The organism is Mesobaculum littorinae, assembly GCF_004011175.1.
GTDB classification, from domain to species: domain Bacteria; phylum Pseudomonadota; class Alphaproteobacteria; order Rhodobacterales; family Rhodobacteraceae; genus Tranquillimonas; species Tranquillimonas littorinae.
Window position 1 is genome coordinate 786,134 of sequence record NZ_RQXX01000001.1, and the last position, 57,671, is coordinate 843,804.

Annotated in this window: 46 protein-coding genes, 1 tRNA gene and 2 pseudogenes (2 of these 49 running past the window's edge); 20 read left to right on the plus strand and 29 right to left on the minus strand. The window is 68.9% G+C overall.

Annotated elements, in window-relative coordinates; translation table 11 throughout:
- From amaB to EKE94_RS03640, 3 genes are all read right to left on the minus strand, one after another.
- Positions 1-127, minus strand: partial view of an L-piperidine-6-carboxylate dehydrogenase gene (gene amaB / locus EKE94_RS03630; RefSeq protein WP_127905218.1) — the 5' portion only. 1,391 nt of this gene lie to the left of the window's left edge; the window shows 127 of its 1,518 coding nt (coding positions 1-127); it begins with the start codon at positions 125-127; its stop codon lies beyond the left edge, outside the window.
- A 188-nt stretch (positions 128-315) separates the two neighbouring features.
- Positions 316-1,575 (minus strand): NAD(P)/FAD-dependent oxidoreductase, encoded by a 1,260-nt coding sequence (locus EKE94_RS03635; protein ID WP_127905219.1) that lies wholly within the window; start codon positions 1,573-1,575, stop codon positions 316-318.
- A gap of 91 nt (positions 1,576-1,666) precedes the next feature.
- Positions 1,667-1,740, minus strand: a tRNA-Gly gene (locus tag EKE94_RS03640).
- Between the two features lie 688 nt (positions 1,741-2,428).
- Between EKE94_RS03640 and putA the strand changes: the two genes are divergently transcribed.
- The 3 genes and pseudogenes from putA to EKE94_RS19125 all read left to right on the plus strand — a co-directional run bounded on the left by putA (position 2,429) and on the right by EKE94_RS19125 (position 7,230).
- Positions 2,429-5,908 (plus strand): bifunctional proline dehydrogenase/L-glutamate gamma-semialdehyde dehydrogenase PutA, encoded by a 3,480-nt coding sequence (gene putA, locus EKE94_RS03645; RefSeq protein ID WP_235855881.1) that lies wholly within the window; start codon positions 2,429-2,431, stop codon positions 5,906-5,908.
- A 443-nt stretch (positions 5,909-6,351) separates the two neighbouring features.
- Positions 6,352-6,684, plus strand: a pseudogene (locus EKE94_RS19120) (rhomboid family intramembrane serine protease); the annotation flags it as partial.
- A 171-nt stretch (positions 6,685-6,855) separates the two neighbouring features.
- The gene (locus tag EKE94_RS19125; protein WP_328590465.1) at positions 6,856-7,230 is read left to right on the plus strand and encodes a GFA family protein; all 375 of its coding nucleotides are present in this window, start codon (positions 6,856-6,858) and stop codon (positions 7,228-7,230) included.
- Here EKE94_RS19125 and EKE94_RS03655 read toward each other — a convergent pair.
- The 4 genes and pseudogenes from EKE94_RS03655 to EKE94_RS18845 form a co-directional block, all read right to left on the minus strand.
- Complete coding sequence (locus EKE94_RS03655; RefSeq protein ID WP_127905464.1) at positions 7,227-8,072, minus strand: ATP-binding protein; 846 nt, start codon at positions 8,070-8,072, stop codon at positions 7,227-7,229. The two genes, EKE94_RS19125 and EKE94_RS03655, sit on opposite strands and share 4 nt — an antisense overlap.
- An 86-nt stretch (positions 8,073-8,158) precedes the next feature.
- Positions 8,159-9,094 carry a twin-arginine translocase subunit TatC gene (gene tatC, locus EKE94_RS03660; protein ID WP_127905221.1) on the minus strand — a complete coding sequence of 312 codons (936 nt, stop codon included), beginning with the start codon at positions 9,092-9,094 and terminating at the stop codon, positions 8,159-8,161.
- 341 nt (positions 9,095-9,435) lie between these two features.
- Positions 9,436-9,726: pseudogene (gene tatB / locus EKE94_RS19190) on the minus strand (Sec-independent protein translocase protein TatB); the annotation flags it as partial.
- Between the two features lie 34 nt (positions 9,727-9,760).
- Entirely contained in the window at positions 9,761-10,036 is a 276-nt protein-coding gene (locus EKE94_RS18845) for a twin-arginine translocase TatA/TatE family subunit (RefSeq protein WP_127905223.1), read from the minus strand.
- A 263-nt stretch (positions 10,037-10,299) separates the two neighbouring features.
- Between EKE94_RS18845 and EKE94_RS03675 the strand changes: the two genes are divergently transcribed.
- Complete coding sequence (locus tag EKE94_RS03675; RefSeq protein ID WP_127905224.1) at positions 10,300-10,977, plus strand: helix-turn-helix transcriptional regulator; 678 nt, start codon at positions 10,300-10,302, stop codon at positions 10,975-10,977.
- A 74-nt stretch (positions 10,978-11,051) separates the two neighbouring features.
- Here EKE94_RS03675 and EKE94_RS03680 read toward each other — a convergent pair whose 3' ends face one another.
- Together EKE94_RS03680 and EKE94_RS03685 are read right to left on the minus strand one after the other, a co-directional pair.
- Positions 11,052-12,140 carry an ABC transporter ATP-binding protein gene (locus tag EKE94_RS03680; protein WP_127905225.1) on the minus strand — a complete coding sequence of 363 codons (1,089 nt, stop codon included), beginning with the start codon at positions 12,138-12,140 and terminating at the stop codon, positions 11,052-11,054.
- 82 nt (positions 12,141-12,222) lie between these two features.
- The gene (locus tag EKE94_RS03685; protein WP_127905226.1) at positions 12,223-13,095 is read right to left on the minus strand and encodes an NAD(P)-dependent oxidoreductase; all 873 of its coding nucleotides are present in this window, start codon (positions 13,093-13,095) and stop codon (positions 12,223-12,225) included.
- A gap of 80 nt (positions 13,096-13,175) precedes the next feature.
- Here EKE94_RS03685 and EKE94_RS03690 point away from each other — a divergent pair, with 80 nt between their 5' ends.
- Entirely contained in the window at positions 13,176-15,638 is a 2,463-nt protein-coding gene (locus tag EKE94_RS03690; RefSeq protein WP_127905227.1) for a penicillin acylase family protein, read from the plus strand.
- A gap of 129 nt (positions 15,639-15,767) precedes the next feature.
- On the opposite strand, the gene ispG is transcribed toward EKE94_RS03690, so the two are convergent.
- The 4 genes from ispG to EKE94_RS03710 form a co-directional block, all read right to left on the minus strand.
- Positions 15,768-16,901 (minus strand): flavodoxin-dependent (E)-4-hydroxy-3-methylbut-2-enyl-diphosphate synthase, encoded by a 1,134-nt coding sequence (ispG, locus tag EKE94_RS03695; protein ID WP_127905228.1) that lies wholly within the window; start codon positions 16,899-16,901, stop codon positions 15,768-15,770.
- Between the two features lie 200 nt (positions 16,902-17,101).
- Positions 17,102-18,481: a helix-turn-helix domain-containing protein gene (locus tag EKE94_RS03700; RefSeq protein ID WP_127905229.1), complete on the minus strand. Its 1,380-nt coding sequence runs from the start codon at positions 18,479-18,481 to the stop codon at positions 17,102-17,104.
- 128 nt (positions 18,482-18,609) lie between these two features.
- Complete coding sequence (gene hemA / locus EKE94_RS03705; RefSeq protein ID WP_127905230.1) at positions 18,610-19,833, minus strand: 5-aminolevulinate synthase; 1,224 nt, start codon at positions 19,831-19,833, stop codon at positions 18,610-18,612.
- Positions 19,834-20,029: 196 nt separating this feature from the next.
- Positions 20,030-20,632 carry a hypothetical protein gene (locus tag EKE94_RS03710; RefSeq protein WP_127905231.1) on the minus strand — a complete coding sequence of 201 codons (603 nt, stop codon included), beginning with the start codon at positions 20,630-20,632 and terminating at the stop codon, positions 20,030-20,032.
- Positions 20,633-20,857: 225 nt separating this feature from the next.
- Between EKE94_RS03710 and EKE94_RS03715 the strand changes: the two genes are divergently transcribed.
- The 10 genes from EKE94_RS03715 (at position 20,858) to EKE94_RS03760 (ending at position 32,649) form a co-directional block, all read left to right on the plus strand.
- A complete protein-coding gene (locus EKE94_RS03715; protein ID WP_127905232.1) occupies positions 20,858-22,237 on the plus strand; it encodes a M20/M25/M40 family metallo-hydrolase in 1,380 nt (459 codons plus the stop codon).
- An 85-nt stretch (positions 22,238-22,322) separates the two neighbouring features.
- Complete coding sequence (locus EKE94_RS03720; protein ID WP_127905233.1) at positions 22,323-23,261, plus strand: nucleoside hydrolase; 939 nt, start codon at positions 22,323-22,325, stop codon at positions 23,259-23,261.
- The gene (locus tag EKE94_RS03725) at positions 23,258-24,322 is read left to right on the plus strand and encodes a restriction endonuclease (protein WP_127905234.1); all 1,065 of its coding nucleotides are present in this window, start codon (positions 23,258-23,260) and stop codon (positions 24,320-24,322) included. The genes EKE94_RS03720 and EKE94_RS03725 overlap by 4 nt, the downstream gene beginning before the upstream one ends.
- Positions 24,319-24,768: a GNAT family N-acetyltransferase gene (locus EKE94_RS03730; protein ID WP_127905235.1), complete on the plus strand. Its 450-nt coding sequence runs from the start codon at positions 24,319-24,321 to the stop codon at positions 24,766-24,768. Before EKE94_RS03725 ends, EKE94_RS03730 begins: the two co-directional genes overlap by 4 nt.
- A 56-nt stretch (positions 24,769-24,824) precedes the next feature.
- Positions 24,825-26,306, plus strand: coding sequence for a protein adenylyltransferase SelO (locus EKE94_RS03735; protein WP_127905236.1), 1,482 nt, complete (start codon positions 24,825-24,827; stop codon positions 26,304-26,306).
- 331 nt (positions 26,307-26,637) lie between these two features.
- Positions 26,638-27,783: a protein-glutamate methylesterase/protein-glutamine glutaminase gene (locus tag EKE94_RS03740; protein WP_127905237.1), complete on the plus strand. Its 1,146-nt coding sequence runs from the start codon at positions 26,638-26,640 to the stop codon at positions 27,781-27,783.
- Positions 27,780-29,369: a hypothetical protein gene (locus EKE94_RS03745; protein ID WP_127905238.1), complete on the plus strand. Its 1,590-nt coding sequence runs from the start codon at positions 27,780-27,782 to the stop codon at positions 29,367-29,369. Before EKE94_RS03740 ends, EKE94_RS03745 begins: the two co-directional genes overlap by 4 nt.
- A 295-nt stretch (positions 29,370-29,664) precedes the next feature.
- Positions 29,665-30,669: a hypothetical protein gene (locus EKE94_RS03750; RefSeq protein WP_127905239.1), complete on the plus strand. Its 1,005-nt coding sequence runs from the start codon at positions 29,665-29,667 to the stop codon at positions 30,667-30,669.
- A gap of 62 nt (positions 30,670-30,731) precedes the next feature.
- Positions 30,732-31,256, plus strand: coding sequence for a DUF421 domain-containing protein (locus EKE94_RS03755; RefSeq protein ID WP_127905240.1), 525 nt, complete (start codon positions 30,732-30,734; stop codon positions 31,254-31,256).
- A gap of 91 nt (positions 31,257-31,347) precedes the next feature.
- On the plus strand, positions 31,348-32,649 hold the full coding sequence (locus tag EKE94_RS03760; RefSeq protein WP_127905241.1) for an O-acetylhomoserine aminocarboxypropyltransferase/cysteine synthase family protein: 1,302 nt from the start codon (positions 31,348-31,350) through the stop codon (positions 32,647-32,649).
- 53 nt (positions 32,650-32,702) lie between these two features.
- Here EKE94_RS03760 and EKE94_RS03765 read toward each other — a convergent pair whose 3' ends face one another.
- Entirely contained in the window at positions 32,703-33,482 is a 780-nt protein-coding gene (locus tag EKE94_RS03765; protein WP_127905242.1) for an SIMPL domain-containing protein, read from the minus strand.
- Between the two features lie 184 nt (positions 33,483-33,666).
- Between EKE94_RS03765 and EKE94_RS03770 the strand changes: the two genes are divergently transcribed.
- Both EKE94_RS03770 and EKE94_RS03775 read left to right on the plus strand, forming a co-directional pair.
- A complete protein-coding gene (locus tag EKE94_RS03770; protein ID WP_127905243.1) occupies positions 33,667-37,392 on the plus strand; it encodes a hypothetical protein in 3,726 nt (1,241 codons plus the stop codon).
- Positions 37,393-37,594: 202 nt separating this feature from the next.
- Complete coding sequence (locus EKE94_RS03775; protein ID WP_127905244.1) at positions 37,595-39,550, plus strand: cation:proton antiporter domain-containing protein; 1,956 nt, start codon at positions 37,595-37,597, stop codon at positions 39,548-39,550.
- Positions 39,551-39,604: 54 nt separating this feature from the next.
- Here the strand turns inward: EKE94_RS03775 and cobT are convergent, their stop codons facing one another.
- Positions 39,605-40,615: a nicotinate-nucleotide--dimethylbenzimidazole phosphoribosyltransferase gene (gene cobT / locus EKE94_RS03780; protein WP_127905245.1), complete on the minus strand. Its 1,011-nt coding sequence runs from the start codon at positions 40,613-40,615 to the stop codon at positions 39,605-39,607.
- Between the two features lie 74 nt (positions 40,616-40,689).
- Here cobT and cobS point away from each other — a divergent pair, with 74 nt between their 5' ends.
- The gene (cobS, locus tag EKE94_RS03785) at positions 40,690-41,436 is read left to right on the plus strand and encodes an adenosylcobinamide-GDP ribazoletransferase (RefSeq protein ID WP_127905246.1); all 747 of its coding nucleotides are present in this window, start codon (positions 40,690-40,692) and stop codon (positions 41,434-41,436) included.
- A 133-nt stretch (positions 41,437-41,569) separates the two neighbouring features.
- On the opposite strand, the gene EKE94_RS03790 is transcribed toward cobS, so the two are convergent.
- The 5 genes from EKE94_RS03790 to EKE94_RS18595 all read right to left on the minus strand — a co-directional run bounded on the left by EKE94_RS03790 (position 41,570) and on the right by EKE94_RS18595 (position 46,949).
- On the minus strand, positions 41,570-42,085 hold the full coding sequence (locus EKE94_RS03790) for a CarD family transcriptional regulator (protein ID WP_127905247.1): 516 nt from the start codon (positions 42,083-42,085) through the stop codon (positions 41,570-41,572).
- A gap of 278 nt (positions 42,086-42,363) precedes the next feature.
- A complete protein-coding gene (gene fdxA, locus EKE94_RS03795; protein ID WP_127905248.1) occupies positions 42,364-42,702 on the minus strand; it encodes a ferredoxin FdxA in 339 nt (112 codons plus the stop codon).
- Positions 42,703-42,753: 51 nt separating this feature from the next.
- Positions 42,754-43,122 (minus strand): RNA-binding S4 domain-containing protein, encoded by a 369-nt coding sequence (locus tag EKE94_RS03800; RefSeq protein ID WP_127905465.1) that lies wholly within the window; start codon positions 43,120-43,122, stop codon positions 42,754-42,756.
- Positions 43,123-43,222: 100 nt separating this feature from the next.
- Positions 43,223-46,294 (minus strand): helicase-related protein, encoded by a 3,072-nt coding sequence (locus tag EKE94_RS03805; RefSeq protein ID WP_127905249.1) that lies wholly within the window; start codon positions 46,292-46,294, stop codon positions 43,223-43,225.
- 118 nt (positions 46,295-46,412) lie between these two features.
- Positions 46,413-46,949 carry a tetratricopeptide repeat protein gene (locus EKE94_RS18595; protein WP_235855882.1) on the minus strand — a complete coding sequence of 179 codons (537 nt, stop codon included), beginning with the start codon at positions 46,947-46,949 and terminating at the stop codon, positions 46,413-46,415.
- Between the two features lie 304 nt (positions 46,950-47,253).
- Between EKE94_RS18595 and EKE94_RS03815 the strand changes: the two genes are divergently transcribed.
- Entirely contained in the window at positions 47,254-47,541 is a 288-nt protein-coding gene (locus EKE94_RS03815; RefSeq protein WP_127905250.1) for an SCP2 sterol-binding domain-containing protein, read from the plus strand.
- 10 nt (positions 47,542-47,551) lie between these two features.
- Positions 47,552-48,571, plus strand: a complete 1,020-nt coding sequence (locus EKE94_RS03820; protein ID WP_235855883.1) for an alpha/beta fold hydrolase — start codon at positions 47,552-47,554, stop codon at positions 48,569-48,571.
- Positions 48,572-48,630: 59 nt separating this feature from the next.
- Here the strand turns inward: EKE94_RS03820 and EKE94_RS03825 are convergent, their stop codons facing one another.
- The 9 genes from EKE94_RS03825 to ilvD form a co-directional block, all read right to left on the minus strand.
- Positions 48,631-49,467 carry a fumarylacetoacetate hydrolase family protein gene (locus EKE94_RS03825; RefSeq protein ID WP_127905251.1) on the minus strand — a complete coding sequence of 279 codons (837 nt, stop codon included), beginning with the start codon at positions 49,465-49,467 and terminating at the stop codon, positions 48,631-48,633.
- 115 nt (positions 49,468-49,582) lie between these two features.
- Positions 49,583-50,305 carry a peptidase gene (locus EKE94_RS03830; RefSeq protein WP_127905252.1) on the minus strand — a complete coding sequence of 241 codons (723 nt, stop codon included), beginning with the start codon at positions 50,303-50,305 and terminating at the stop codon, positions 49,583-49,585.
- Positions 50,306-50,477: 172 nt separating this feature from the next.
- Positions 50,478-51,446, minus strand: coding sequence for a zinc-binding metallopeptidase family protein (locus tag EKE94_RS03835; protein WP_127905253.1), 969 nt, complete (start codon positions 51,444-51,446; stop codon positions 50,478-50,480).
- Positions 51,447-51,609: 163 nt separating this feature from the next.
- Positions 51,610-52,929 (minus strand): TRAP transporter large permease, encoded by a 1,320-nt coding sequence (locus EKE94_RS03840; RefSeq protein WP_127905254.1) that lies wholly within the window; start codon positions 52,927-52,929, stop codon positions 51,610-51,612.
- On the minus strand, positions 52,926-53,480 hold the full coding sequence (locus EKE94_RS03845) for a TRAP transporter small permease (protein WP_127905255.1): 555 nt from the start codon (positions 53,478-53,480) through the stop codon (positions 52,926-52,928). The genes EKE94_RS03840 and EKE94_RS03845 overlap by 4 nt, the downstream gene beginning before the upstream one ends.
- 84 nt (positions 53,481-53,564) lie before the next feature.
- Positions 53,565-54,683, minus strand: coding sequence for a type 2 periplasmic-binding domain-containing protein (locus EKE94_RS03850; protein ID WP_127905256.1), 1,119 nt, complete (start codon positions 54,681-54,683; stop codon positions 53,565-53,567).
- Between the two features lie 98 nt (positions 54,684-54,781).
- A complete protein-coding gene (locus EKE94_RS03855; RefSeq protein WP_127905257.1) occupies positions 54,782-55,897 on the minus strand; it encodes a C4-dicarboxylate TRAP transporter substrate-binding protein in 1,116 nt (371 codons plus the stop codon).
- 105 nt (positions 55,898-56,002) lie between these two features.
- Positions 56,003-57,319 carry an FAD-dependent oxidoreductase gene (locus EKE94_RS03860; RefSeq protein WP_127905258.1) on the minus strand — a complete coding sequence of 439 codons (1,317 nt, stop codon included), beginning with the start codon at positions 57,317-57,319 and terminating at the stop codon, positions 56,003-56,005.
- Positions 57,319-57,671, minus strand: partial view of a dihydroxy-acid dehydratase gene (ilvD, locus tag EKE94_RS03865; RefSeq protein ID WP_127905259.1) — the 3' portion only. The gene runs 1,363 nt beyond the window's last position; the window shows 353 of its 1,716 coding nt (coding positions 1,364-1,716); its start codon lies off the right edge, out of view — the gene reads right to left on this strand; its stop codon occupies positions 57,319-57,321. Before ilvD ends, EKE94_RS03860 begins: the two co-directional genes overlap by 1 nt.

Sequence of the window (57,671 nt, forward strand, 5' to 3'; positions counted from 1 at the left end):
CGACATGGGCCACGGCCTCGCCCGTCAGGGGCGAAATCACGGCCTGTCCGCCCGCCACCTCCAGATCGCGGGAAACGCCGCAGGCCGCCAGCGTGTCGCGGGTCATCTCGGAAAGCGGCTGTGTCATCTGAAAAATCTCCCTGTATCGCGCCACTTCGGGCGTCTTGGTCATGGTCCGCCGTCCCCATCTGTGCGCGTCCGCGGCGTGGCGGCGGTTTGCAGGCTGGCGTCGTGCGAGGCGATGGCTTGCCCGGCGAACACCCCCGGCGTCCGAAGGTCTGCCCCGGCGGCGCGCGGATCGCAAGTCTGCGGGGCCTAACCCGCGCGGCGCAGGCCCGTGGCATGGACCAGCAGCGCACCTGCCTCGACCACCGCGCCGCGCAGGCGTGGGATCGGTTCGGCATAGGCGTCACGGGCCGGGATCGGCAGCGCGTCCTCCGAACCCTCGATTGCCGCCCGGGCCAGGGCGCGGCCGAAGACGGTGCCGGGCCCGATCCCGCGCCCCGAGTAGCCGAAGACGGCATAACCGCCGGGACCCAGCCTGAGGATTTTCGGCAGATGGTCGCGGGTTACGGCGATCCGTCCGTGCCATGCGTGGGTGATGCGGGGCGGCGCGATGCCGGGGAACAGCGCCCGCAGTTTCCGCGCCGCCCAGTCGCGGTGCAGCCCCGCAGCGGGATGGCCGAGCGCGCCGATACCGCCCAGGATCAGTCGCCCCGCGGCATCCATGCGGAACGAACTCATGACCGGGGCGGTATCCCAGCAGCCCTCGCCTCCGACGAGGATCCGCGCCCGCAGGTCCTCTGGCAGCGGCGCGGTCGCGAGCTGAAAGTAATGCATCGGCGCAAAGCGGCGGCGGGCAGCGGGCGTGCCGGCATAGGCATTCGTCGCCTCGATCAGCGCGCGGGCGCGGATCACGTGTCCCCCCACCGTGACCTGCCAGCCTGTCGCGGTGCGATGCCACGCGGCAGGCGTGTGCTCGACCAAGCGCGCACCCGCCGAGACGGCCGCGCGCGCCAGTCCACGGGCATAGCCCAGCGGCTGGATCGTTCCGGCGCGCGGGTCGAAAAGCGCGCCATGCACCGCCGCGCTGCCGGTGCGGCTTCGCGCCTCTGCTGCGTCGAGCAGTTGCACCGGCGCGCCCCTCGCGGTCAGCTGGGCGTGGCGGCGGCGCAGATCGCGCAGGCCCGACGGCGCATGGGCGCAATGCAGCGTGCCCGCGCGCCGCGCCTCGCACCTTATCTGGAACTGCTCGATCAGGGTGAAGACATCCCCCGGCGCCGCCGCGAGAAGGGCGTTGAACCGGACGCCCGTCTGCGGGCCCAGCAGCTGCTCGACCTCGTCCGGCGGCGTCCAGAGTCCCGCGTTGACAAGGCCCACGTTGCGCCCCGACCCGCCCTCGCCCACCGTCGCAGCCTCGATCACGCAGACGCGGGCCCCGGCGAGAGAGGCGTGCAGCGCCGCCGAGAGGCCCGTGAAGCCCGCGCCGATCACCACGAGGTCGACCTCGGTATCGCGGTCGAGCGGGGGCGCCGCGACATGCTCCTCGACCGTGTCCTGCCACAGCGCGCGCATTCAAGCCCCCTGTTCCGGCCGAACGACGGCCCCAAGGTCAGCCTGCCGCAAAAGACGCAGGGCGCAATGAAAAACTTCGAGGGAGGGGATGTGGAGCGGGTAGACGGAATCGAACCGACATAGCCTGCTTGGAAGGCAGGGGCTTTACCATTAAGCTATACCCGCTCAGGGTGGGCGCATGCCTAGCGCAGCGTTGGGCGGCGGTCAACTCGGATCCTGCGAGGTGTCGTCGGGTCGGCCGGCGCCGGGGCTGTCTGGTGCGGACTGCGGGACTCGAACCCGCACTCCCGAAGGACACAGATTTTCGTACCACTTCGGCTTTCGCCGCCGCGCCCCTGGGGGGCTCGTTCGTGGTCTGGACTATCCCTTCACCATAGCCCCGGTTCCCCGGACCCTTAGGCGCCGCCCGTCTAGTCTCTACACCTTCCCGGCGTTTCAGCGCCGGGCTTGGCTCGGGATCGGCACGGGCGCCCGAAGGCCCCAGAGCTTTCCCCGAATTTGAGCGGTTCTACCCGGCGGTTTCCCCCTCGGGCACTCCAAATCGTCAAAGTCTGCTGCGTCTACCAATTCCGCCACGTCCGCACGGGGCGGTATTTGCCACATCGCGGCGGCAATGGCGACCGCTTTTGCGCGACTCGCCCCGGGCGCGGTCGCGGCCCGGTTCCGTGCCGCACCGCAGGCCACGCATCGCAGCCAGACGTCGCGCGCGGGGCCCGGAATGTCGCATATCGGATCCTTTCAAAATCGGGCATCCCCGATGTAACGGGCAGTTTGCAACTCGGGTACATCACTGTACAGATCTGGTGACGGGACCCCGATCCACCCCCCGTGTAGCCGTCGGAAAAGGAGCCTCATGCCCGCGACCTGCCCCATCCCGCCGTCCGCCCGGCTCATCATGCCGAAATACGCCGATCCCGCCAATGTGCTGTCGGCCTGCGTCGCCGACGCCGGGCTGTCGTCCGAGGCGCGGGAAGAAATCGTGACGCGTGCCGCGGACTACGTCCGCAAGATCCGTGCCGACCGCAATCCCGGCCTGATGGAGATGTTCCTGTCGGAATACGGCCTGTCGACGGAAGAAGGCATCGCCCTGATGTGTTTGGCCGAGGCGCTGCTGCGCGTGCCCGACGCCGACACCATCGACGCGCTGATCGAGGACAAGATCGCGCCCTCGGACTGGGCCAAGCACATGGGGCATTCGGCCTCTCCGCTGGTCAATGCCTCGACCTGGGCGCTGATGCTGACGGGCCGCGTGCTGGAGGATCCCAAGCCGGGGATCGCGGGGCACCTGCGCGGCGCCGTGCGCCGTTTGGGCGAGCCGGTGATCCGCCGCGCCGTGGCCCGCGCGATGCGCGAGATGGGGCGCCAGTTCGTCCTGGGCGAGGACATGCCGCGCGCGATGAACCGCGCCGCCGGGATGGAAGCCAAGGGCTATACCTATTCCTACGACATGCTGGGCGAGGCTGCCCGCACGGCCGCCGACGCGGCGCGCTACCTGACCGCCTATCGCGGCGCGATCGAGGTCATGGCCCCGCGCGCGACCAAGGGCGACATCCGCCGCAACCCGGGCCTGTCGGTCAAGTTCTCGGCCCTGCACCCGCGGTACGAGGTCGCACAGGCCGACCGGGTGCTGAGGGACCTCGTGCCCGTGGTCCGCGACCTGGCGCAAAAGGCCAAGGCGGCGGGCATCGGCCTGAACGTCGACGCGGAAGAGGCCGACCGGCTGGAGCTGTCGCTGGCGGTGATCGAACGCGTGCTCGAGGACCCGGCGCTGGCCGGCTGGGACGGCTTCGGCGTCGTCGTGCAGGCCTATGGCCAGCGGGCGGGCGCAGCGATCGACTGGATCGACGCACTGGCCGAGCGGCTGGACCGAAGGGTCATGGTGCGTCTGGTCAAGGGCGCCTACTGGGATACCGAGGTCAAGCATGCCCAGACGATGGGAATGGACGGCTTTCCGGTCTTCACCGACAAGGCCGCGACCGATGTCAGCTATCTCGGCAATGCGCGGCGGCTTCTGCAAAAACGGGCGCGGATCTATCCGCAGTTCGCCACGCACAACGCCCATACCGTCGCCGCGATCCTCAAGATGGTCGAGGATGAGGGCGCCGCGCACGACAGCTTCGAATTCCAGCGTCTGCACGGCATGGGCGAACGGCTGCACGATCTGGTCATGGCCGATCACGGCACCCGCTGCCGCATCTATGCCCCGGTCGGCGCGCATCGCGATCTGCTGGCCTATCTCGTACGGCGGCTTCTTGAGAACGGGGCGAACTCGTCCTTCGTCAACCGGATCGTCGACACCCGCGTCCCGCCCGAGGCGGTGGTCCCCTGCCCCTTCGACGCCATGCAGACGAACCGGCGGCTGCCGACCGGCGCGGATCTCTACCGGCCCGAGCGGGCGAACTCGGCGGGCTTCGACCTGACCGACCCCGCCCAGCTAGACCGGATCGACGTCGCGCGCGATCCGCACCGACAGGCCGAATTCTCTGCCGCGCCCATGCTGGCCGAAACGCCCGCCGCGGCGCAGACCGAACCCGGCGACGGCCCCGCCCCCACGCCGCGGCCCAGCCCCGTCGATCCCGCCGACGTGCCGGGTCACGTGCGCGATGCATCGCCCGCCGATATCGACGCAGCGCTCGACGCCGCGCAGGTCTGGAGCGCCCCGCGCGAGGAACGCGCCCGGGTGCTGTCGGCGGCGGCCGACCTCTACGAGCAGGATTTCGGCGCGCTCTTCGCCCTGCTCGCCCGCGAGGCGGGCAAGACCATGACCGATGCGGTGGCCGAGCTGCGCGAGGCGGTGGATTTCCTGCGCTACTACGCCGCCCGCCTGCCCGATCAGGCGCCCCTGGGCCGTGTGACCTGCATTTCGCCCTGGAACTTCCCGCTGGCGATCTTCAGCGGGCAGATCGCCGCCGCCCTGGGCGCCGGCAACGCGGTGCTGGCCAAGCCCGCGCCGCAAACCCCGCTGATCGCCGCCCGCGCGATCGCGCATCTGCATGCCGCGGGGGTGCCGGCCGGGGCGCTGCAGCTTCTGCCCGGCGGCGGCGAAGTCGGCGCGGCGCTGACCTCCGACCCCCGGGTCGACGGGGTGGTTTTCACCGGCTCGACCGCGACGGCGCGCCACATCGCGCGGGCGATGGCCGATACCCTCGCCCCGGGCGCGCCGCTCATCGCCGAAACCGGCGGGCTGAACGCGATGATCGTGGACAGCACCGCGCTGCCCGAGCAGGCGGTGCGCGACATCCTTGCCTCGGCCTTCCAGTCCGCCGGGCAGCGGTGCTCGGCGCTGCGCTGTCTCTACGTTCAGGAGGACATCGCAGGGAGTTTCAAGAAGATGCTCTTCGGTGCGATGGACGCGCTTGAAACCGGCGACCCGTGGGAGCTGGGGACCGATTCCGGGCCGCTGATCGACGCCGCCGTGCATGGCCGGATCTCGGGCTATGTCGAGGCCGCCCGCACCGAGGGCCGCGTGCTGCACGAGGCGACGCAATCCGGTCCCGGTCACGCGCTGCCCCCCGTCGTGATCGAGGTTCCGGGCATCGGCGCGATGGAGGACGAGATCTTCGGCCCCGTCCTGCATCTCGCCACCTACCGGTCGGACGAGATCGACGCGGTGATCGACGCGATAAACGCGCGTGGCTATGGGCTGACCTTCGGCCTGCACACCCGCATCGACGACCGCGTCCAGCACGTGGTCGAGCGGCTGACCGTCGGCAACCTCTACGTCAATCGCAACCAGATCGGCGCGGTCGTGGGGTCCCAGCCCTTCGGCGGCGAGGGCCTTTCGGGCACCGGGCCCAAGGCGGGCGGGCCGCTTTACCTGCCCAAGTTCACCCGCCCCGAAACCCCTGCGCCGGGCGCGCAGGACGACGCCGCGCGCCCCGTGAATGCCGCGCAGCTGCAGGCAGATATCGATGCGGCGCGCCTGCGCACCCCGCCCGAGGTCGCGCTGCTGCCCGGCCCCACCGGCGAGACCAATCGCCTGACGACCTTTCCGCGGGCGCCGGTGCTCTGCCTTGGCCCCGGGGCGCAGACGGCCGCGCAGCAGGCCGACGCCGTAACCGCCGCCGGCGGCCTGGCCGTCGTGCCCGGCGGCCAGGTCCCGCCCGAGACGCTGGCGCAGCTGGGCGGCTTCGGCGGCGCGATCTGGTGGGGCGAGGCCGAGGCCGGTCGCGCCCATGCCCGGGCGCTGGCGGACCGCGAGGGGCCGATCCTGCAACTTCTGACCGGGGTGCCGCGCAGGTCCGACGTGCTGCACGAACGTCATCTTTGCGTCGACACGACGGCCTCGGGCGGGAATGCCGCGCTGCTGGCCGAGATGGGCAACACGCCCTGACCCGCGCGCGCGGTCCGCGCTCCGAAGACCTGCCGCGCCCTCCGGACCTTGCCTGTCACCAAAGGCCCCGGGGGCGCGGCCCACACGAGACCTGCGGGCACCGTCCCTTGCAGCGGTGCCGTCTTTAGTACGGGCCCCTCCGACTTGGACCTTTCCGACACGGGCCTTGCGCTTGTCGCTTGACCGCGCGGCCACAGAACGCCAAATCTCCGCCCATGTTTCCGATCCGCGATCACAACCCGTCGCTCAAGACGCCGCTTGTCACCTATGCGCTGATCGCGGTGAATATCGTCGTCTTCGTGCTGTCCCTGGGCCCCATGAACGACCCCGCGATGGTCGAATGGTTCTACATCAACTTCTCGCTGATCCCGCAGCTCAGCCTGCCGCAGACCTTCCTGACCTCGCAGTTCCTGCATGGCGGCTTCATGCACCTTGCGGGAAACATGTGGTTCCTGTGGCTCTTCGGCGACAACATGGAGGACGAGATGGGCCGCCTGCCCTTCCTCGGCTTTTACCTGCTTGGCGGGGTTGCCGCGGGGCTTGCGCAGGTCGCCGCGGACCCGGGGTCGATGATCCCGATGGTCGGTGCCTCGGGCGCCATCGCGGCGGTGATGGGCGGCTACCTTCTGATGTTCCCGCGCGCCCGGGTCGACGTGCTGATCATCCTGGTGATCTTCTTCAAGATGCTGCCGATCCCGGCGTGGATCGTACTGGGTGCGTGGCTGGCTATTCAGGTGTTCTCGGGCGCGGCCACCCCCGGAGACGTGGGCGGCGTGGCCTACTGGGCCCATGCCGGCGGCTTTGTCGCCGGGATCGCGCTCACTCTCCCGCTGTTCCTGCGCCGCGGCGGCCCCGCGTTCTGGAGCCGGACACACGGCCATCCGCCCCAACCCCAAGGCGCGCTACCAGCTGCGCCGCAGTTCCATTCCCAGGACAGGACATCGTCGATGAAGGATACCGAACCCCGTCGCGCGACGTGCCATTGCGGCGCGGTCGAACTCTCCATCCTTCTGGCGGACGGGCTGAACACCGTGCGGCGCTGCGACTGCTCGTTCTGTTCGCGCCGCGGTGCGCCCGCGGTGTCGGTCGAGGTCGGAGATCTCGAGGTCGTGCGCGGCGCCGACACGCTGACGCTCTACCAGTTCAACACGAATACGGCACAGCACTACTTCTGCTCGGTCTGCGGGGTCTACACGCACCACCGCCGCCGGTCGAACCCGAACCAGTTCGGCGTCAACGTCGGCAATATCGAGGGGATCAACCCGGCGGACCTGGGTAACATTCCGTGGAACGACGGGCGCAATCACCCGAGCGATCGCTAGATCGCGACGCCGCGCCGGCCGGCCAGGTCGGTGAAATACTGCCACGCCACGCGGCCCGAGCGCGATCCGCGCGTCGCTGCCCACTCGATGGCCTCGGCCCGCAGGGTCTGATCGTCGATCTCGATCCCCTGCGCGTCGACATATCCGCGGATCATCGACAGGTAATCGTCCTGGCTGCAGGGATGGAACCCCAGCCACAGGCCGAAGCGATCGGACAGCGACACCTTTTCCTCGGTCGCCTCGGTCGGCGAAATGGCCGAGGCGCGTTCATTCTCGATCATGTCGCGGGGCATCAGGTGGCGGCGGTTCGACGTGGCGTAGAACACCACGTTGTCGGGCCGCCCCTCGATCCCGCCGTCCAGCACCGCCTTCAGCGACTTGTAATGCTGGTCGTCATGGCTGAACGACAGGTCGTCGCAGAACAGAAGAAAGCGGTGCGGCGCTCGGCGCAGAAGTGTCAGAAGCCGTCCGATGGATGGCAGATCCTCGCGCTGGACCTCGACGATCTTAAGGGGATGGCCCTGCGCCAGGACCTCGGCATGGATCGCCTTTACCAGCGACGACTTGCCCATCCCGCGGGCGCCCCAGAGCAGCGCGTTGTTCGCGGGCAGGCCACGGGCGAAATGCACCGTGTTCTCAAGCAGGGTGTCTCGCGACCGGTCGATGCCCAGAAGCAGCGAAAGGTCGACCCGGTTGACCCGGTCGACCGGCGCCAGCCGGTCGGGGGCGACGTGCCAGACAAAGGCCTCGGCGGCGTCGAAATCCGGGGCGGCGAGCGGCGCAGGCGCCAGGCGTTCCAGGGCCGCGGCGATCCGGTCCAGCGGATCGCTGACGCCGGTCATCGCGCCCGGGCCATCAGAGCCCGCCACCATCCTCGCCATCTCGGCCTGCAGCCCTGCGTCCGGGGCATCGCTGGCGTCAGGGCCGTTCACGTCCGGGGCCCCGTATCGTCGTCTTCGCCCGCATCCTCGGCCGGGTCGTCGAACAGACCTTCGTCGGGACCCAGCACACCGGCCTCGCGCAGCTCCTGCGTGCGCTTCTTCTCGACCCGGCGGACCAGAAGGATCGACACCTCGTAAAGCCCGTAGACCACGACGAACAGGATCACCTGCGTGATGACATCCGGCGGTGTGACCACGGCGGCCAGCACAAGGATGCCCACGACCGCGTATTTCCGCATCGACGCCAGCCCGGGCGACGACACCAGCCCCGCCTTGCCCATCAGCGTCAGCAGCACGGGCAGCTGGAAGCACAGGCCGAAAGCGAGGATGAACTTGATCGTCAGCGACAGGTATTCGTCGACCGACCCCTGGAAGGTGATCCCGGCATTGCCCAGCGGCGTCGCCGCGGTGCCGGGGGCGACCTCGGCCGCGCCTTCGGGCAGCGTAGGCGGCAGCGCGGGCGCGTCGCCTATCTGCTGGAAGCCCAGGAAGAAGTCGAAGGCCATCGGGATGACGACGTAGAACGCGAAGGCCGCGCCGATGAAGAACATCACCGGCGAGGCGATCAGGAACGGCAGAAACGCCGATTTTTCGTTCCGGTACAGCCCCGGCGCCACGAAACGCCACATCTGCGTCGCGATATAGGGGAAGGCCAGGATGAACCCGCCCATAAGCGAGATGCGGACCGCGACGAAAAAGCCCTCCTGCAGCTTGATCAGGATCAGCCCGCAATCCTGCCCCCGCTCGGCCAGCTGGCCGCAGATCGGCTGGGTCAGGAAGTTGAAGATCGGGTTCCACACGGTGAAGCAGATCACCATGCCGATTATGAAGGCGACGAGCGAATGGATGATCCGGTTCCGAAGCTCCGTCAGATGCTCGATGAGCGGGGCGGAGCTGTCGTCGATCTCTTCGGAGTGGCTCATGATTTGCTCTGGTCCTGCCCGTCTGCGCCGTCCCCCTGCGGGCCGGTGGTCGCGGTGCGCGGCGTTTCGGGCGCCGGTGCCGTATCGGCCCGGGCGGCGGCCGCCGCTTCGCGCCGGCTGGTCGCCGCATCATACGAGGCGGCTTCGGAGACGTCGTCGTTCTGCTCTGCCATTGGACGAAGATCGTCGTCCGCGCCACCATGGGCTTCCGCCATCTCGGGCGCGGCGGCCTGTCCTTCGGCAGCCATGCGACGCGTCGCGGCGTCGGCCGTCGCGTCCCTCGCCCGGCGCGCGGCCTCGGCGCGTTCGGCCGACAGCTTGGCCGTGTCCGAGCCGATGGCGCGCTGCGGCTTGCCCGGCTCCCACTTGTCGAAGCGGTCCGCGGCGTCCTTCAGCTTGTCGAGCCCCATCTGCCGGGGCGATGTCGCCTTGCGCAGGTCCTTGGCCACGTCGCGCACGCCGGTATCGTCGGCGGCATCTTCCATGGCCCGCTGGAAATCGCGCGCCATGCCCTTGATGCGGGCCGAAAACCGGCCCAGCTCACGGAACATGGCGGGCAGGTCCTTGGGGCCCACGACGATCAGCGCGACGACGCCGATCACCAGAAGCTCGGTCCAGCCGATATCGAACATGTGGCTGCGCTCCGCTTCGCAGGTTGGTCAGGCCTCAGGCCTTGTTCTTCTCGGCCTCGAGCCGGTCGTTGGTCACCGGCTGGTCGGCGTCGCGGTCCGAGGTCAGGGCGGCACGGTTGGCCGTCTCGCCTTCGGTTTCGGCGCGGCGCTGTTCGTCGTATTCCTTGTCGCCATCGGACACGCCGCGCTTGAAGGCGGTGATGCCCTTGCCGACCTCGCCCATGAGCGACGAAATCTTGCCGCGTCCGAAAAGCACCAGCACGACGACGGCGATGAGAAGAAGGCCGGGAAGGCCGATGTTGTTCAGCATGGGGTCTCTCCCTCTGCGCCGGGTCCCGCGGACCCGTCTGGCTTGCCGATACGAGGGTCTTGAGGCCCTGGGCCACCCACGCGATCACACCCCGCTTCTACGCGTTCGTCCGACCCGGGAAAAGCGGCAATCCGGCCGCGGATCGGCGCAGGCGCAAGATTTCGCGACAACAACTTGTCAGTTGCCAAGTTTTTGTCAGTAAGTCGCGATAACCTTATATCCGTGCCGCCCCGAATCGGGCCGGACGGCAGGAATCCGACGTTATGAGACGATCTGACAGGCTTCTGGATCTGGTGCAGGTGCTGCGTGACGGGCGGCGCCACCGGGCGCATGACATGGCACGGCGGTTGGGCGTCTCGACCCGCACGATCTATCGCGACATGGACACGCTGATGCAGTCGGGCGTGCCGGTCGAAGGGTCGCGCGGCGTGGGCTACACGCTGACCGCGCCGGTCACGCTGCCGCCGCTGAACCTGAGCATGGACGAGCTTGAGGCGTTGCACCTGGGGCTTGCCATCGTGTCGGACGCGGGCGAGCCGGGCATGGCCGAGGCCGCCGAGACGCTGGCGCGAAAGATCGGCGCCGTTCTGCCGGAAGAACGGCGGACCGACGCGCAGGGCTGGTCCTTTGCCACCTACCCCTTTGCCGACGCGGCGCTCGGGTTTCGCTACATGCCGCCCATCCGCCGGGCCATCCGGTCCCGCCAGAAGCTGCGGCTGGAGCTGCCCGAGGGCGCGCGGGTGCTGCGCCCGCTGAAGCTGGATTACTGGGGGCGCGTCTGGACCGTGACGGGCTGGGACGAAGGTGCGCGCGACTTCGCCACCCTGCGGGTCGACCGCATTTCCGCGTTGCGGGTTCTGCCGGGGCTGTTCGTCGACGAGGCGGGCAAGACGCTGGCCGACCTCGCCCGACGGGCCGGTCCCGATCCGACCCAGACCTGAGGCCTGCCGAGGGTCGCCGGTGCAGCCCCGGGACCGGTGGCGGCCCCTCGGCGTCGCCGGCCCCGGCGGGGGCGTCAGGCCCCGGCGGGGAAGACGTGGCAGCGGTCGCGCCGCACGGTCAGCCAGAACACCGTCCCCGCCGCCGGCAGGAAGACCGAGGGCACCGTCGCGATCATCCGGCTGCCATCATGATCGAGCCGGAATTCGACCAGGCTTTCCTTGCCGATGAACCGCGCCCTTTCGACCCTTGCGCGGGCGGGCGTGCCGTCCTGCGCGGTGGGGCGCGGCCCGCCCTCGCGGTCGAAATCGATACGCAGGTGCTGCGGGCGGATCACGATCTCGATCTCGGCACCATCGGGGTGGCCGGGGGCGAGGAAGCGGCCAAAGGCCGTGTCGGTCAGCGCGCCCTTGACCCGGGCGCGGATGACGTTGACGTCGCTGAAGAACGCCGCCGCTGCCCGGTCAGCCGGGGCGTTGTAGATGTTGTAGGGGGCGCCCTGCTGCACGATCCGACCCCGCCGCATCAAGGCGATCTCGTCGGCCATGCGCATCGCCTCCTCGGGCTCGTGCGTGACCAGAAGAACGGCGGTGCCTTCTTCCTTCAGGATCGCCAGCGTCTCGTCGCGGATGCCGTCGCGCAGGCGGTTGTCGAGCCCTGAAAAGGGCTCGTCCATCAGCATGATGCGGGGATGCGGGGCCAGCGCCCGGGCCAGCGCGACGCGCTGCTGCTCGCCGCCCGACAGCTCGTGTGGGTAGGCCGCCGCGTGGCGGGCCAGCCGCACGCGGTCCAGCAGGTCCATCACGCGATCCCGCTGCGCGGCACGCCCCATCCCCCGGCCCTTGAGCCCGAAGGCCACGTTCTCGGACACCGAGAGATGGGGAAACAGCGCGAAGTCCTGGAACATCAGCCCGACCGACCGCTGCTCGGGCGGCAGATTGGCGCCCGCGCCCGCGACCTCGCGGCCGTCGATCACGATCCGGCCGCCCTCGGGCGTCTCGACACCGGCGATCATCCGCAGCGTCGTCGACTTGCCGCAGCCGGAGGGCCCCAGAAGCCCGGTCACCTGGCCCGGCGCGATCGACAGCGACACGCCGTCGACGACCCGCCGCCCGGCATAGCTGCGCACGAGGTCGTGAAGTTCTAGTCTGGGCTGGTCTGGCACCGCGCCGGCCGATCCTTGAGCGAAACAGTCAGGTCCGCCCTAGCAGGCAGGCCGGGGCGGAACAAGACACCAGCGCCGGCGCCTAGGACAGCGCGCGCAGCCGCTTGATCAGGGCCGAGGTATCCCAGCGGCCGCCCCCCATCGCCTGCACGTCCTTGTAGAACTGGTCGACAAGGGCGGTGACGGGGAGGCTGGCGCCCACCTCGTCGGCGGCGGCAAGGCAGATGGCCAGGTCCTTGCGCATCCAGTTCACGGCAAAGCCATGGTCGAACTGATCGTCGAGCATGGTTTCGTGCCGGTTCTGCATCTGCCACGATCCGGCGGCGCCCTGGCTGATCACCTCGACCACCTTGCGCCCGTCCAGCCCCGCCTTTTCGGCGAAGTGCAGCGCCTCGGACAGGCCCTGGACGAGACCGGCGATGGCGATCTGGTTGGCGGCCTTGGTGATCTGCCCCGCGCCGCTGTCGCCCAGGCGGCGGCAGATCTTGGCATAGACCGACAGAACGGGTTCGACCCGGTCGTAGGCCGCCGGATCCCCGCCGCACATGATCGACAGCTGGCCGTTCTCGGCCCCCGCCTGCCCGCCCGAGATCGGCGCGTCGACGAAGGCGATGTCGCGCTCGGCGGCGATGGCGCCAAGCTCGCGCGTGACCTCGGCCGACACGGTTGTGTGGTCGACGAAGATCGTGTCGCCCGACATCCCGGCAAAGGCGCCGTCATCCCCGGTGCAGACGGCGCGCAGGTCATCGTCGTTGCCGACGCAGGACAGCACGATATCGGCGTCGTCCGCCGCGTCGCGCGGGGTCGCGGCGGCGCGGCCGCCATGCTCGGCCACCCAGGCTTCGGCCTTTGCGGCGGTGCGATTATAGACCGTCACCTTGTGGCCCGCGCGCGCCAGGTGTCCGGCCATCGGATACCCCATCACGCCCAATCCCAGAAATGTCAGGTTCGCCAAAGCTTTTCTCCTCCGATCAAATCGCCTATGAGGTCGGTTCTGTCTGACCCCCTTCGACCCGAGGCGTCAACCGAGGTTTCATGACGGCCCTGTTCCGCTGGCTACTCCGCATCTTCACGGTCGTTATCGTCCTGCTCGCGCTTGCCGTCATCGTGCCGTACTGGTTCGCGTCGCGATCGCTGCCCGATTACGATGCCGACTACAGGCTGTCCGGGCTGGACGCACCGGTCGAGATCGTGCGCGACAATGCCTCGGTCCCGCATGTTCTGGGCCAGACCGACCGCGACAGCTATTTCGGGCTTGGTTTCGCCCATGCGCAGGACCGGCTGTGGCAGATGATGCTGATGCGCCGGACGGTGCAGGGCCGCCTGTCCGAGCTTTTCGGCAAGCGCACGCTGCGCAGCGACGAGTTGATGCGCCGGCTCGATCTCTACGGTCTTTCGGTGCGCTCGGTCTCGGCCCTGTCCGACGACACGCGCGCCAAGCTCGAGGCTTACTCGGCGGGTGTGAACGCGTGGCTGGCGCAGGTGAATGCCGGGGCCCGGGGGCGCGGCGCGCCCGAGTTCTTCCTGTTCTCGCCCGAACTTGCACCCTGGCAGCCCGCTGACAGCATCGCCCTGGTCAAGCTCATGGGCGTCCAGCTTTCCTCGCACCTGAGCGAGGAGGTCCTGCGCGCGCGCACCTCTCTTCTGATCCCCGAAGAGCGGGTGCGCGACATCCTGCCCGACGCCCCGGGCCCGGGCGTCACCGCGCTGCCGGAATATGCCAGCCTGTTTCCCGATGTGCCGCGCTATGCCGAAGCCGCGCCGATGCCCGACGACCCGCTGTCGCCCTTCGTCGACAGCGCCTTCGCGGGCGCCTCGAACGCCTGGGCCGCGGCGCCTGCCCGGTCTGCGGCCGGCGGCACGCTTCTGGCCAATGATCCGCACCTGAACTTCACCGCGCCGTCGATCTGGTACCTCGCCCGGCTGGAGCTGGAGAGCGGTGGCGTGATCGGTGGCACCATACCCGGCATTCCGCTGGTCTTGTCGGGGCGGTCGGCACAGCTGGGCTGGGGGCTGACCGCGTCCTACATGGACGACCAGGACGTCCATATCGAAAAGCTGAACCCCGACGCCGGCGACCAGGTCCTCACCCCCGACGGGTACAAGCCGCTGCGGTCGCGCACCTCGATCATCCGGATCAAGGATGCCGACCCTGTGACGCTGACGCTGCGCTGGTCCGACAACGGCCCGATCCTGCCCGGGCACCACTACCAGCTCTCCGCCGTCACACCGCCGGGGCATGTCACGTCGCTTTCCTGGACGCTGCTGTCGGATCAGGACACCTCGATCGAATCCGGGATGCGGCTGATGGGGGCCGGAACCGTGGCCGAGGCGATCGACACGATGGAGGGGTTCCTGGCGCCCAGCCTGAACATGACGCTGGCCGACCGCGAGACCATCGCGATGAAGACGGTGGGCGCCATGCCACGCCGCGCCGCGCGGCATCAGAGCAAGGGGCGCATGCCCTCGCCCGGCTGGCTGCCGCAGAACCTGTGGCAGGGGCGCGCACCCTATGCGGCCAACCCCGAGTTCGTATCGCCCGCGGGGGGGATCCTCGGCAACACCAACAACAAAATGGTGGACCGGCCGTTTCCGCTGCATGTCTCCTACCACTGGGGCGACACCCAGCGCATTCAACGCTGGCGCCGCCTGATGCAGACGCGCGAGGTGCATACCCGCGAAAGCTTCATCGAGGCGCAGCTGGACACCGTGTCCTTCAGCGCGCGGTCACTGCTGCCGCTGATCGCGCGGGACATGTGGTTCACGTCCGAAGCCGCGCCCGAGGGCACGCCCGAGCGTCTGGCGCAGCGCGCGCTGGACCTTCTGGCCGAATGGAACGGCGAGATGAACGAGCATCTGCCCGAGCCGCTGATCTATGCCGCCTGGGTGCGCGCGCTTCAGGACCGGCTGATCCGGGACGAGCTGGGGCCGCTGGCCGATGCCTACATCCATGTCGAACCGCTCTTCATCGAACGGGTGTTCCGCAACACCGACGGCGCCGCCAAGTGGTGCGATGTGCTGCAATCCGCGCCGGTCGAGACCTGTCAGGACATGGCGCGACTGGCGCTGGACGACGCGTTGATCTGGATCTCGGAACACTATGGCACGTCGCTGGAATCGCTGCGCTGGGGCGACGCGCACGAGGCCACGCACGACCATCCCGTGCTGGGCGACATCCCCGTCGTGAAGTGGATCGTGAACATTCGCCAGTCGACCAGCGGCGGCGACAACACGTTGCTGCGCGGCCTGACCAAGGGAACCGACCCCGACCCGTTCCTCAACGTGCACGGCGCTGGCTATCGCGGGGTCTACGATTTCGCCGACCCCGATTCGTCAGTCTTCATAACTTCGACAGGGCAATCCGGGCACCCGCTGTCGCGGCATTATGACGATCTGGGCGAGCTTTGGCGGCGGGGCGAGTACATCCCGATGTCGCTGGATCCCGACCTCGCGCGCGCGGCGGCGGTGGGCATCACCACGTTGACGCCGCGGGACTGACCGCGCGACGGAAGGGCGTCCCCGTCCTTCGACCGGTGCGCCCGCTCGCCGGTATCGCATGGAAAAAGGGCAGAGCCTGCGCCCTGCCCCTCCTATATAGACCTGCGCACGCGCCGTCGCGAAGCGGCGCTATTCGGCGGCCTGGGCCGCGGCGGCGTTCTCGGCCTCGATCTCCTCGGCACGCTTCTCGACCAGTTCGACGATGTGATCGACCATCTCGGCGTTGGATTTCTTGTGGCTTTGCTTGCCCGCCATGTAGACCATGCCGGACCCCGCGCCGCCGCCGGTAAAGCCCACGTCGGTCATCAGCGCCTCGCCCGGGCCGTTGACCACGCAGCCGATGATCGACAGCGACATCGGCGTTTTCACATGGGCCAGCCTCTCTTCCAGCGTTGCGACCGTCTTGATCACGTCGAACCCCTGCCGCGCGCAGGAGGGGCATGAGATGATGTTGACGCCCCGGTGCCGCAGGCCCAGCGACTTGAGGATCTCGTAGCCCACGCGCACCTCTTCGACCGGATCGGCCGACAGCGAGACGCGGATCGTGTCGCCGATGCCCATCCAGAGAAGGTTGCCCAGGCCGATGGCGGACTTGATGGTTCCCGAGACCAGGCCGCCGGCCTCGGTGATCCCTAGGTGGATCGGCGCGTCCGTGGCGTCCGCGATGCCCTGGTAGGCCGCGGCCGACAGGAACACGTCGGACGCCTTGACCGAAATCTTGTATTCGCGGAACTCGTTGTCCTCGAGGATGCGAATGTGGTCGAGCGCGGATTCGACCATCGCCTCGGGACAGGGTTCACCGTATTTTTCCAGCAGATGGCGCTCAAGCGAGCCGGCGTTGACGCCGATGCGGATCGAACATCCATGGTCCTTGGCGGCGCGGATGACCTCCTTGACGCGGGTGTCGTCGCCGATGTTGCCGGGATTGATCCGCAGGCAGGCCGCGCCCGCTTCGGCGGCCTCGATCGCGCGCTTGTAGTGAAAATGGATGTCGGCGACGATCGGCACCGGACTTTCCCGCACCACGTCCCGCAGCGCCGCGGTGGCCGCCTGGTCGGGGCAGGAAACGCGGACGATATCCGCCCCGGCCTCGGCACAGGCCTGCACCTGCGCGATGGTGGCACGGGCATCGCCGCTGTCGGTGTTGGTCATCGTCTGCACGGCGATCGGTGCATCGCCCCCCACGGGCACGTTGCCTACGTGGATCTGGCGCGATTTGCGCCGGTCGATGCTGCGCCAGGGGCGAACGGGGTTCAGGGACATCGGACGGGCCTTCCTGTCACTGTCGGTTGCGCGAAACCGCGGTCTGCTTTGTCCAAGGGACGGAACGCAGGGTCGGCGGGCCCGCAGTGGCGGGCCCCTTGCGCCCGAAATAGGCCATGAAGGTCGCGCCCGCAATGGGAGCCGGGCCAATGGGCGATCACGCCCGGGCCAGCACGGCCCAGCCCGACGACTTCCGTCCCCTAGCGCCCGCCCGTGGACGCGGCGTCTTGGGCCGCGCCGGGAAAGGCGGGCGTCAGGTCGAGCTCGGCCAGCAGCACCCGCAGATCGCCGTCCGAGGTGGGATCGGCGACATCATAGACCTGCGTCAGGTCGGCCGCGGCAAGGCTGAGGTTGCCCGTGACTTGCCCGGCGCCGCCGGCTGGGCCGTAGGTCTGGCCATTGACCGCGAAATAGATCGCACCGGATTCACCGGTGCGCAGGGTCGCGGGTGCCTCGGTCTTGGGCAGGACGAAGTTGTCGCCGGGCTGCAGGATCTTTTCCAGCAGTACCGTGCCCTCGGCCGACTTGATCCTTACCCACGAGGGACGCACAGCCAGAACCATCACCTGCGGCACGCCATCGGCCAGCACCTTGGGACCCGCCAGGTCGCCGCCCTGCCCCAGCGCCTCGGCCACGGCAAGGTCGGTTGCGCTGCCGGAGGTGAGCGCCTGCATGTCCCCGCCATCCAGCCGGGCCTGCTCCAGCAGCACGGTGCCGGGATCGCCGGCTGCCGGGCCTTCCAGCGCGGCCATCGCGGCGCGTTCGCGCAGCGCGGCATCGCCGGGTTGCGGCGCGCGGAACCCGTCGCCGCCGGGGGCGAGCGACCCCGTCTGAAGCGGGTCGAGCGCCGCGATCGGACCGTCGCGCGCGGTCAGCACCGGAACCTCCAGCGCCTCGGGGCGGTAGATGCGGTCGAAAGCCTCGGCGGTTTGCGCGGGCAGGCCCGCGACGTCCTCGCCCACCTCTGGCTGCGTGGTGGCGCCCGCCAGCGGGTCGAGCTCCGACGCCAGGACCGGTGCCTGATCGACGGGGACGAACTGGACCTTCTGGATTTCCTTCAGAACTGACACGCCGCCATAGCCGATCACACCGATCAGGGCGACGAGCACGGCGACCGAGCCGATGGCCCCGGGTTCGATCCGGGCAAGGAACCCATCGCCCTTGGGCCGCTGGGTAAACCGCGAATCCGCCAGCGGATCGCGCTTTTCACCGGTCTGCTGCCGGGGCTCGGTCGTCTGGCGCTTGGCCGAGGCCGCGTGGCTCATGCCGTGGGCGGTTTCGAAATTACCCTCTGCGCAGAAGGCCTTGTAGGCCCATTCCGGGTCGAGCCCGAGGTAACGCGCATAGGACCGGACGTAGCCCGCGATGAAGCCGGGGGTTTCAAAGGCCGAGGGGTCGGCATTCTCGATCGCGGCGATATAGGTCGCCTTGATCTTCAGCTCTCGCTGAACGTCCAACAGGGATTTGCCCAGCGTCGCGCGTTCGCCGCGCATGACGTCGCCAAGACGCAGGTCAAAGTCGTCGAAGCCGCGCTGGTCGGCTTCGGCAACCTCCTCGGTCATGCGGAATCGACCGATCATGGCCGATGCCCCGTGATGACTGCGGTGCTCACTGCGTCTTGTCCCCGTCTGCCCGGCGATTCGACGCGCCGGTTGCCTGAGGCAATGTTACCACAGCGTTACCGCACCCGGCCACTTAGAATTGACAGTCAGCCCGCAAGTTCGGCGCGATTCAGCGCACAATGCGACCACAGCGCGTCCAGCGCGCGCACCAGATGATCGGTCTCTGCCGGGCCATGAACGGGCGACGGGGTAAAGCGCAGACGTTCTGTACCGCGCGGCACGGTGGGGAAGTTGATCGGCTGCACGTAGATCCCGAAATCTTCGAGCAGCATGTCCGACAGCATCTTGCAGTGCACCGGGTCGCCCACGTGGACGGGGACGATGTGGCTGCCGTGATCGATGGTCGGCAGGCCCAGACCGCGCAGCCGCAGCTTCAGCGCATTGGCCTGCTGCCGGTGACGATCACGCAGGTCCTGATCGGTCTTGAGATGCGCGACGCTGGCCGCGGCCCCGGCCGCAACGGCAGGCGGCAGCGACGTGGTGAAGATGAAGCCCGGCGCGTAAGACCTGATGGCGTCGCAGAAATTCTCGCTCGCCGCGATGTAGCCGCCCATCACGCCATAGGCCTTGGCCAGCGTGCCGTTGATCAGGTCGATCCGGTGCATCAGCCCGTCACGCTCGGCCACGCCCGCGCCGCGGGGGCCGTACATGCCGACGGCGTGCACTTCGTCGATATAGGTCAGCGCGTTAAATTCGTCCGCCAGATCGCAGATCTCTTCGATCGGGCCGAAATCCCCGTCCATCGAGTAGACGGACTCGAACGCGATCAGCTTGGGCGCGGCGGGATCGTCGGCTTCGAGCAGCGCACGCAGATGCGCCGTGTCGTTGTGCCGGAAGATCCGCTTTTCCCCGCCGTTGCGGCGGATGCCCTCGATCATGCTGGCGTGGTTCAGCGCGTCGGAATAGATGATCAGACCGGGAAACAGTTTCGCCAGCGTCGACAATGTCGCGTCGTTGGCAATGTAGGCCGAGGTGAACAGCAGCGCCGATTCCTTGTGGTGCAGGTCGGCAAGCTCGGCCTCCAGCCGCTTGTGGTAGATCGTCGTGCCCGAGATGTTCCGGGTGCCGCCCGATCCCGCGCCGGTGGCGTCGATCGCTTCATGCATCGCCTCCAGCACGGCGGGATGCTGACCCATTCCCAGGTAGTCATTGCCACACCACACGGTGACGGGACGTTCGGTGCCGTCCGGACGGCGCCAGAGCGCGTGCGGAAACCGGCCCTTCTGCCGTTCGATATCGATAAAGGTGCGGTAGCGACCTTCCTCGTGCAGGCGCGCGAGGCTTTCGTCGATCCGTGCCGAATAGTTCAAATCGGTCGTCCCCTGTGCGATCGCGGCCGGCTGCGTCCCGGCCGCCCTTGCCACCTCTCTGAGGCAAAAGCGTTTCTGTTCCATTGTGTCTAGACCACCTTTTCCGCGAACGACAGGCGCATTTTGCCGCGCCTTGCGCAGGTGTCATGCCGCGGCACCGCCGGCCGCGACATGATCGAGGTCAAATCGCGGCGGATCAGTCCGCGATGACCGTGCGGCAATCCTGCGCGCCGGTTTCGTTATTGCAGTCCACGCGCGCAAGGCCTGCGGCGTCCGCGCCGCGGGCGATGGACCAGGCGCCGGTCGATTGCGAAACGGCCATCGCCTTGGGCCCCTGGCTGCCGCGGTAGTCGCTCTCAAACGCGGCGGTGGCCTCGGACGACAGGGTCAGCGACCGGTCGGAGTAGCCCCGCGGCACGATCCGCGCGGCGACCTGGCAGCCGCCGCTGGCGCTGGCGCTGTTGCATGCGGCAATCGCGGCGCGGTCGGCGGCGGCGACACTGTGATAGCCCACCGCGCTTTGCAGTCCCTCGGACACCAGGCCGTCGGCCGGGGAATAGGCGATGGTCGTATAGTACCCGATGGGCCCGCCCTGCTGTTCCTCGAAAAGCGGGATCAGCCGTTGCACGGTGCCCTGATCTTCGGCGCTCAGCGCGTTCGAGATCTGCAGGCCGGTGCGGTCGGCCGCGAAGAGCTGTCCAGCGGCGGTGGATTCGCTGGCTACCTGGGCGGTGGCCCCTCCGGCAACGAGCGTGGCGAGGGCGGCTGCAAGGCCTGTGGCGCGGATCGCTGCGGTCATGTCGTCTCCTTCCATATCGGTCCGGGCGGGCGGCCTGGCACTGACCCTGCATGGGCCGGGCCGTGGCGGGGCCGCGGACCTGATGTGCCGGGCGGGCCCGGCGGTCTGCGTCGCGCCCGCTGACGGGCCGTGGCCCGGGGCGCCCGGCGGATTGCCCCGGGTCGCGCTGGACTATGCCCGGCGGGCTGTTAGTGTCCGGACATCTCGCGATCAGGAAGGATTTCCATGACCCTCGACGCCGTTCTGTCCCATATAGACGCCGAACTTCCCAATGCCACCGACCGGCTGCTGCGGCTGCTGCGGATACCCTCGATCTCGACCGACCCGGCCTATGCCGAGGCCTGCGAGACCGCGGCCGACTGGCTGGTCGAGGATCTGCGCAGCCTCGGGTTCGAGGCCGAGAAGCGCGCGACACCGGGGCGGCCGATGGTCGTGGGACATGGCGGCGGCGACAACGGCACGGGCGGCCGCCACGTGCTGTTCTACGGACACTACGACGTGCAGCCGGTCGACCCGCTGAACCTGTGGCACCGCGAGCCCTTCGACCCCGAAGTTCAGGACACGCCCGATGGCCGGGTCATCCGCGGCCGCGGCGCCTCGGACGACAAGGGGCAGCTCATGACCTTTGTCGAGGCCTGCCGCGCGATGAAGGCCGCGGGCGTCCCCCTGCCCCGCATCACCTTCCTCTTCGAGGGCGAGGAGGAGTCGGGCTCGCCCTCGCTCGTCCCCTTCCTCGAGGCGAACGCCGAAGAGCTGAAGGCCGACGTCGCGCTGATCTGCGACACTTCGCTATTCGCCGAGGACACGCCGGGAATTACCACCATGCTGCGCGGGCTTCTGGGCGAGGAGATCACCATTCGCGGGCCGGAACGTGACCTGCACTCGGGCTTCTACGGCGGTCCCGCGATCAACCCGATCCGGGTGCTGTCGAAGATCCTCGCCACCCTGCACGACGACACCGGGCGGATCACCGTGCCGGGCTTCTACGACGGCGTGCCCGAACTGACGGACGAGTTGCGCGACCAGTGGCAGGCGCTCGGGTTCGACGACGCGGCCTTCCTCGGGGCCGTGGGCCTGTCGCAGGCCGCGGGCGAAGAGGGGCGCAGCGTGCTGGAACAGATCTGGTCGCGGCCAACGGCCGAAATCAACGGGATCTGGGGCGGCTACACCGGCGCCGGCTTCAAGACCGTGCTGCCCGCCGAGGCGCATGCCAAGGTGTCGTTCCGCCTGGTCGGCACGCAGGACCCCCACGCGATCCGCGACAGCTTCCGCAAGATGGTCGAGGCGCAGCTTCCCGAGGATTGCTCGGTCGAGTTCCATGGCCACGGAGCGTCGCAGGCCAGCGTCATGAACATCTCGGACCCGGCCTTCGAAGCGGCACGCGAGGCGCTCAGCGACGAGTGGCCGAACGAGGCCGCCTATATCGGCGCCGGCGGATCGATCCCGATCGCGGGGTATTTCAAATCTATCCTCGGCATGGATTCGATGCTGATCGGCTTCGGTCGCGACGGCGACCAGATCCACAGCCCCAACGAGAAATACGACATGAAGAGCTTCCACAAGGGCACCCGGTCCTGGGCCCGCATCCTGGACCGGCTGGCATGAGCGGTCTGTCCCACATGCCCCGCGACACCGGCCCGGCCCCCCTGCGAACGGCGTCCTCGGGCGCGGTAAGCTGCGGGGCCCTGTGATGCGCAAGATCATCATCGACACCGATCCCGGCCAGGACGACGCCGTCGCCATCCTTCTGGCGCTGGCCTCGCCCGAGCTTGAGGTGCTGGGCATCACTGCCGTGGCGGGCAACGTGCCGCTCGACCTCACGGCGCGCAACGCGCGCATCGTGACCGAGCTTGCCGGTCGGCCCGAGGTTCCGGTCTTTGCCGGCTGCGACCGGCCGCTGTCGCGCAAGCTGGTGACGGCCGAGCATGTTCACGGCCGCACCGGGCTGGACGGTCCCGTCCTGCCCGACCCCACCGTGCCGCTGCAGGACACCCACGCTGTCGACTTCCTGATCGAGACGTTGCGGGCCGAACCCGAGGGTAGCGTGACGCTGTGCGCTCTGGGGCCGCTCACCAACATCGCGGCGGCCTTCGCGCGGGCCCCCGACATCGCGCCGCGCATCGCCGAGATCGTGCTGATGGGCGGCGCCTATTTCGAGGTCGGCAACATCACCCCTGCGGCCGAGTTCAACATCTATGTCGACCCCGAGGCCGCGCAGGCGGTGTTCCGCGCCGGCGTACCGCTGACGGTCCTGCCGCTCGACGTGACGCACAAGGCGCTGGTCACCACGGCCCGCAACGATGCGTTCCGCGCGCTCGGCACGCCGGTGGGCCGCGCCGTGGCCGAGATGACGGATTTCTTCGAACGCTTCGACAAGGAGAAGTACGGGTCGAACGGCGCGCCGCTGCACGACCCCTGCGTCACCGCCTACCTGCTGGCGCCCGAGCTGTTCTCGGGCCGTCACATCAATGTCGAGATCGAGACCGTTTCCGACCTGACGCGGGGCATGACCGTAGCCGACTGGTGGGGCGTGACGGACCGCCCGGCCAACGCGACCTTTATCGGCGATCTCGATGCCGATGGGTTCTTTGCGCTGCTGACCGAAAGATTGGGGCGCCTTCGCGGATGACCATGTGGATGGTCCGTGCCGCGCAGGGCGGCGTCTTCTTCGACCAGTTCGCCGACCGAGGCCTCGTCTCGGTCGGCTGGTCCGAGGCGGGCGACGTCACCCCCCTCAGGTCGCGCGACGATTTCGCCGCGCGGCTGGCCGTCACCGAGCTTGCGCCGCAAGACGCGAAACAGGGGGCCAGCGTCCTCTACCGCTTTTTCCGGGTGCTGTCCGAAGGCGACGAGGTCGTGACCTACGACCCCAACACGCGGACCTACAAGGTCGGACGGATCGCCGGTCCGGCAACCTTGACCGACCAGCCGCTCTCGGCGCCCGCGCTCGAGACGCCGCATGTCTACGTGCGCCCCGTCACCTGGCTTCACGACACAGCGCGCGAGGATCTGTCTTCGGCGGCCCGCAATACGCTGGGGTCAATCTCGACCCTGTTCCGCATCGGAGAGCCTGCGCGGTCCGAACTCATGCGGCAGGCGCCGGTTGGAGCGCCGGTCGGCGCCCCGGCCGCGACACCACCTCCTTCTCCGGCCCAGACCGGCAACGTCACGGGCGACGCGGAGGAGGAGACCGAGGAAGAAACCCGCGAGGGGCAAAGCTACGAGGCCCTTGCGAAACGGTCGGTCGAACTGATCGCCGACATGGTGACACGCCTGTCGCCGCGCGAGATGGAGGAGCTTGTCGCCGGCCTTCTGCGGGCGATGGGCTACCGCACGCGGGTGTCGAAGATCGGCGCCGACCGCGGCCAGGACATCCTGGCCTCGCGCGATGGGCTGGGCTTTGAATCGCCGCGGATCCTGGTCGAGGTCAAGCACCGCAGCCGCACCGCGATCACCGCGCCCGATCTGCGGTCCTTCATCGGCACCCTGCGCGACGGCGACCGCGGGCTCTACGTGTCGACCGGCGGCTTCACCAAGGACGCGCAGTACGAAGCCGACCGCGCCCGCCATCCCGTGACCCTGCTGACGCTCGAAGCGCTGGTCGCGGAACTGACCGACCGTTACGAGCTGCTGGATACCCGGTCGCGGGCCCTCATACCGCTGACACCGCTTTACTGGCCGATCCGATGACCGTCAGCGTCACCCTTGCCACGCCGGAGGATCTCGACCGGCTGACACGGCTCGTCGCCGCCTTCCACGCCCATGCGGGCATCGTGCAGGAGGACGACACCCGCCGCGCCGCTCTCGCCCCGCTGCTGGAGGGGTCGCCGCATGGCGTGGCCTACCTGATCGGCCCGCCCAAGACGCCCGTGGGCTATGTCGTCATCGCCTTCGCCTGGTCCGTGGCCGCCGCCGGGATCGAGGGGCGCGTCGACGAGATCTTCGTGCGCGAGGGCGTCCGCGGACGCGGCATGGCGCGCGAGGCCCTGGCGCTGATCATTCCCGGGCTTGCCCGCCACGGTGTCCGCGCCCTTCATGTCGATGTCGACGCCGACGATCGTCGCACGCTGGGCCTGACCCGGCGGCTGGGTTTCCGGGCCGCCGACGGGCGGATTTCGACCACCCGCCGGTTCTGACCCCCTGCAAAGCCGGGTCGGTCGCGCCTATGTCTGGGGGGATCAGGAGGCCCGCCATGACCGACACCGCCACCAATTCTGCCGATGCTGCCGCCGATGCTGCCGTCGATACGGGCCGGACGGCAGTGCCTTTCCGCTTCGACAACAGCTATGCGCGCCTTCCCGACCGGTTCTTCGCCCGCCTCGCGCCGACGCCGGTGGCCGACCCTAGCCTGATCCGCGTCAACCACGCGCTCGCGCAGGAATTGGGGCTGGATCCCGCCATGCTTGAAAGCCCAGAGGGCGTTTCGATGCTGGCCGGCAACAGCCTGCCCGAGGGGGCGGAGCCGTTGTCGCAGGTCTATGCCGGACACCAGTTCGGCGGCTGGTCGCCCCGACTGGGCGATGGCCGCGCGATCCTTCTGGGCGAGGTCATGGACAGCGCGGGCCGCCGCCGCGACATCCAGCTGAAGGGTGCGGGCCCGACGCCGTTCTCGCGCATGGGGGACGGCCGCGCGTGGCTGGGCCCCGTCCTGCGCGAATACGTGGTGAGCGAGGCTATGGCAGCGCTCGGCATTCCCACGACCCGGGCTCTGGCGGCCGTCAGCACGGGCGAACCGGTGCGCCGGGAACGCGCCCTACCCGGCGCCGTCCTGACCCGCGTCGCCGCCAGCCATATCCGCGTGGGCACCTTCCAGTACTTCGCCGCAAGACAGGATCACGCGGCGCTGGAAACGCTCGTCGCGCATTGCATCGCCCGGCACTATCCGCAGGCCGAAGGGCCACTGGGCCTGCTCGACGCCGTGGTGCAGGCACAGGCCGACCTGGTCGCGCGCTGGCTGGGGGTGGGCTTCATCCATGGGGTGATGAACACCGACAACTGCTCGATCGCTGGCGAGACCATCGACTACGGCCCCTGCGCCTTCATGGATGCCTATCATCCCGGGCAGGTGTTCTCGTCGATCGACCAGACCGGACGCTACGCCTATGCCCGGCAGCCCGAGATCGCCGCGTGGAACCTGGCCCAGCTGGCGACGTCTCTCCTGTCGCTGATCGACCCCGATCAGGACCGCGCGATCGAGCGGGCGAGCGAGGTCGTCAACCGCTTTCCCGCGCGCTTTGCCGCCGCGTGGCTGGATGTCTTCCGCGCCAAGCTCGGGCTTTCGGGTGCCGAGGAGGGCGACGCCGACCTGATCCAGGCGCTCATGGACCGGATGGCGCAGGGCCGGGCCGATTTCACCCTGACCTTCGCGGGCCTGCGCGACGGCTCGGCGCGGGCGCAGTTTACCGATCCCGAGGCCTTCGACCGCTGGTCCGAGGCCTGGGGCGCGCGGCGGTCCCGCGGCATGGCGCCGGACGAGGTCTGGCGCCGGGCCAATCCGCCGGTCATCCCGCGCAACCACCGGATCGAGGCCGTCATCGCCGCCGCGCTCGACGAAGATTTCGGGCCCTTCCATGCGCTCGTCGCGGCAACGGGCGACCCGTGGAGCGCCGATGCCGTTTACGCCCTGCCGCCGCTGCAGGACGAGGTGGTCCGCCAGACCTTCTGCGGCACCTGAGCCGCGCGTGGCACCGCCCTCGCGGAAAATGCAAAGAATGCCGCATGTTTTCGCGGAGGTTTCGCATGGCTGCGGCCGCGCACTAACGTCTGGTTAAACCTGTGCCGCTATCCCGCCGGTGATCCCCGAACGGATGGAGAGCGCAGTTGCAGACCTTCCCCCCCGCCGCGACGGCCCTTGTCGGCGATCCCTTCCCCCCTGTCCCTTCCGCGAAGCTCCAGCGAGGGGACGGACCCGGGACGCGCCGGGACCGGTCGCGCAGCGGGTTCGCGGACGCTCTCGCGCCGTCCGGCGGACCTGCACCTTGTTTCGCTGCCAGGGGGCTGGGCCGATGACAGCCGAAACCCCGATCCAGGTGCTGATCGTCGATGACAGCCTGACCGCCAGGGCGACCTTCAAGGCGCTGATCGCCTCGGACCCCGGGTTGCACGTGCAGGCAACGGCAACCGATCCCTTCGACGCGGCCGAGGTGATGCGCCGGCAGGTGCCGGACGTCATGCTTCTGGACCTCGAACTGCCGCGGATGGACGGGCTGACCTTCCTGTCGCAGATCATGCGCCAGCGTCCGATGCCGGTGGTGATCTGCTCCAGCCATACGCAGCACGGGTCCGACGCCGCGCTGCGCGCGCTTGAAATCGGCGCGGCCGAGGTCATCGGCAAGCCCAGCATCGCCACCGACGCCGAGCGTAGCGAAGCGCAGATCCGCATCTGCGACGCGATCCGGGCCGCCGCGCAGGCCCGCCACGGCACGGCAAGGCGGTCGCGGTCCGCGGGTCAGCCTGCAGCGCCCGCCCGGGCACCGGCAGCCCCCGTCCCGTCCTCTACCGGAAATGGTCCGAAACTCAGCGCGGACGCGATCCTGCCGCGGGCGGCGGCACGGGCGTCAGGCGGGGCGCTCACCCCTGTCGTGGCCATCGGCGCCTCGACCGGCGGGACCGAGGCGTTGCTGTCGGTCCTGCGCCAGCTGCCCGAGACGGCGCCGCCCGTCGTCGTCGTCCAGCACATGCCCGAGAAGTTCACCGCAGCCTTTGCCTCGCGGCTCGATGCCCATTGCCGAATAGCGGTGTCCGAGGCGCGAGATGGCGACCAGCTCGTCCCGGGGCGCGCCCTGATCGCGCCGGGCAGTCATCACCTGCTCGTCGAACGCAACGGCCGCGACTACCGGGTCAAGACGCTCGACGGGCCTTATGTCTCGCGTCACCGCCCGTCGGTCGATGTGCTGTTCCGGTCTGTCGCGCAAAGCGTGGGCGCCCATGCCATGGGGATCCTGATGACCGGTATGGGCGATGATGGCGCCCGCGGGCTTCTGGAGATGCGCCAGGCCGGGGCCGAGACGCTGTGCCAGGACGAAGCCAGCTGCGTCGTCTTCGGCATGCCCCGCGAGGGGTTGAAGATCGGCGCCTCGGACCGGGCCGTGGCGCTTGACCGGTTGCCCGCCGAAATCCTCGAATGGCACAAAGAACGGAGTCCGCGATGACCCTTGCCCGCCCCGCCTCACGTGGTTGCCGGATCGCTCCTCTGCGCCAGTCCCTGAGCACCCTGCGTCAGGAGCTGTCGCCCCTGCTGGACGAGGCGCGCGCCGCCGTCGACCGCGCCACGCAGGGGATCGAGGGCGAGACCGCCGCGCTCGCCGACCTTACCGAACGGGTGTCGCCCAAGGCGCTGCAGGAGATCGCGCACCTTGCCACGCTGCTGCAGCGCGAGGCCAAGGCCATGCGCCATGATTTCGAACGCCATCGAACCGCGGCGGATCGTCTGGACGGGCTGGTCGGCGGCGCCCGCCTGAAACTGCAGGAGCTGCGCAGGCTGGCCCGCGCCGCGTCGCTGGTCGCGATGAACGCGCAGGTCGTATCGGGGTCGATCACCGTCTCCGACGGGACGCTCGACAGTTTTGCCAAGGACATGCGCGACCTGTTCAGCCAGATGGCGGCGACGCTCGACGGGGTCGAGGTGCGGATGACGGCGGGCCTCGTGCGGCTGGGCGCGCTGCGCCAGACCGCGCGGGCGGCCGGGGCCTTTGCCCTCTCCGAGGTCGTGCCCTGCATCGACCAGGTCGTGACGCAGGCCCAGACGCTGTCGGTGGACCGGACCCTGCCCTCGGCGGCAACGCGGCTGCAAGCGGGGCTCGGGCCCCTGCAACCGCGGTTCGACAAGCTGCGCGCCGATCTTCAGGGCGGCGAGGCGTGGGACCTGCGGCTCGATCCCGTCGACGCGGCCCTGGCCCGCGCGGCCGCCGCCTCGGGGCCCGACCGGGGTCTGCAAACTGCCGATGCGGCGCAGCGCCTGGCGGCGACGGCCGCTGCGGGACTGCAGGTGACAGACCCGGCGGCAAAGGCCCTGAGCGGCCTTGGAAGTCGGGTTAGCCAGATGGCCGAAACCCGCACCTCGGAAGGGGTAGCGGCGGACAGGCTGGCCACGGTGCAGCACCTGACCGACGGGGCGCGCATGCTGGTGGACCGGCTTGCCCGGCTGAAGGAGCTCCAGCGGCCAGATCCCGACAGCGCGGCCGGAGACACCGACCCGTCCAGCCTGATGACCGGCGTGGTCAGCGGCATCGCCGAACTGGCGGTGTTCGACAGCAAGATGACGATCCTGGGGCTGAACGCGATCCTCGTATCGTCGCGCATCGGCGAAGAGGGCCGCGCGATGAGCGAGGTCAGCCAGCAGCTGCGCAACCTGACGCGGGATATCACCGACGCGCTGCAGGATCTGACGGCCAGCGTCAACGAGATCGCCGATTGCTCCAACGATCTTCCCGCCGCGGCGGACAACGACGAGGCCGGGCCGCCCCCAGACCCCGCACGCGAGGCGGCCGACGAGATTTCGCGCCTGGCCGACGACCTCGGCACCTCGATTGCGTCCACGCCGCTCGGCAAGGGCGACAGCACGCTGGGACGGGACATCGCCGCCGGGCGCGAAGCTCTGACCGGCGCGAGCGAGCGGTTCGGCCGACTGGCCGCCATGGCCGAGCGGTTGGAGGCGATGGCCGCCGGCGACCCCGTCGCCGCCATGGACCGCCCTGCCACTGGGAGCGTCCCACCCGCCCGCCGGGCGGCGGGCTAGACGCCGCGGCCTGCGCCGTCAGCGCCCTTGCACAACTTGTCCGTCCGCCCACGGTCCCTGCGGCCGGACAAGGCGTCCTGAAACGCGCGACCTGCGCCGGCCTAAGCAACTGCCCTTCGAAGGCGCTGCCGCCCAGGCGTCACCGCATCGCGCCCCATGACGGGGCGCGCCCCCATCGTCGACCCAAGGGATCGGGCACCGCCCCCTTTTCCCCGGCCCTGCCCAAGGTGTAGGGGGGGTGGGCGTGCCCCTGTTGCACGTCTGATGGCAATCTATCGACGGCGGACCGACAGGAATGCAGACGGACACGCAAAGCGGGGCGGACTTCAACATCGTGGTCGTCGGCCAGTCTGGTCGTCTGGGCTATGAAGCTGCGCTTTTCGCGGCCTCCCTGCGGCGCAGCGATCCCGGTTTTCGTGGACGCCTGTTCGTCGCCGAACCGCAGCCCGGCCCCCTCTGGCCCGAAGACCCGCGCATCTCGGACCCCGCCCTGCGCCATCTTCTGACCGAGACGCTGGGCGCCGAGATCCTGCCCTTCCCGTCCCGGGCGTTCGGCGCCGCCTACCCCTACGGCAACAAGATCGAGGCGCTGACTGCCCTGCCCGACGCGCCCTTCGTCTTCTTCGACAGTGACACGCTGATCACCGGGCCGCTAAGCCAGGTCCCCTTCGATTTCGACCGCCCCTCGGCCTCTCTCAGGCGCACGGGCACCTGGCCCGAGATCGAGCTCTACGGCCCCGGCTACACCCAGATCTGGTGCGCGCTCTACGACCGGTTCGGGCTGGATTTCGACAGCTCGCTGGACCTGTCGCAGCCCGACGAATACTGGCGCCGCTACCTCTATTTCAACGCAGGCTGGTTCTTTCACCGCAGCCCGCAGACCTTCGGGCAGAGATTTCTGGACTATGCCACGGCGATCCGCGACGCCCCGCCGGCCGAACTCGTCTGCCAGTCGATGGACCCGTGGCTGGACCAGATCGCCCTGCCGCTCGTCATCCACAGCTTCGGTGGCGGGCGGCAGACAATCCCCGACGGCCTGCTCGACGGCGAGGTCAGCTGCCACTACCGGCTGTTGCCCTTGCTGTACGCGCGTGAACCCGAGGCCGTTGTGACGCTGGTCGAAGAGCTCCTGCAGGACAACAAGATCAAGAAGGTGCTGAAGGCGCATGAGCCGATGCAGCGCATGATCCTGCAGGGACGCGGCCGCAAGGTGCGGGCGCTCTTCGATCAGGACGACCTGCCAAGGCGCGAAGAGCAGATTCGCCGCCGCATCAAGCGCGCGAAGCTCTGGATGCGGTGACGCCGGATCTTATCCGACCCGGGGCACGCAACTAACGGGCGCCGGGGAACGTTCGCCCCCCAATGATAGAAGACATGCTGTTTCAGAACTGGACCGGCGTGCTGCGGACCGTGCTCGTGGGTACGCTGGCCTATGCGCTTTTGGTCCTCTCGCTGCGGATCTCGGGCAAGCGGACGCTGGCCAAGCTGAACGCCTTCGACCTCGTGGTTACGGTCGCGCTGGGCTCGACGCTGGCCACGATCCTGCTGTCGGAAAGCGTGGCGCTGGCCGAGGGCGTCGCAGCCTTTGCCACGCTCATCGGGCTGCAATGGATCGTGGCCCGGCTATCGGTGGCAAGCTCCGGGTTCGCGCGGCTTGTCCGGTCCGAGCCGACGCTTCTGATGCGCGAGGGCGAGGTCTGCGCCGCGGCCCTTGCCCGCGAACGGGTGACGCGGGAGGAGTTGATGACGGTCATCCGCAACGCCACGCCTTCGGACCCCAAGGATGTGGCGGCCGTGATCCTGGAAAGCGACGGATCCTTCAGCGTGATCGGACGTCAGGGCGACACGCCCGGCGCCAGCTTTGCCGATGCGGGGCTGCGCCCCTAACCCGTCGCGGTCCACCACGGGCGATTGTCCGTCCGCCCGCCTTGGCCTAGAGCTGGGCCCATCGTTACCTCATAGCTTCGGGAGGACCCACATGAGCGCATCCGATACCGACCGTCCGCTGGCCTTCGACACGCTTCAGATCCACGGCGGCGCCAAGCCCGACCCCGCGACCGGCGCCCGCCAGGTGCCGATCTACCAGTCGACCGCCTTCGTCTTTCGCGACGCCGCCCATGCTGCGAGCCTGTTCAACCTCAAGGAAGTCGGGTTCATCTATTCGCGCCTGACCAACCCTACCGTCGCCGCGTTGCAGGACCGCATCGCCGCGCTTGAAGGCGGCGCGGGCGCGGTCTGCTGTTCGTCGGGGCATGCGGCCCAGATCATGGCGCTGTTCCCGCTGATGGCGCCGGGCTGCAACGTTGTCGTTTCGACCCGGCTTTACGGCGGTACCGTCACGCAGATGAGCCAGACGATCCGCCGCTTTGGCTGGTCGGCCAAGTTCGTCGATTTCGATGACGAGGCCGCCGTGCGCGCCGCCATCGACGACGACACCCGCGCGGTGTTCTGCGAAAGCATCGCCAACCCCGGCGGCTACATCACCGACATCCCCGCCATCGCCGCCATCGCGCGCGAGGCCGGGCTGCCGCTGATCGTCGACAACACCTCGGCCACGCCCTACCTCTGCCGCCCCATCGAACTGGGCGCGACGCTGGTGGTGCATTCGACCACCAAGTACCTGACCGGGAACGGCACGGTCACGGGCGGTGTGGTGGTCGACGCGGGCACCTTCGACTGGTCGGCCTCCGACAAGTTCCCCTCGCTCTCGGCGCCCGAGCCCGCGTATCACGGCCTAAAATTCCACGAAACGTTCGGCCCCGCGGCCTTTACCTTCCATGGCATCGCCGTCGGGCTGCGCGATCTGGGCATGACGATGAACCCGCAGGGGGCGCATTACACCCTCATGGGGATCGAGACGCTGAGCCTGCGGATGGAGCGCCATGTCGCCAACGCGATCAAGGTCGCGACCTGGCTGGAGCAGGACGAGCGCGTCAGCTTCGTCAGCTACGCCGGGCTCGAGTCGTCGCCCTACAAGGACCGCGTGCCGACGGTCTGCCCCAAGGGCGCGGGCGCGCTCTTCACCTTCGGGCTCAAGGCCGGGTACGAGGCCTGCGTCCGCCTGATCGACGCCGTGGACATTTTCAGCCACGTCGCGAACCTTGGCGATACGCGGTCGCTGATCATCCACTCGGCCTCGACCACGCACAGCCAGCTTACCGAGGATCAGCAGCGCGCGGCCGGTGCCGGCCCCGAGGTGGTGCGCGTGTCGATCGGGATCGAGGATGCCGACGACCTGATCGCCGACCTCGGACAGGCGCTGGCCAAGGCGGTCGGCTGATCGACAGCCCCCGCCCCGGATCTTGCGTCCGGGGCGGGGTTGGACCCGCGGGGTCAGTCGGCGGCGGCCGGGGCTGCCGGGCCGGTGTCGCCCCCTTCGGAGACGCGCCATGTCACCAGCACGTTCGCGCTGATCTCAAGCTCGCCCTCGGCGATGCCGCCCGCAGAGTCGCTCACCGCGCGCATCTCCATCATCTGCGGAGGATAGGGCCGGTTGCCGCCGCTTTCGTCCATCCGCTCAAGCTGGCCCAGCGTAACCCCCGCGGCCTGCGCCAGGATCTCGGCCTTGCGCCGCGCATCCTCGACGGCGTCGGCCAGGGCCTCGTCCTCGGCCGGCTCGGGCTCGGACAGGCCGAAGCTCAGCCCCTGGAACAGGTTCGAGCCCGCACCGACGACATCGTCCATCAGCGGCCCGAGGTCGGCAAGATCGCGCACCCGCACCGTCATCCGGTTGGTGGCGACATAGCCGACGATCGGGGGCTCGCCCTGCTGGCGGCTGGCCTCGCTGTCGTCGCGGCGGGGGTAAAGCTCGACCGAGCTGGTCTGCACGTCGCGATCCTCGACCCCGGCGGCAACGAGGGTGTCCAGCACCTCGGCCGCGCGGCGCTGGGTGTCGGCCATGGCGTCCGCGGCCTCGGGGGCCTCGGCGGTCACGCCCAGCGTGATCGTCGCCATGTCGGGGGCCAGCCGCGTGGTGCCGGTGCCCTGCACCGTGATTCGGCCCGCCTCGGCCGCGGCCATGGGCCGGGGGGCGGGTGGCGTGTCGGCCTGCCCATAGGCGGCGGTGCCCGACAGAAGGGCCACCGTGAGGGCGGAAATGATCCGGGTGTTCATGAAGCTTCCCTTTTGACTGCGCGCCCCCGGCCGGACCGATCCCGGCCCGAGGGGCGTCGCGACATTGGGACCCCGCGCCGGTAACGGGAAGGTCTTTTGTTTAATTCGGCGGAAAGCTGCTATACCAATGGTTCGACGCGCAAGAGGACTCAACCTCTTCGGACAGGACGATTAGACCGTTGATATGAAGCCCAACTTCGCCCTCGACCTTTCGCATACCGGCATCCGGCTGCTGCACCTGACGAAAGAGGGCGAGCCGGTCCTCGGACAGGTCGCGCTCGACGATCCCGACTTCGACCGCCACATCGCCGATCTTCGCGATCAGGCGCAGGCGCAGATCAAGGGGCAGATGCGGTGTCTGCTGCTGATCCCCGAATCCGAGGTTCTCTATACCTCGGTCGATGCGCCCGGCCCCGACCGCGACTCGCGCGCGGCTGCCGTGCGCCAGGGGTTGGAGGGGATGACACCCTACGACCTTGACGATCTCGTCTATGACTGGCGCCCGTCCGACGGTCAGGCCCTGGTGGCCGCCGTGGCCCGTGACACCCTGTCCGAGGCCGAGCAGTTTGCCGTCAGCTACGGGTTCAACCCGGTCCGCTTTTCCACGCGGCCCAAGCCCGGCACGTTCCGGGGCAACCCGAATTTCGGCCAAACCTGGACCGCGCTCGCCCGGCAGGAGGGCACGCCTGCCCCCTTCGCGGCCCCTGCCGCACGGCCCGAGCCCGCCGCGGGCGAGGTGACCGAGCCCGCAGTGACCGAACAGGAAATTCCGGCCGATGCCCCGGCCCCGCAGGAGGGTCAGCCGTCCGAGGCTTCGCCGACCGACAAGCCGGCGTCGTCCCCCGTGGCCGCCGGTGCGCCTCCAGGCCCCGGGGTGGACGAGCCCCCGGCCGACGGTGCCGAGACCCCCGCGCCGGTGCCGGGCAAGGGCCCGGGTGCGGGCGGGACCGCCCCGCTGGACCCGCCTAGCCCCGACGAGGAAGAGGCGGACCCCGCCGCCCCGGGCGGCGACGGCGACACCGCGCCGGTTCCCGGCGGCACGGGCCGCGACAGCGAGAACGCGCCGGACGACGGGGGCGTGGATGACCAGCCGCTGTCCGATGAGGGTGAGCCTGACGCTCATGCAACGAACGACGTCCCCCCGGTTGCCGATCTTCCCGACGACGCGGACGACGATCCCGCGCTGCGTCCGTGGCACATGTCCGGCCCTGAAGAGGCCACCGCGCCCACGGCCGAGGCCATTGCCACGCGGCAGGACCGGACGGCCGACGACGCCCCCGGGGCGATCGATGACAGCGGAATGGAGGGCAAAGACCCGACGCCTGTTCCCCCCCTCGTCCAGCAGCATCTCGACCGCCTCGCGCGGGAAAGCGGTGATGCCCCGACCGATGGGTCCGACAATGGCGAGGCTGCGACCGCGGGCCCCGAGGCGGACACCGAAGAGGTCCCCGCGCCGCGGCGCCGATCTGCTCCGGTGATCCATCGCCGCCCGGCCGCCCCGCTGGAGGCCGGGCCGGCCGAAGAGGTTCTCTCGCTCGAAGATCCCGAGCCTGAGGATGACGAAGGCCTGCAGGATCCCCACGACATCGGCGGCCCCGCGTCGACTGCGTCTCCGGACCTTTCACCGGCGGATCCGGATCAGCTGTCCGATGCCGAGGCCGGGCCGGAGGTCGAAACGGATCGCGCCTTGTCCTTCACCTCGCGCCGCAAGCCGCTTGCGGACCCGGCGCAGGCGGCAGATCCGACGCTGGACCAGGAACCCGAAGACGACCCCGAGGCACGCCCCGACGCGGCTGCGGTTCCTTCCCTGAATGGGCCCGGGGCCATCGCTGCCCGCTCGGCGTCGATCCCCGAGGGCGGACCTCCGATCGACACCGCGCCGCCCTCTGCCGTGCCCGGCGCAGACCAGCCCACGGGGGCCACGCCCGACGCCGCGACCCGCCCCGGCGCGCCGGCGGCGTCTGCCGGACACTTGTCCCCCGGCCCCGCGTTGCGGCGCGGGGCCCCGGGCCCCGCAGTGGCGGGCGCGGCTGCCCTGGGCGCCGGCGCGGCGACCTCGACCACCCCGGGTGGGGCGGGGGACCTGCCCGACAGCGGCCCGGCCGAGGCCAGCCTCGCCCCGGTGACCACGCCGCGCGCCAAGGGGGCGAAGGGCCCCCGCGCCGGCGCGATCACCGCGACCCGCGCCAAGAACGAAACCCAGGCGATGACGGTCTTCGGCGAGCGCGCGCGCGTGGCCGACGACGCCCGCGGGCGCAGCCCACTGGTGATCGCGATCGCCATCGCGCTGATCGCCGCCATCGGGATCTGGGCGGCCTATCTCGTTCTGGGTCCCGGCCGTGGCGAAGACGTGGCCCAGCCGGACGAAGCCGAGGTCGGCCTTGCGCTGCCCCGCGACAGTGCGCAGGGCACCCCGTCCTCGGCCACCGGGCCCGACGGCACCATCGCCGGCACTGGGCCCGACGCGATGGTCCCGGCCGACGAAACCTCGGTCGGGATCGACTCGCCCACCGTGCCGCTGGGAGAGACCACCGCAGAGGCGCCCGAACCCATTTTGCCCGAGGCCTCCGAAGCTGGTCGGATCGCCGCGGCAACGCCCCAGCTGGGTGCGCCCCTCGGCGGCGCCGCCGACGCGCTGACGGACGGGACCGCCGCGACCTCTGGCGACGTCACGCCCGACAAGGCCGCGGCACGCTATGCGGCGACAGGCATCTGGCCGTTGTCGCCCGAGGCGCCTCAGGATCCGCAGGGCGACAGGCTGGAATCCCTCTACCTCGCCAGCACCGACCCCACGGTGGCCTTTGCGCCCGAGGCGGCGGTGCCCGCGCTGCCCGACAGCGACGTGCCGACTGCGCCGACCTCGCCGCCGCCCCCCGCACCGGCGGGGGTGGAAATCGAGCTCGGCCCCGATGGCCGGGTCGTCGCGACGCCCGAGGGCGCGATTTCGCCCGACGGCATCCGCGTGACCGCGGGCGCGCCGCCGGTCAGCCCCCCGGACATGCCCGCGCGTCCCATTGGCGGACCGCCGATCCCCGAAACCTTGCGCCCCGACGCGAGCACCCCCACGGTCCGACCACGCCAGCGCCCCGAAACGCTGACCGAAGCGGCGGCGCCGGCGGCCGAGCAAGATACCGAGACTGAGACAGCTGCCGCTCCCGATCCCGCCCCGCGCCCTGAAGATGTCGCCGAGGCAGAGGGCGCTGCAGAGGCCACAGATGCGGATGCGGACACGGCCGCCGGAGCCTCGACCGACGAGACCGAGACGGCCGAGGGCCCCGAGGATACGGCCCCGGTGGTGGACCTTCCGGCCTCGGCCCTCGTAGACCGGACGCCCCAGCCCCGGCCAAACGATCTGGCGGCCGAGGCCGTCGCCGCCGCCGTCGCAGCCTCGGGCGCCTCACTGGCTGCGCAGGCGCTGGATGGTGCCGCCGATCCCGCAGCAAGCACGGCGGACCCCGCCGCCACGACCGGGGAACAGGTCGCGTCGCTGGAAGAGCCTGCAGAGATCAGCCCCTTCGCACTCGACCGCTCGCCGGTTCCGGCCGCCCGCCCCGCGCGCGTCGAACAGCGCGCGGCTGCGGTAGCCGCCGCCCCCGCAGCCTCCCCGGCACAGGCCCCGGTGGCCGCGCCTGCCGCGGCCTCGGTCGTGCAGCCGCGCAATCCGACATCGGCCTCGGTGGCCAGCAGCGCCACCACCGACGGCGCGATCAACCTGCGGCGGCTGAACCTGGTCGGCGTTTTCGGCGGCGGCGCCAACCGGCGGGCGCTGCTGCGCCTGCCTTCGGGCCGCTTCGTCAAGGTCAAGGTCGGCGACAGCATCGACGGCGGGCGCATTGCCTCGATCGGCGAATCCGATCTGCGCTACGTCAAGTCGGGGCGCAACTTCACCCTGTCGATGCCCAACGGCTAAGCCGGCGTCGCCGATCCCCGGCCCGAACCGCGGCCCGCACCGTTCGTGCCCCACCGGACGCCGGACGCAGGCGCGGACGCTGCGACGTAAATCCTGACACTTTGCCGAGCTGCTCTGGGATGATGCGGCAACGCTGCTATGTTGACTGCATCGCCCGTCCCGCGCAGGGCCGCGCAGTCCCGGTCCAGCCGACGGAGCTCTGATGGAAAGTTTCCTGTTCCAAGCCACCCTCTACCTCGCGGCCGGGGTCGTCGCGGTGCCGTTGTCGGTGCGGCTGGGGCTGGGCTCGGTTCTGGGGTACCTGATCGCCGGGATCGCCATCGGCCCGGTCTTCGGGCTCGTGGGCTCGGAAACCGCGGACCTGCAGCACTTTGCCGAGTTCGGCGTGGTGATGATGCTGTTCCTGATCGGGCTCGAACTTGAGCCCCGGGCGATCTGGGACATGAGGATGCGTCTTCTGGGGCTGGGTGGCCTGCAGGTCGTAGGCACGATGGCCGTGATCACTGGCGGTGCGATGGCCTTCGGACAGCCACCGACCATGGCCATCGCCATCGGCATGATCCTCGCCCTTTCCTCGACCGCGATCGTGCTGCAGACGCTGACCGAGAAGGGCCTGATGCAGACCAATGGCGGGCGGTCGTGCTTTTCTGTGCTGCTGACGCAGGACATCGCGGTGATCCCGATGCTGGCGCTGCTGCCGCTTCTGGCGATACCCGGTGCGCTGGGGCATGCGACAGTCGACACCCATACCACCGTTCCCGGCAGCGAAACCGTGTCGGCGAGCCATGCCGAGGCGGCCGTCGCGATGATCGACGCCCTGCCCGCCTGGGGCGTGACCCTGGCGACTCTCGGCGCGGTCGGGCTGGTGATCCTGTTCGGGGCCTTCGCCACGCGGCCGATCTTTCGCTACCTGCACGTCGCCAAGCTGCCCGAGCTTTACACCGCCTTCGCGCTTCTGATCGTGATCGGGATCGCCTTTTTGATGTCGGTCGTGGGCCTTTCGCCCGCGCTCGGCACCTTCCTGGCGGGCGTCGTCCTGGCCAACACCGAGTTCCGGCACGAGCTGGAATCGGCGATCGAACCCTTCAAGGGGCTGCTTCTGGGCCTCTTCTTCATCACCGTGGGCGCGGGCATCCGGTTCCAGGTTCTCTTCGACGCGCCGACGACGATCCTGGGGCTGACGTTGCTGACGATGTTCGCCAAGGGGCTCGTCCTTTACATCATCGCGCGGGTGTTCCGCATGGGGATGCGCAACCGCTGGCTCTTTACCCTCGGGCTGGCGCAGGCGGGCGAGTTCGGCTTCGTGCTCGTGTCCTTCTCGCTGCAGCAATCGGTTCTGCCCGCCGACCTGGGCGAGCTTTTGTTGCTGGTCATCGCGCTGTCGATGCTGCTGACCCCGCTCTTCTTCATCGCCTATGACAAGCTTGCCCGCCGCGCGCCGGTGCCCGAAACGCCCGAGCCCGACGAGATCGACGATCAGCAGCCGATCATCATCGCGGGCATCGGCCGCTTCGGACAGGTGGTCAACCGGATGCTGCAGCTGGCCGGGTTCCAGACCACCGTGCTGGACCACGATCTGAACACGATCCAGCTGATGCGGCGCTTCGGGTTCAAGGGGTTCTTCGGCGATCCGACACGGCCCGAGCTTCTGCATGCGGCGGGGCTGGACACCGCGCGGGTGCTGGTCGTTGCGATGGATGACGGTGCAGCGGCGGTGCGGCTGGTCGAATACGCGCGGCGGCGGCGCCCCGACCTGCACATCGTCGCGCGCGCCCGCGACCGGGTGCATGTCTACAAGCTCTACCGCGCGGGCGCGAACGACATCGTGCGCGAGCTTTTCGATTCCTCGCTGCGCGCCGGGCGTTACGTGCTGGAGAACATGGGCATGACCGACCGCGAGGCGTCTGACATGGAGCGCACGTTCTACCGTCTGGACCGGGCGGCGCTGCGTGACCTGGCCGAGCTGTGGATCCCCGGTCTGCCCGTATCGCGCAACGACGCCTACATCGAACGCGCGCGGGCGCTGAACAACGAACTGGAATCCGAGCTGATGAAGCGGTTTGACACCGACATCCTGGTGGGCGACCCCGATGACGACGAGGATGAGGCCGACGCGGTCACCCGTGCCGAACTGGCCGAAAACGACCGGCAGGACTAAACGGCCGGGACAGGTCGGCCCTGCCCGACGCCCGCGCGCCGGGGTGGCCGGCGCCTAGCCCCCGGCCACCCCGGCCTCGTCAAAGGTTGCCATGCCAGAGTGACACGCAAGGGCGCCCTTCAGCACGCCGAGCGCCAGCACGCCGCCCGTCCCTTCGCCCAAACGCAGCCCCAGCGACAACAGGGGCGCCTTGTCCAGGCGATCCAGCAACCTCGCATGTGCCGTCTCGGCTGACCCGTGGCCCGCGACGCAATGGTCCAGCGCCCCGGGGGCAGCGACCTCCAGCACCGCGGCGGCGGCGGTGCAGATGAAACCGTCGAGGATCACCGGGATGCGCAGGTGCCGCGCGCGCAGGATCGCCCCTGCCATGGCGGCGATTTCGCGCCCTCCCAGGCACCGCAGAACCTCGATCGGGTCGGACAGGACCGCGCGGTGCGCGGCGATGCCCTCGGCCACCAGCCGGCGCTTGGCCTCGAGCGCATCGCCCGCAACGCCGGTACCCGGGCCCACCCAGTCGCCGCCGTAAAGCGCCCCCGCGATGGCTGCAGCCGAGGCCGTGTTGCCGATGCCCATCTCGCCCGCGATCAGGCAATCGGCATCGGTGTCGACCGCGTCCCACCCCGCCCTGACCGCACGGACCAGCCCAGCCTCGTCCATCGCCGGACCGGCGGTGAAGTCGGCGGTGGGCGTGTCGAGGTCGAGCGCATGGACCGCGATGCGCGCCCCCATCGCCCGGCAAAGCTGGTTGATCGCCGCGCCCCCGGCCTGGAAGTTGGCGACCATCTGGGCCGTCACCTCGGGCGGAAAGGCCGACACGCCGCGGGCGGCGATGCCGTGGTTGCCCGCGAAAACCAGCGCCAGCGGGGTGGTGCAGTCGGGACGCGCATCGCCGCGCCAGCCGGCATACCATATCGCCAGATCCTCAAGCCGTCCCAGTGCGCCGGGCGGCTTGGTCAGCATCCCGTTGCGGGCGCGGGCGGCGGCGATGGCGCTGCCGTCCGGCTGCGGAAGGTCGGTCAGCCGCGCACGTATATCGGCAATGCTCTGGACTTCGGCAGTGGTCATGTCGCCCCCTCGTTGAACCTCTCTGCCATCGTGTTTAACGCTGTGTCAGGCCTTCACCATCCCGGAAACGACGAATGTCCGACCCCCTCCGCCCCCGCACCGCAGATCTGGCCGAGGCGCTGGCGCTGCTGACTCGCTTGCCCGCGCCGCATATCGTCACGCCCCGGGGCGCGCGCGCGGCCTGGGCCTGGCCCGTGGCGGGCGGCGTGGTGGGGCTCTTCGCAGCAATCCCGGCGACGCTGGGAATGTCCGTGGGGCCCGCCTTTGCCGCCGGGATGGCCCTGGCGGTCGGCACGACTATAACCGGTGGACTGCACGAGGATGGATTGGCAGACACTGCGGACGGTCTTTGGGGCGGGCACGACAAGGCGCGGCGCCTGGAGATCATGCGCGACAGCCGCATCGGCAGCTACGGCGTGCTGGCCCTGATCCTGTCGATTGGGTTGCGGTGGGCGGCGTTGGCCACGCTCTGCGTGGCGGGGGGCGCGGGGGCCGCGCTGGTGGCCGCGGCAATGCTGTCGCGGGCCGCCATGGGCGCCCTGGCGGCTGCCCTGCAGCATGCGCGCGCCGACGGCTTGTCGGTCGCAACAGGTCGGCCCGACCGGCCGACGGCCGCGCTGGGGGCCGGCATTGCGGTGGTCATGACGCTGATCCTGTGCGGCTGGGCCGCCATCCTGTTGGTGCTGGTCGTCGCCGCGGTCACCTGGGCCTGCGGGGCAATCGCCAGATCCAAGATCGGCGGCCAGACTGGCGACATCCTCGGCGCGACGCAGCAGATGACCGAGCTTGCTGTCCTGGCGACGCTTGCCGCGATGGTCTGACCTCGCGGGCCCGGACCGGTCGACGTCGAGGGTGGCCCCGACCAGCCCAGCAATGAAAAACCGCCGCCCCGGGCTGCGGGACGGCGGTTGAACAGGTCGGGTCGAAGGCCGCGATCGATCGGGCCGGACCGGATCAGGCGGCGGCAGCGCGCCCCATCAGCACCTCGTCGATCTGCTTCTGGGCCGAGGTCTCGTCCCCCCCGGTCACAGCGGCAATCTCACGCGTCAGCCGCTCAAGCGCGGCTTCGTAAAGCTGGCGTTCCGAGTAGCTTTGTTCCCGCTGGTCGTCGGTGCGGTGCAGGTCGCGCACGACCTCGGCGATCGAGATCAGGTCGCCCGAGTTGATCTTTTGCTCGTATTCCTGAGCCCGGCGCGACCACATGGCCTTTTTCACCTTGGCCTTACCCTTGAGCGTGGTCATCGCCTTGGACACCACGTCGGGCGAGCTGAGCGAGCGCATGCCGACCTCGGTCGCCTTGTGGGTCGGCACCCGAAGCGTCATCTTGTCCTTCTCGAAGGAGATCACGAAAAGTTCCAGCGAGATGCCGGCGATTTCCTGGCTTTCGATCGACATGATCTGTCCGACGCCATGCGCCGGATAGACGACATAGTCGTTAGGACGGAATTCGGATTTCTTGGCTTTGCTCATACAGACAGCTTCCTAGAAAGGCCCCAGACGCTTGGCGACAGGAAAGGCGCCGGGTGTGTCGAATACCCCGTCGCGCTAGGTCCCATCGCTGTCAACGCGGGCTCCGACGATGTCGGTCGGCAGCAGCCCGCACCTGCCACCATCACGGCGGCTTGCGCTGTACATAGCAAATTTTTCCCCTTTCGGAAAGGGGAGTGTAGCGTGATTGTTAACATGGCGTCATACTGCGCCGCCGTCTTCCCCACTGGGGCCCGACAGGGCGGCGCAGCGACGCGGTATCAGCCACCTTCGCCGGGCGCCTCGGAGAAATATTTCTCAAGCTTGCCGGTCTCGCCATCCCGCTCTTTCGCCTCGGGAAGCTCGTCCTTCTTGGTGATGATCACCGGCCAGGCCTCGGAGTACTTGCGGTTGAACTCCACCCAGTTCTCCATGTCCGGCTCGGTGTCCGGGCGGATCGCATCGGCGGGGCATTCGGGTTCGCACACGCCGCAATCGATACATTCGTCGGGGTGGATCACCAGCATGTTCTCGCCCTCGTAGAAGCAATCCACCGGGCAGACTTCGACACAGTCGGTGTATTTGCAGGCGATGCAGTTATCGGTGACGACGTAGGTCATGAGGGGGATCCGTCTTCTCTGGCTGTGTCTGACCTAGACGAGCCCCCGGGATCATTCAAGCGTCCCCGGCCACTTCGCAGGCGACTTGGAAAGCGCGTCCCGCCGATCCTTCTTCGTCGGGCGTCCCTTTCCTTCGTACCGGGGGTTTTGCGGAACGCGCGGTTCGGGGGGCGGGCTCATATCATCATATAGCGCCTGCGCCTCGGGCGCGGGGCCGCGGCGCGTGCCGGGCGCGAGGACGCTCACGACCCGGATCCGGTCGGCCTGCGGAAAGGTCAGAACATCGCCCGGTCCGACGGCGACCGCCGGCTTCGCGATGCGGGTACCGTTGACGCGGACGTGCCCGCCGCCCACGACCTTGGCCGCCAGTCCGCGCGTCTTGAAGAATCGCGCGAACCACAGCCATTTGTCGATGCGGATGGTTTCCCGCGGGCCGTCCGCTTGGGGCGAGGGGGCGTGCCCCTGCGCCTCTGCGCCCTTGTGACGGGCGCGCCCGGTGCGATCCGCGGTCACGCCGCGCTCAGGACTTGTTGTCCTTGAGGCCCATCAGCGCAGCGGCGAACGGGTTGTCCGGGTCGATCTGCTTTTCCTTGCGTGGCGGACGGGCCTGATAGGTCTTGGCCCCCTCGTCGCGCTGGGGCTTGCCGCCCTTGCGCTTGCCACCCTGCCCGCGCGCGTCCTTGCGATCGCCGCCACGACCCTGCGCCTCTTTGGCGGCGCCGTCCTTGCGATCGGACCGCCCGCCTTTGCCGCGCCCCTGGCGAGCGCCGTCGCGGCGACCGCGATTGCCGGACCAAGTGAAGGTGTAGAAAGTCTCGATCTCGGGTTCCGACGCGGTTTCGGCGGCGGAGGCGACATGATCCTCGCCGGGCATCTCTTGCGGCGGCGTGGGCGTACCTTCGCCCGGCTGTCCGGCAGGCGTCTCTTGCGGCGGTTCGGGCGGTGTTTCCGCCGGGCCGCCGGGGTCCGGCACATCGACCGGCCCGGGATCGGGCAGTTCGACGGGCTGGGGATCGGGGATGTCGCTGGCCGTGGTCTGCATGGGCTCTCCTCCCTCTCGCAAAGCGGCCTCGGGCGCGGCGCCCGGGGTGTCTGTCGCGGGCGCTTGGGCCGCGGGGGCGTCGCCGGCAGAGGCGTCAGCGCCCTCGGGCGCGGCCGTAGCGGGGGCCTCTGCCCCCTCCTGTCCGCCGGTACGGGCTGCAACCGGGGCTTTCGCCTTCTGGCGCTCGCCTTTCTCGGCCTTGTAGCCAAGACCCGCCATCAGGTCGGCGAATTGCTCCAGCGTCAGGCCGGTAATCGACAGCATGTCAGGCGTCGCCTCGAACCCTGCCCGGCTGTCCTGACCGCGCAGCATGTCGGCCAGACGTTCAAGCATATCGATGCGGATCGCCCGCGCACCGGCCACGGTATAGCCGGACATCAGGTAGCTGCCCTCGGGCATGCCATCGACGACCGGGATCGTCACGAGGCCCGGCGGCGGGCTTTCGGGGAACTGGTCGAACCCCTTGGCAAGCGACCACAGAACCAGCCTGAGGCGCGTCGGCGCGGGCTTCAGCAGCGCGGGCAGGAAGATAGTGAACTGGCCGAAGCGCACGCCATGCTTGCGCAGGGCGCCGCGGGCCGACTGGTCGAGCTCCTTGACCTCGGCCGCGATCTCGGCCCGGCGCAGCAGGCCCAGACCCTCGATCAGGCGGAAGGCGAAACCACGGGCAAGTCCCGTCAGCGTCTCGTCCCGGCTCATCGCCATCAGCGGCTCGAACTGGGTCGCGACCTTGCGGTCGATGAAATGCTGCAGGCGGCGTTGAACCTTCTGGGCGACCTCGGGCCCCGCTTCGTCATCGACGAACACCTCGACCCCGGGCTTCATCGGCTCGGACCCGGTCACCAGCTTGCCCACCGCAGTGTCGCCCCACATCAGGCCACCCTGCTCGGTAAAGTCGATCTGGGTGTCGGGGGCGTTGTAAAACCGGTCGGCACGCAGGTGGAATTCGGGCCGCAAAGCCTGCAAAGATGCCTGCGCAAGCGTCTTCGCCTCGTCCGGCGATCCGCTCTTGTCCTGCCGAAAACGGAAGCCTTCCAGCTTGCCCACGAATTCGCCTTCGACGGTCACTTCGCCCTTGTCGTTCACCTCGGCCACCAGGCCCTCCTTCTGCTTCAGACGGCGCAACAGCACCGAGGTCCGCCGGTCGACGAACCGCTGCGTCAACGCGCCATGCAGCGCATCGGACAAGCGGTCTTCTACATCGCGGGTCGCGCCGCGCCAATGCGTTTCGTCATCCACCCAGCCCTTGCGCTGCGCGACATAGGTCCACGTGCGGATATATGCCAACCGTTTCGACAACGCATCTATGTCGCCATCGGTTCGATCGATCCGCTTGACCTGCCGCGCCAGCCAGTCGTCGGGCACCCGTCCCCATTCGTGGAGAAAGCCGAAGATCCGCTCCAGCATCCCGGCATGCTCCCCGCCCGAGATGCCGCGAAAGTCGGGAATGCGGCAGACATCCCACAGAAGACCCACGGATTTCGGGCCCACCGCGCGTTCGCGGATCTCGGGGATTTCCGACAGCGTCTTCAGCGCGGCCAGATCGTCGGCTTCCCGAGCCCGGGTCAGCCACTGATCCTCGCACCCCTTTTCAAGCGATGCGATCAGCGCTGCGGTCGAGGACAGGTTCAGCCGGTCGTTGCGCCACTGCAGCTTACGGATCGGGGTGAAGGAATGGGTGGTGATCGCCTCGACCACCTCGTCGGGCATGGGCGGTGCCTCGCCCGTTACGCCGAAGGTGCCCGAGGCCGTGTGCCGCCCTGCCCGGCCCGCGATCTGCGCCAGTTCGTTCGGGGCCAGATCGCGCATCCGCCGCCCGTCGAACTTGCGCGTCGAGGAAAAAGCGATGTGCTTGATGTCGAGGTTCAGCCCCATGCCGATCGCATCCGTCGCGACGAGGAAATCGACATCGCCGTTCTGGTACATCTCGACCTGGGCGTTGCGGGTGCGCGGGGACAGCGCGCCCATCACCACCGCTGCGCCCCCCTTCTGGCGCCGCAGCAGTTCCGCGATGGCGTAGACGTTTTCGACCGAGAAGCCGACGATCGCCGACCGGGGCTGCATCCGGCTGATCTTTTTCGCGCCGGTATAGGTCAGTTCAGAAAATCGCTCGCGCCGCAGGAATTGGGCCCGCGGCACCTGGGCCGCGATGGCCTGCCGCATCGTGTCCGAGCCCAGGAACAGCGTCTCGTAGCGGCCGCGCGAATTGAGCAGACGCTCGGTAAAGACATGCCCGCGCTCGGGGTCGGCACATAGCTGGATCTCGTCCACGGCAAGGAAATCGCAGCCCAGGCCCTGCGGCATCGCCTCGACCGTGCAGACCCAGTAGGCGGTGCGCTCGGGGACGATGCGCTCTTCGCCGGTCACCAGCGCCACCACGCGGGGGCCGCGCAGCGCGACGATGCGGTCGTAGACCTCGCGCGCCAGAAGCCGCAGCGGCAGACCGATGATGCCGGACTTGTAGCCCAGCATCCGCTCGATCGCGTAATGCGTCTTGCCCGTGTTGGTGGGTCCAAGGACGGCCGTGATGCGGCCCTGTTCGGCTGTCATCTTCGTGCGCCTCGCGTTCCGCTGCGACATAACCCGATCGCGGGCCGGCCAACAACCCCGCGCCCCCGGCAGCGTTCCATGGCGCGGTCGGTCCTGCGTGTCGTGCCGATCGGGATGTTCAGATTTCCGAGCCTAGAACCTGAAGTTCAAGCCGCGTGATCGCATCATGGGCGGCGGGCTGTCCGGGGCTGAGCTCCCGCACCTTATACCACGCCTCGAGCGCCTCCTCGGGGCGTTCGAGGTCCTCGAAGATGATGGCCAGGCCCGTGATCGCTCCGAAATGGCGGGGGTTGAGGCTGAGCGCGACGCGAAGATCCTCAAGCGATTCGCCATAGCGGCCATCCACGTAGAAGGCGGTCGCGCGGGCATTATAGGCCTCGGCAAAACCGGGCGCGTGGTCGATCAGGGCCGAGAAATGGTCGATCGCCGCCACGGTGTCGAGGTTGTCCATCGCCTCGCGCCCACGGTCGAGCAGGAGGTCCATCGCCGCGGACCCGCTTTTCGACCATTCGGTCCAGATCTGCCCCTCGATCGCGTCGACCTCGGCAGGTTCGGCGGTGCGCAGATCCTCGAACAGGCCGTCCAGCACATCCGGGTCGGCCCCCGGGGCCGGGTCGGGCGATGGCGTTGCGGTGGCCCCGGCCTCAGGCCCCACCTCCGGCGCGGCCTCAGTCCGCGGCTCGCCCGCCTTGGACCCATCCGCCGCGGTGGAGCCCGCGGCGGGCGCATCCTCCGTCGCCCCGTCGGTCGGTGCAATCTGAGAAAGGGCTCGGTCCGGCAGGACGGCAGGCGTCAGACAGCTCGCGGCCAGAAATGCCGCAGCGAAATATTTGAGTAAGTCTGGCCGTGCACCCATAACGACCCCACTCTACCAAAGACGTGCGCCGCAGGTAAGGCGTCGTGCGTTCACATCGAAGATATCCCCGGGCGCGGCCCGGACACCCCGAGGAGGAGACCTGATGAGCGACGTGATCCCGGCCGCCGTGGCGGCCCTGAACGAAAAGACCGGCGGCAGCTTCGACGGCTCGGCCAAGTTCGTGATCCTCGACGAGGGCAGCATCGTGCTGGACGGCGGGGGCGCGCGCGAAGGCGACGACGAGACCGACGTCACCATGACCGCTGACGCCGACACGTTTCAGCAGATGATGTCGGGCGCGCTGAACCCGACCTCGGCCTTCATGTCCGGCCAGCTGAAGATCGACGGCGACATGGGCACCGCGATGAAACTGGGCTCGGCGCTGAGCTGAGTTGCCGCGCATGCCCAGGCCCCACGCCAATCCGCCCGCAGCGGCGGCCTCAGCCCTGCCCGCGGCACCCTATCATGCAGATGTGGCGCAGGGGCCGGACTGCGGCGCCGCGGTCTGGCTTGAAACGCGCGACGGGGTTCGGCTGCGCATGGGGCACTGGCGGACAGGTACGGCCGGGACGGTTCTGATCTTTCCCGGCCGCACCGAGTATATCGAGAAATACGGCGACGCCGCCGCGGAATTCGCCAAACTGGGATATTCCAGCATCGCTATGGACTGGCGCGGCCAGGGACTGGCCGACCGGCTGGGGCACGAGGCCCTGTCGGGACACGTTCTGGATTTCGGCGACTACCAGACCGATGTCGCCGCGATGATGACGGCACTGCGGTATTTGGACATGCCGAAACCCTATCACCTCGTCGCCCATTCGATGGGCGGCGCCATCGGGTTGCGCGCGCTGACCGAGTGTCTGCCCGTCGCCTCGGCCGTCTTTACCGCGCCGATGTGGGGCATCGGCGTTGCCGCCGCGCTGCGCCCGCTGGCCTGGACGCTGTCGTGGGGAATGCGCAGCCTTGGGCTGGGTGATCGCTATACGCCCGGAACCTCGGGCAATTCCTACGTGAACGTCTCGCCCTTCGAAAAGAATTTGCTGACCCGCGACCGCGCGATGTTCGACTACATGGCGACCCAGACTGCGACGCATCCCGAGCTGGCGCTCGGCGGCCCGTCGCTGCACTGGGTCTCCGAGGCGTTGAAGGAATGCCGCTGGCTGGACCGGCAGCCCTCGCCCTCAGTGCCGGCGCTGACCTTCCTGGGCGGCGACGAGGGCATCGTCGATCCCGCCGCGATCCACGACCGGATGCAGCGCTGGCCCGGCGGCCGGCTGACGCTGGTCGAAGGGGGGCGGCACGAGGTGATGATGGAGACGCCCGAGGCCCGCGCGGCCTTTTTCGCCGCGGCCGGGGCGCATTTCCGGGCGGCAGCACAGGACGGGCCCGAGGATCGGGGCGCAGGCGCGCCCGACACCTGACCGGCGCCCAGACGGCGCGCCATCAGGGCACCGTCTGGCAGGGCAGTCGGACGGTCGGCTCAGGCGGCCGGCTCGTCCTCGACCACCTGGCGCTGGCGTCCCAGACCTTCGACCTCAAGTTCGACCACGTCGCCGGGGACGAGGTAGACCGGCGGGCGCTGCCCCATGCCCACCCCCTTGGGGGTGCCGGTCGCGAGGATGTCGCCGGGCTCAAGCGTCATGAACTGGCTGGCATAGCTGACCAGCCGTGCCACGGGAAAGATCATCCGCGCGCTGCTGCCGTCCTGCCGCAGCACGCCGTTGACCCACAGCCTGAGCGCCAGGTCCTGCGGGTCGCCCGCGTCGCGCGGCGGCACCAGCCAAGGGCCCACGGGGGCAAAGCTGTCTGCCGATTTGCCCTTGGTCCACTGGCCAGCCCGCTCCAGCTGGTAAGACCGGTCGGACAGGTCGTTGATCGCCACGTAACCCGCCACGTGGTCCAGCGCCTGCGCCTCGTCGACATACCTCGTGCGGCGCGAGATGACGGCGCCCAGCTCGACCTCCCAATCCAGCATCTCGGATCCAAGCGGCCGGATGATCGGATCCGTGGGCCCGCAAAGCGCGGTCGTCGCCTTGAGAAACAGGATGGGTTCGCGCGGGGGCTGCATTCCGTTCTCGCGCGCATGGTCCGAGTAGTTCATGCCGACGCAGACGATCTTGCCCACCCCCGCCACGGGAACGCCCAGCCGGGGGCTGTCGGCGACCACGGGAGCGGCCCTGACGTCGAGCCGGGTCAGGCGCGCCAGCACCTCGCCCGAGAGGTCAGCCACCTGGGCCGACAGATCGCGCAGCTGCCCGTCATCATCGATCACCCCGGGCTTTTCTTCGCCCCGGGGGCCGAACCGAACAAACCGCATGCGCCTCTCCCTGCCTGTCGGGCCGTCTGATACGCTACCGCCGGGCGGGGTCAAGCGATTGCGATGGGATCGATGCCGGGGACGGACCGGACGGACCCGAGGGCCGCAACCGGCATCAGATGCGGATCTGCCGGAAGGCGTCGCGCAACGCCTCGGACCAGTCGCTCGACATCTGGCGGTAGACGGGATCCTCGGCTTCGATCCGCCGCGACACGGCGATGTCCAGCGCGTCCCGCTCGATCACCATCATGTCGAGCGGCATGCCGACGCTGAGGTTCGACCTGAGAGTCGAATCCATCGACAAAAGCGCGGCCTTCTGCGCCTCGGCCAGGGTCGTCTCGGGGCGGATCACCCGGTCGAGGATCGGCTTGCCGTACTTGTGCTCGCCGATCTGCAGGAACGGGGTGTCGCGCGTCGCCTCGATGAAGTTGCCCTCGGGGTAGACGAGGAACAGCCGCATCGCGCCGCCGCGCCGCTGCCCCGCGACGATCAGCGTGGCCGAGGCCATCTGGCTCATCCCGTTCATCTTGTTGGCGATGTCGCCCGCCGTCCGCGACAGGGTCGATCCCACGATCTCGGCCACCTCGAGCATGGTTTCGGCCTCCATGATCGAGGGCGTGTCGCTTTCGGGATCGTCGATGGCGTCGGAAAGCCGCGCCAGGGTCGTCTGTGTCGTCGACAGGCTGCCCGCCGTCAGGATCGCGATGACGCGGTCGCCGGGACGGTTGAAGGTGAACATCTTGCGATAGCACGAGATGTTGTCGAGCCCGGCGTTGGTGCGGGTGTCCGACAAAAGCACGATGCCCGCATCCAGAAGCAGGCCAACGCAGTAGGTCATGATTCCTGTCCCTGCTGAAACCGCTCCAAGCTAGGCGCGCAAAGGTTCCGCGGCAATGGCCACGTCAGTCCTGCACGAAGATGGTTAACGCTGCGTGTCCCCGGCGCATGTTCCGGTCGCGCCAGAGACGACCGCCCTGCCCGGCTTCCCGCGGCAGGGCATATGCCGGGGGTCAGGGGTTCAGGTGCCGATGGGCGAAGGCCAGCTTTTCGTGCACGGCCGCAGGCAGCACGAAGGGATAGAGATCGTCCAGCCCCATGGAGCGGTTCACGTGGTTGAAGGCCAGACCCAGATCGGCGCCCCGCGCGATCAGCGCCTCGGCATCCTTCATCGCGTAGGCGTCGCCGGGCGGATGCGTGTCGCCCTCGTCATCCAGCCCCACGGCGGCGGCGCTGTCGACGATGTCGGTCAGATGCAGAAGGTGCGCGACCGTCTCGGCCCAGTCCTCGTGCGGGTGGGCCGAGGCATAGGGCGTCACGAACCGCTCGGCCCAGTCGGCAGGCGGACCGCTGTCGTAATGCCGCCCAAGCGCGGCGCCGTAATCCGCCGTCTCATCCCCGAACATGGCGCGAAACTCGTCGAGGAAGCCGGGTGTTTCGGCCAGCCGGACCTGCAGGTAATGGGCCAGCTCGTGCCGGAAATGGCCGATCATCGTGCGGTAGCTTTCGCCAAGCTCCTGTTGGCGGCGCACCTGTTCGACGGGATCGGCCTCGGTCACGTTGATGGTGACGAGTCCCATGTCATGGCCCATCACGACATTTTCGTCGCCGCGCCGCGTGTGTTCGCTCATCAGGTGGAACCTGGGCTTGGGGCCGGCATCGACCTCGTCGAACCAGTGCCAGCGCGCGAGGTTCGCCAGAACCCATCGCTTGGCCAGCTCGGCCTGCGACCAGAGCGCGACGTTGTCCTGCACCAGCGTGTCCGGCACAACCTCGGTCATCGCACAGGACCGGCAGAGCCCGCCGCCGACATATTCGGCCTGCCAGTTGCAGCCGATCTTGTCGCGGTTGTCGCACATGTCGACGCCGGTGACCATTTCCTGCGCGCCAGGGTCGAAAGCGATGTCCGTCCCGCAGGAGCCGCAGCGCAGGTTGTGGAAATAGGCCCGTTCGCCACAGCTCGGGCAGCGGAAGATCTGCATGGTTCCCCCTCGTCCGCCCCGCACACCCGCGGGGCGACGTGTAACGACCCAGCGTCGCTCCGGTTCCCTGCCGGGGTGCGACCCAGGGCACCGCCCCTCCGCCGGACGCAAAAAGGGGCGCCGCTTCCGCGGCGCCCCCGGGCTGATCCGTTATGGGCCTGCGTCAGTTCATCGAGTTCGGCAACCACAGCGAAATCTGCGGGAAGGTCAGGATCAGGAACATCACCACGACCTCGCAGGCGAGGAACCAACCGATCCCGCGGAAGATGGTGTCGAGCGGGATCTTGTCGCCCACTACATTCTTCACGACATAGGCGTTAAAGCCGACGGGCGGCGTCAGAAGCCCGATCTCGATATACTTCACTACGATCACCCCCAACCAGATCGGGTCGAGGCCCAGGGCCTCGAACATCGGCTGAACGATGGGCAGGGTCAGAAGCAGAACCCCCAGCGGATCGAGGAACATGCCGAGGATCACGTAGATGATCGAGATCGCGAGCAGCAGCAGCACCGGATCCAGCGCCCAGGACCCCATCATCGCCGCCATCATTCCCGGCAGGCCGACGAGGGCCAGGAACTTGGTGTACATCACCGCGCCATAGGCCACGAAGAACAGCTGCGCGGTGGTCTTCACCGCCTCCATGATGCTCTCCTGGAACACCGCGAAGGTCAGGCGCCGCTGCACGGCGGCGATGATGCAGGCCAGGAACGCACCCGCAGCGCCGGCTTCGGTCGGCGTGACGACGCCGCCGTAAAGCCCGCCGATGATGCCGAAGATAAGCAGCAGCAGCGGCCAGACCGGCGCCAGCGACCGCCAGCGTTCGCGCCACAGCTCGCTGCGGTCCACCTCCTGCTTGATCGGCGGCGCGACCGACGGGTCCAGCCAGCAGCGCCCGACGATCATGATCGTGTAGACCACGGCCGTCAGCACCCCCGGCATCACCCCCGCGATCAGCAGCTTGGTGATCGAGACCTCGGCGAACACGCCGTAGATCACGAACATGATCGACGGCGGGATCAGCGCGCCGAGGGTGCCGGACGAGGCGACGACGCCGCAGGCCAGCGACGGTGCATAGCCCGCCTTCAGCATCTGCGGGATCGCAAGCCGGCCCATGGTGGCCGAGGTCGCGACCGACGACCCCGACGCGGCGGCGAAGCCCGCGGAGGCAAAGTTGGTGGCCACGGCCAGGCCACCCGGCAGGCCGGACAGCCAAAGGCGGGCGCATCGGAACAGCGCCTCGGAAATGCCGCTGGCATGGGCGATGGCGCCCATCAGGATGAACATCGGAATGGCCGACAGGCCCCAGTTCGCGGCGACCTCGAACGGGGTCTGCTGCATTACCGCGAAGGCCACGCGTTCGTTGCGCAGGATGGTAAAGCCGGCGAAGGCTGCCACGCCCAGGGCCACACCGATGGGCATGCGGACGGCGATCAGCAGCAGCACCAGGGCGAGACTGCCGAAGCCCAGAAGTTCGGGACTCACAGCTGTTCCTCCGTTTCAGGGATATCGATGCCGCCGCCGTCGTCGGGCGGGGGCGTGTTGCGGGCGGCGTTGCGGTAGTCCTGCACGAGGTTGATCGCGACGTAGATCGTCATCAGCCCGAAGCCGAGCGCGACGACCCAGCGCGACGGCCAGATCTCGACAAAGCCCACGCCCGCCTCCTTGGCTTCGCGGATGTGGGTCTTGTCGATGGCGATCTCGATCGCCTTCCAGGTGAAGACGGCGGTGTAGATGACCGTGACGATCGCCACCGTGGCATCGAGGAAGGTGCGCGGGCGCCACTTCATCCAGGTGGTGAAAAGCTCGACGATGATATGCCCGCGTTCGCGGGTGATCAGCGCCAGCGGCAGGAAGGCCAGTGCCGCCATGTGGTAGGCCGAGACGATTTCGACCGTGCCCGTCAGCGGGCTGGAGAACACGGTGCGCATGAACACGTCGAGCGTGACGTGCAGCATCATCAGCGCGGTGGCGATGCCGGCGATCCAGGCGAGGCCCGTGACCGTGAGGTCGAGTAGGCGTTTGAGGGCGTTCATGTTGCCTCCGAGTGCGAAGAAGTGCGGCGCCCCGGATGCGTGGGGCGCCGACGCGAAATCACGTCGCGACGTCAGGTCGCGGCATCACAGGGCGTCGGGGTCGACCTTGGAATAAACCTCGTCCCACAGCAGGCGGCGAAAGGTGTCGCTGTCGCGACCCTCGTCGTCCAGCAGCCCCTTCCAGCGATCGAAAGACGCGAGATAGGCGTCGAGGATAGGCTCGGGCGCCTCGACGCCCGCGTCCCGCGCATTCCCGATGTTGAGGTCGTACTGCGTGGCGTCCCGCTCGCTCATCACCGCGTCGTATTCGGGACCGCCCTCGATGAAGGTGATGCCCTGCTCCTTGGCCTGCGACACCGCCGCCTCGTCCGCGGGGATCTGCACGTCGAATGTCGCCATGCTGACGAGGTCCGGTGCGTGGTCGATATGCGCCTGCCGCTGCTCGGGGGTCATGTCCTCCCAGACGCCGCGGTTGACGTACATCATGATCGGCGGGCCGCCCATGCCCATGGGCGCGTCGATCACCGTGTCGGTGACGTCCATCAGCCCGAAGCTGACCAGCCACTGGACCGAGCCCAGGACGCAGTCGAGCGCGCCGCGCTCCATCGCCGCGGTGAATTCGTTTCCGGTCATCGAGATCGGCGTGCCGCCGAGGGTTTCGATGATCGCCACGCCGCCGCCCGAGCCGCGGATCTTCATCCGGCGCAGGTCGTCGATCGTCCGCGGGCCACCGCGGCACATGAAGAGGTAGGGTGACACGCCGTAGCCCGCGAACCCAACCGCGTCGTTCTGCGCGAACTCCGCATGGCATTCGTCGCAATGCAGCATCAGGGTTTCATTCATCGCGCCGACCGAGGCCAGAAGATCCTCGCCCACCAGCGACTGCGAAAAGATCAGGTTCGTCGCGGGCAGCATACGCGGCTGGTAAGGGGCCATCACGAGGCCCGCGTCCATCATGTTGGCGCCCACGGCCTCGGGCGTGCCCGAGGCGTTGGCCAGTTGCGAACCGCCGATCATCTCCCATTGGATGTCGCCGCCGGTCGCTTCGGCCACCATGTCGAAATAGGGCACCAGCGCATCGGTGTTGGTCTTGTTCGTCACCCCCAGCCACGAGCCGTAGACAAGCTCGGTGGCGGTCGCGGGGGCGGTTGCGGGAAGCGTGGCGGCCCCGGTCAGGAGCGCGGCCATCAGAAGACGTTTCATCGAGGGACCTCCGGTCAGGAAAGGCGATCACGGAAATGGCGGTGAGTGAGGTGCCGGGCCCGCGCACGTGGCGGGCCCGGACCACATGGTGCGCCGGGTCACATTTCGTCGGGATCGACCTTGGAATAGATCTCGCGGTCAAGGGCGTCACGGAACGCATCGCGGTCGCGACCGATCTCCTCGGAAATCCCCTTCCACTTCTCGTAGGCGGCAAGATAGGCGTCGATCAGTGCCTCGGGATCCTCGACCCCGGCATCGCGCGCCGCGTCGGCATTGCGCTGGTACTGCCGTTCGTCATGCCGGGCCATCAGGTCATCGAAGGGTTGGCCGCCCTCGACGAAGGTAATGCCACGCTCCTTGGCTTCGGCCACGGCGCTTTCATCCTCGGCAAGCTGGGCGTCGAAGGTCTCCATCGCCACCAGATCGGGAGCGAGGTCGATATGCGCCTGCCGCTGCTCAGGCGTCATGTCCTCCCAGACGCCGCGGTTGACGTACATCATGATCGGCGGGCCGCCCATGCCCATGGGGGCCTCGACCACGGTGTCGGTCACGTCCATGTAGCCGAAGCTGCGCAGCCACTGGACCGATCCCAGAACGCAGTCGATGGTGCCTCTTTCAAGCGCAGAGGTCGCATCCGACGGCGGCATCGATACCGGCGTCGCGCCCATCAGCTCGACAATACCGACGCCGCCGCCCGAGGCGCGGATCTTCTTGGACTGCAGGTCCTCCATAGTCTCGACATCATCGCGGCACATGAAGAGGTAGGGCGACACCGAGTAACCCGCAAAGCCTACCGCGTCGTTGCGTTCGTACTCCTCCTGGCAGGCCGGACAGCCCAGCATCATGACCTCGTTCATCGCCCCGGTGGCGGCTATGAAGTCGTCGCCGATCAGCGACTGGCTGAAGAGCATGTTGGTCGCGGGCAGCATGCGCGGCTGGTAGGGTGCCATGACGATGCCCCCGTCCATCATGTTGGCGCCCACCGCCTCGGGCGTGGCAGGGCCGTTGGCCAGCTGTGCGCCCGACACCATCTCCCAGTTGATCTCGCCGTCGGTCGCCTCGCGGACCATGTCGAAATAGGGTTGCAGCGCGTTGGTGTTGGTCGCGTTGTTCGACCCCAGCCATGACCCGTAGACCAGATCCTTGGCCGCGACGGGCGCCGCCGCCAGAAGAGCCGCGGCCGAGGCGGCCGTCAAAAGCTTGGTATGTCGCATCAGTATCCTCCCTCGATGCTGTCGTCGTTACGCCGGTTCGCTCCGGCATGGCGCGTATCCGCCCTGCGGCCCCTCCTCGGCCCCGGGGCGGTCGCGTTCGTCATGTCATGGCGCCACACCGTCGGTGCGCGTCAGGTTGTCGGACACCCGGTCCTGCAGCGCCCTGATGTCCAGCTGGTGCACAGACCCCGACCCCGCGAGGTCCAGTGCATGGGCCGCCGCCATCGCCTGTGCCATGCAGGGCCCCATCACGCGCACAGAGCTGAGCGCAGCCGGATCGCCGTCGATGCAGCGCCCCACCGCGACCAGGTTGTCGGCCTCGGGCGAGATCATCGCGCCGAAGGGCACGTAGTGGGTATGATCCTCGTCGAACGTCTCCCAGACAAAGCCTTCGGGCGCATTGTGCAGCTCGATCGGCCAGGCGGTGCGGGCGATGGCGTCGTCGTATTTCGTCTGCCCCACGACCTCGTCCGTGGTGATGTGATGCACGGCCTTCAACCAGCGCGTCTGGCGGATGCCGGGGAACCCGTAGGCGCGCACGCTGAGATTGCCGAAGACATTCGGGAATTCTTCGCGCAAGAGCTTCAGGCCGCGGTCCACCTGCTCCTTCCCGATAAGCCCCGTCTTGGACGCCTCGATCGGGTCGAGCGGGGTTTCGACATGGGTCATGTTCATCACGGCATAGGTCTTGCCCGGAAAGTAGAAGCCGATGCCGCCCTTGCGCATCAGGCCGTAGGCCTCGGCCTTCTCCTCGATCCGGGCGGTCAGCTCCTCGCGCGAGGGCGGTTCGGCGTCGGGGTCCAGCCCCTCGACCACCACCTGCTGCGAGCCATAGACCTTCTCGTCCGGCTCGCGGCACTCAAGCCCTGCGAGGTAGGCCAGCGCCGCATCGCCCGAACAGTCGGCAAAGCCCTGCGCCCGGATCGTCACGTCGCCGTAGCGGGTGACCAGCTTCACCGCGTTCAGACGCCGCCCGTCGGTTTCCACCTCGCGCAGGATGGCACCGGTCACCGGGATCACGCCGGCCGCGTCGATCGACGTCTCGACCCAGCGGCTAAGCGCGATCTCGTTGTAGTGCACGACCGTCGTCATCGGCCCGTGCCGGTAGTGGCAGGCGTCGTTGCGGTCGAGGTAGGCCAGCATGTCGTCGACGATGCCGAAGGTGAACCGATGTCCGTGGGTGCCGTTGCGGTAAAGACCGCAGAAGGTCCCGATGATCGAGTTCACGGCCTGCCCGCCAAGCGCGGGAAAGCCGTCGACGATGGCGACGCGCTGGCCCAGCTTCGCGGCCTCCAGCGCCGTCGTCACGCCCGAGATGCCGGCGCCGATCACGCAAAGGTCGACGTCCAGGTCGCGGTGCAGCACCGCGCCCGAGTGCCGGACGATCGTGGTTGCGGGGTTGATGGGGGCTCCGTTCGACATCAGCCGTTCCCCCGCCGCGCGTCCGTCATCAGCGTGGCGCCCCGCGACAGCGGCTGCACCGTGCGTTCGTAGATCGAGAGCCAGCCCGAATCCTGCGTCGGCTCGGGCGGACGGAACGCCTCGCGCCGCCGCGCCAGCTCGTCCTCGGCCACCTCGAGATCCAGCGTCTTGGCCTCGACATCGATCGCGATCATGTCGCCGTCCTGCACCAGCGCGATTGGGCCGCCCTCGGCCCACTCGGGCTGCACCTCGCCCACGACGAGGCCCTTGTTGACGAGACCCGAAAGCTGCCCGTCGGTTACGATGGCGACATCCGGCCCCATGCCGCGCCCTTCGACCGCGAAAACGAGCC

Coding starts and splice junctions, on each gene's coding strand:
- EKE94_RS03745 (WP_127905238.1), top strand. CDS start 27,780: ATGACCCTTGCCCGCCCCGCCTCACGTGGTTGCCGGATCGCTCCTCTG.
- cobS (WP_127905246.1), top strand. CDS start 40,690: ATGTCCGACCCCCTCCGCCCCCGCACCGCAGATCTGGCCGAGGCGCTG.
- EKE94_RS03790 (WP_127905247.1), bottom strand. CDS start 42,085: ATGAGCAAAGCCAAGAAATCCGAATTCCGTCCTAACGACTATGTCGTC.
- EKE94_RS03775 (WP_127905244.1), top strand. CDS start 37,595: ATGGAAAGTTTCCTGTTCCAAGCCACCCTCTACCTCGCGGCCGGGGTC.
- EKE94_RS03725 (WP_127905234.1), top strand. CDS start 23,258: ATGACCATGTGGATGGTCCGTGCCGCGCAGGGCGGCGTCTTCTTCGAC.
- putA (WP_235855881.1), top strand. CDS start 2,429: ATGCCCGCGACCTGCCCCATCCCGCCGTCCGCCCGGCTCATCATGCCG.
- fdxA (WP_127905248.1), bottom strand. CDS start 42,702: ATGACCTACGTCGTCACCGATAACTGCATCGCCTGCAAATACACCGAC.
- EKE94_RS19125 (WP_328590465.1), top strand. CDS start 6,856: ATGAAGGATACCGAACCCCGTCGCGCGACGTGCCATTGCGGCGCGGTC.
- EKE94_RS03825 (WP_127905251.1), bottom strand. CDS start 49,467: ATGCGGTTTGTTCGGTTCGGCCCCCGGGGCGAAGAAAAGCCCGGGGTG.
- EKE94_RS03655 (WP_127905464.1), bottom strand. CDS start 8,072: ATGACCGGCGTCAGCGATCCGCTGGACCGGATCGCCGCGGCCCTGGAA.
- EKE94_RS03735 (WP_127905236.1), top strand. CDS start 24,825: ATGACCGACACCGCCACCAATTCTGCCGATGCTGCCGCCGATGCTGCC.
- EKE94_RS03830 (WP_127905252.1), bottom strand. CDS start 50,305: ATGACCTACTGCGTTGGCCTGCTTCTGGATGCGGGCATCGTGCTTTTG.
- EKE94_RS03700 (WP_127905229.1), bottom strand. CDS start 18,481: ATGATCGGTCGATTCCGCATGACCGAGGAGGTTGCCGAAGCCGACCAG.
- EKE94_RS03715 (WP_127905232.1), top strand. CDS start 20,858: ATGACCCTCGACGCCGTTCTGTCCCATATAGACGCCGAACTTCCCAAT.
- EKE94_RS03860 (WP_127905258.1), bottom strand. CDS start 57,319: ATGTCGAACGGAGCCCCCATCAACCCCGCAACCACGATCGTCCGGCAC.
- EKE94_RS03855 (WP_127905257.1), bottom strand. CDS start 55,897: ATGCGACATACCAAGCTTTTGACGGCCGCCTCGGCCGCGGCTCTTCTG.
- EKE94_RS03710 (WP_127905231.1), bottom strand. CDS start 20,632: ATGACCGCAGCGATCCGCGCCACAGGCCTTGCAGCCGCCCTCGCCACG.
- tatC (WP_127905221.1), bottom strand. CDS start 9,094: ATGAGCCACTCCGAAGAGATCGACGACAGCTCCGCCCCGCTCATCGAG.
- EKE94_RS03690 (WP_127905227.1), top strand. CDS start 13,176: ATGACGGCCCTGTTCCGCTGGCTACTCCGCATCTTCACGGTCGTTATC.
- ispG (WP_127905228.1), bottom strand. CDS start 16,901: ATGTCCCTGAACCCCGTTCGCCCCTGGCGCAGCATCGACCGGCGCAAA.
- EKE94_RS03845 (WP_127905255.1), bottom strand. CDS start 53,480: ATGAACGCCCTCAAACGCCTACTCGACCTCACGGTCACGGGCCTCGCC.
- EKE94_RS03760 (WP_127905241.1), top strand. CDS start 31,348: ATGAGCGCATCCGATACCGACCGTCCGCTGGCCTTCGACACGCTTCAG.
- EKE94_RS03850 (WP_127905256.1), bottom strand. CDS start 54,683: ATGAAACGTCTTCTGATGGCCGCGCTCCTGACCGGGGCCGCCACGCTT.
- cobT (WP_127905245.1), bottom strand. CDS start 40,615: ATGACCACTGCCGAAGTCCAGAGCATTGCCGATATACGTGCGCGGCTG.
- EKE94_RS03720 (WP_127905233.1), top strand. CDS start 22,323: ATGCGCAAGATCATCATCGACACCGATCCCGGCCAGGACGACGCCGTC.
- EKE94_RS03820 (WP_235855883.1), top strand. CDS start 47,552: ATGCCCAGGCCCCACGCCAATCCGCCCGCAGCGGCGGCCTCAGCCCTG.
- EKE94_RS03805 (WP_127905249.1), bottom strand. CDS start 46,294: ATGACAGCCGAACAGGGCCGCATCACGGCCGTCCTTGGACCCACCAAC.
- EKE94_RS18845 (WP_127905223.1), bottom strand. CDS start 10,036: ATGCTGAACAACATCGGCCTTCCCGGCCTTCTTCTCATCGCCGTCGTC.
- EKE94_RS03770 (WP_127905243.1), top strand. CDS start 33,667: ATGAAGCCCAACTTCGCCCTCGACCTTTCGCATACCGGCATCCGGCTG.
- EKE94_RS03675 (WP_127905224.1), top strand. CDS start 10,300: ATGAGACGATCTGACAGGCTTCTGGATCTGGTGCAGGTGCTGCGTGAC.
- EKE94_RS03730 (WP_127905235.1), top strand. CDS start 24,319: ATGACCGTCAGCGTCACCCTTGCCACGCCGGAGGATCTCGACCGGCTG.
- EKE94_RS03755 (WP_127905240.1), top strand. CDS start 30,732: ATGATAGAAGACATGCTGTTTCAGAACTGGACCGGCGTGCTGCGGACC.
- EKE94_RS03740 (WP_127905237.1), top strand. CDS start 26,638: ATGACAGCCGAAACCCCGATCCAGGTGCTGATCGTCGATGACAGCCTG.
- EKE94_RS03815 (WP_127905250.1), top strand. CDS start 47,254: ATGAGCGACGTGATCCCGGCCGCCGTGGCGGCCCTGAACGAAAAGACC.
- EKE94_RS03750 (WP_127905239.1), top strand. CDS start 29,665: ATGCAGACGGACACGCAAAGCGGGGCGGACTTCAACATCGTGGTCGTC.
- EKE94_RS03835 (WP_127905253.1), bottom strand. CDS start 51,446: ATGCAGATCTTCCGCTGCCCGAGCTGTGGCGAACGGGCCTATTTCCAC.
- EKE94_RS03635 (WP_127905219.1), bottom strand. CDS start 1,575: ATGCGCGCGCTGTGGCAGGACACGGTCGAGGAGCATGTCGCGGCGCCC.
- EKE94_RS03765 (WP_127905242.1), bottom strand. CDS start 33,482: ATGAACACCCGGATCATTTCCGCCCTCACGGTGGCCCTTCTGTCGGGC.